The sequence below is a fragment of the Variovorax sp. OV329 genome (assembly GCF_900114785.1).
Classification (GTDB): Bacteria; Pseudomonadota; Gammaproteobacteria; order Burkholderiales; family Burkholderiaceae_C; genus Variovorax.
In genome coordinates this window covers 115,344-170,646 of sequence record NZ_FOUG01000011.1, presented here as the reverse complement: position 1 = coordinate 170,646, position 55,303 = coordinate 115,344, and the positions used below count along the sequence as shown (strand labels likewise).

The window sequence follows — 55,303 nt, the reverse complement described above, 5'->3', positions numbered from 1 at the left end:
AGCGGTGTACTTGAAGGGCGCGTCCCAGCTCCAGGCGTCGGTGCCCGTCAGGCGCACGCCGCGCTCCAGCAGGTACATGGTTGCCTCGTAGCCCATGCCGGCGCCGGCCGATACGTAGTCATCGTTGCCGTAGCGCGAGCCAGCGCTCGTGTTGACCACCACGATTTCCAGCGGCTTCAAGTAGTGGCCGATGCGCGTCAGTTCAGCCTCCACGTCCGCGGCGGTGACGACGTAGCCGTCCTCGAAGTGGCGGAAATCCAGCTTCACGCCGGGCTGGAAACACCACTCCAGCGGCACTTCGTCGATGGTCACAGCCTTCTTCTTCTGGCCCAGCGCCTTGTCCATTGTCGAGTGGAAGTGGTAGGGCGCATCCAGGTGCGTGCCGTTGTGGGTAGACAGCTTGACCACTTCCACAGCCCAGGTCTCGCCGTCGGGCATGTCTTCCTTCTTCAGGCCGGGGAAGAAGGGCGCGAGCAATTCAAAACTGTCGTCGTGCGCGAGGTAGTCGATCTTCGGCGCGAACTGCGGCGGATCGGAGAGCACGTCGTTTTCCAGGTAGATCGACAGGTCGACGAATTTGCGGGGCATCGTGGGTTCTCCTTCGTAGGATGCGCGTGGGATCGGAACACGTGAGCGTCTTCGGATTGATTCAGGACTTCTGCCAACGTAGCAGACGCCGCTCGACAGCTGCCAGCAGTACATTGCTGCCGAAACCGATGAGCCCCAGCAGGACGATGCCGGCGAACAGATCGGCGGCGCGGAACGAGCGAGCCGCCAGCAGAATGGCTTGCCCCAGACCGGGCTGCGAGGCGATCATCTCGCCCACGATCGAGACGATCAGCGACACCGTCATCGACAGCCGCATGCCCGCCAGGATGTCGGGCATCGCGTTGGGCAGCCCCACTTTCCAGACGAAGGCCATCCTGGACAGCTGCAGGCAGCGCGCCATTTCTTGCAGCACCGTGGCCACCGTCGCGAAGCCGTGGATGGTGGCCAGCAGCACCGGCCACATGGCACCGAAGCCCACCACGAACAGCACCATCGTCGGGTTCAGGCCGAAGATGGAGATCGCCAGCGGCATCAGCGCCGAAGCCGGCAGCGGGCGCAAGAATTCCAGCATCGGCTGGACCCAAGTGCGCGCGGCGCTGGACACGCCGATGACCGCGCCCAGCGCGATGCCCAAGAACGAAGCAAGCAGCCAGCCCAGCAACATGCGCTGGACTGTCTGGCCAGTGAAGGTCAGCAGTTCGCCTCGCCCGTCGCTCCGGCCTGCCAAGTTCAGCCCCTCGGCCAGGCTGGCCAGCGTCGCCTGCGGGCTGGGCAGGAAAACTCTACTGACCCAGCCGCTGCTGCTTAGGCCCCACCAGAGCGCGATGAGACCCAGCAGCACCGCCACGGGGCTCAACCCATGCACCAGACGCGTCTTCATGCCGCGGCCCCCATGCGAATGGCCACCCGGCGCTGCAGCCACACCATGGCCGCGTTGATGGCGAAGCCCACCACGCCAATCCAACCCAGCCAAGCCAGCATCAGCGCGGGATCGAAGCTTTGCTGCGCGATCATCATCGCGTAGCCCATGCCGTGCGGGTTGGCCGCGACCTCGACGGTGACGGCCACTACCAGCGCGATGCCCACCCCGGCGCGCAGCGCCACGAACAGGCGCGGCACGATGGCCGGCAACAGGATCTTGAAGGCCCGCTGGCACGTCGTCAGCCCCAGCACGCGGCTAACTTCCAGCAGCCGCGGCTCAACCTGCTGCACCGCCACCTGCACGAGGATCAGCATGGGCCAGAAAGTTGCGAAGGCTACCACTGCCAGCTCCATGCGCAGTCCGAAGCCGAAGGCGAGCACGCTCAGCGGGATCAGCGCCACCGAGGGCACGGGCCGAAGCACCTCCACCGTCAGTCCACCCAAGTGCGCGGCCCGGCGTGACAGCCCGAGCACGAATCCCAGCACCAGAGCCAGCGCCGCCCCGACGGCCAGCCCCAGCGCGGCAGTCCCTAACGTGAAGCCGGTGGCCTGCCACAGCGTGCCATCACGCGCGGCGTCGGCCAGCGCCCGCAGCGCGGCGGTGGGAGGAGCCAGCGCATCGCTACCCAGCGCCGCTGCGCGGCGTCCATAGATCTCGCACAGCGCCAGCAACACGCCCGGCAGCACAAAGGCGCGCCAAGCGCGCAGCATGCCGACCGGCCTAGTCATGGCCGCCCTCGATGAATTCGTACAGCTCGCGCCGCAGATGCAGATACCGCGGATGCTCCTTGGTGCTGAGTTGATCGCGCGGCTGGGGGATGTCCACGTCGATGATGCGTGCGATGCTGGGCCGCCCAGGACCGGGGTTGGCCTGCAGCGCGATCACGCGATCGCCCAGGTAGATGGCCTCCTCCAAATCGTGCGTGACGAACAGTACCGTCAGGCCCTGTTCACGCACCAGGCGCGCGCACTCGTCCTGCAGGCTGCGGCGAGTCAGGGCATCCAGCGCAGCGAAGGGCTCGTCCATCATCAGCACTTCGGGGCGCTGAGCCAGGCAGCGCGCGATCTGCAGGCGCTGCTGCATGCCGCCGGACAGCTGCACCGGGTGCTTGTGCAAGTGCTGGCTCAAGCCGACCTTGGCCAGCACCTCGGCGATGCGCCCCGCGTGCTCGGCAGCGGGCACGCGCGCGGCCTCCAGCGCCAGCCGCACGTTGCCGTCCACCGTGCGCCAGGGCAGCAGCGCGCGGCCGTAGTCCTGGAAAACGAAGGCCACCTCGCGCGTGGGGCCGTCCATGGGCTTGCCCTTGTAGCGCACCGCCCCCGCACTGACCTGCGCCAGCCCGCTGGCCGCACGAAGTAGCGTGGTCTTGCCGCAGCCACTTGGGCCCACGATGCAAACGAACTGCCCGCGCCCTACCTCGAAGGAACTGGGCGAGACGATCTCTCGCCCCCCCAGCACCACCGAGACGCCGTCGAAGCTCAGCAGGGGCGCATCGCCGCTCATGGCACCAGCAGGCGCTTCGCGTCGATCTTCGACTTCAGCATATCCTGCACCTGCATCATCACGACCCAGGACTCCAAGGCCTTGGCGGTCAGCACCGGCTGCGGAGGCGCGAGCTTGATCTTGGCTAGCACCGGGGGCGGCAGCTTGATGTACTTGCCGATGGCGGCGCGCACAGCCGGGTCGTTGGCAGGCACCTGCGCGAAAGCCGAGGCCTCGGCCAGCGACTGGCGGAAGGCCTTCACCGCGCCCGGGTTCTTCTGTGTCCATGCGCGGGTGGCCTCGTAAACCATCTTCTGCTGGTCGTCTTCGAGGGCGGTGGTGTAGTAGGAAGCGATGTAGCCCACACCGCTGTCGACGATGCGGCTCATGAAAGGTTCGGCCGAGACCACGGCATCCACCGTGCCGCCACGCAGCAGGTCGGGTTGCTGGGGGAAGGCCGCCTCCACGAACACCACCTTGCGCCAGTCCACCTTGTTGTAGATCAGCCAGGCACGAAACGAAACATGCAGCGCAGATCCGATGCCGGCGACGCCGATCTTCTTGCCCACACAGTCCTGTGCGGTGTGGATGCCCGAGCCGGCCCGTGCGACCAGGCCCAGCTCGGTACTGTTGCGGCCGCCTATCGTGGCGCCCGCCAGCGCGACATGATCCAGCCCGCCATCAATGGCCGAGATGAAGACCGACGGCGACACGCCGCCGATCTGAATCGAGTCGGACTCCAGGCCGGGCGGCACGTTGGCGGTCAACGGCAGTAGCACGAACTCGACGTCCAGACCACTCTTGGAGAAGTAGCCCTGCTCGGCAGCCACGAACACGGGGTAGAAGTCGGCCACTGCGGTATAGCCGAGCCGGACCTTGGTGCGCTCCTGCGCCATAGGCATGGATGCGGCGGCGGCCGAAAGTGCGGCAACGCCGGCATGAAGAAGCGTGCGACGTTTCATCGGGAACCTTTCTTGGCAGGAGAGACACGGGAAGTTGGAGAAGCGCTTGCGCTACGCGACAAGGCAGCCTGGATGCCGCCCACGACGAAATCGACAAGGAGCTGGCCGCTGTCGATGCGCTCGTCGGCCGGCGCAATGCCAGCCAGGCCCCGCACTCGCGCGTGCTGCAACTCCTGCATATGGGCCATCAGGCTGCCGATCATGAGCTGGTAGCACCACGCCACCTGCTCGCGCGTGGCTAGCGGAAGCGTCTGTTGCAGTGCGTCCAGGAAGGCGCGCGCCATCGGATCGAGGAAGGTTTGTCCCGCGCGCTGCGCTTCCGCCGTGGGATGAGCCAGCTCGCGCGACAGCATCACGGCGTAGTGCGTGCCCTCCTCGCTGTCGCGCAGCGTCAGGACCGGTGCCGCGAAGGCCTGCACGACGCGCCGCAGCAGCTTCGCGCCCGAACGCTCGCCAAGCGCCTCGGCCAGCAGCGCCAAGCGCTGCTCGCTGACATGGTTCCAGCGCTCGAAGATGGCGTGAAAGAGCTCATCCTTGGCGCCGTAGTAGTAGCGCACCAGCGCCAGCGGAACGCCCGCGTCGTCCGCGATCTGCCGAATGGAAACCGCGTGGTAGCCGTGCAGGGCAAATAACTTCTGCGCGCTGCGGATGATCTGCGTCTTGCGATCGGGGGCGTCTTCTCGCGCCTGCTCGAGCGTTGGCGAATTTGCGTTTCGGACCATGGCCATCGGGAAAGGGAAAACCACTTGCACATCTGTTTTGCTTGTTTGTATTATTCATTTGTGCAATTCTGAGTCAACCCCCTCGTTAACCCTCGACCGCCCTTACAGGAGAACACCGTGTTCAAGCTCTACAACCATGCCTACTCGACCTGCAGCCAGAAGGTGCGTCTCGTGCTGGCGGAAAAGCAGATCGAATGGGATGACGTGCAGATCAGCTTCAAGGACAACGAGCACTACGCGCCCTGGTACCTGAAGCTCAACCCCAACGGCGTGGTTCCTACGCTGCAGCACGACGACACGGTCGTGGTCGACTCGTCGGTGATCATGGAATACCTCGACGAGGTGGTACCTGAGCCGGCCATGTCACCCAAGGCAGCAGCAGATCGGGCACGGATGCGCGCCTGGCTGCGCTACTTCGAGGAGGTCGCCACGCCAGCAGTGCGCTTTCCGTCGTTCAACCAGACCTTCCTGCGCCACTTCCAGGCGCTGGAGAAGGAGGCGTTCGAGGACGCCGTCGCCTCTCGCCCGCTACGCCGGCGCTTCATAGAGAAGATGGGCCAGCAGGGCTTCACGGACAAAGATCTGATGGTGGCCTACGAGAACATCGAACTCACCACCGGACGCATGGAAAAGGCCCTTGCGCAGCAGGACTGGCTGGTGAACGGCCCCAGGCCCAGCCTCGCCGACTGCTGCGTGGCGCCGCTGCTGGACCGCATGGAGGACCTGGGCCATGCCTACCTGTGGGACGACAAGCCAGCCTTGAAGGCCTGGCTGGCGCGCTTCCGGTTGCGCGAATCCTGGGGCAAGACCTTCTACCGGGGCGCCAGGCTGTCCGAGCTGGATCTGTACCAGGACTTGCGCGAACGCAGCCGCAAGCTGGAAGACCTCGTGGTGTGCTGAAGAATGCTAGAGACCTTCTTTGCCGATGCGCTTCCTTCGTGCTGCTGCGGGGCCGCGGCACCGCCTCCGCCCGCCGCCCCTCCGATTGCCGGCCGTTTTGACCTCGTCGATCATTTCGGGCAGCCAGTCAATGAAGACAGCTTCAGATCTCGCTGCATGCTGGTCCTGTTCGGCTTCTCGCATTGCGCCGTCGTCTGCCCGCGGGAGCTGTCCAAGCTGGGCTCGGCGCTGGACCTCCTGGGGCCCCTGGCCGACCGCATCCAGCCGCTGTATATCACGGTCGACCCTGCACGCGATTCGCCGCAGGTCTTGCGCCAGTACCTCTCGCGCTACGCGGGCGGGGCGGGCGCCTTCATCGGACTCACCGGATCGGCCGGCCAGCTCGAGGCAGCAAGGCGATCATTTCGCGTTTTCGCCCGGCAAGTAACCGATCCATGCGCCCCTGGCGGCTACGTGGTGCCGCATACCGCTCACGCCTACCTGATGGCTGGCGGGGGCCAGTACCTCACGCATTTCCCCGAATCGCTCGACGCGGCAACCATCGCCACGCGCCTGCGAGAACACATGGAGCAACGCCAGGATGCATGAGCTGGAAGTTCGCGGCCTCGACGAATTGCAGGCGGGCCACTTGCGCCACTTCGCCAACCTGGCCCGCCAGCCGGACAACGACTGGTCGGGCATGCATGGTCGCGGCACAGGTCAGGACGACTTCGGTGCCTACCGCTTTCAGATCGCCTACATGGCCTACGCGCTGGCGCTGGCTCACCGCCACCGGCTTCCCGCCGCTCCGGGACTGTTCAAGCCCGTGTTCGAGCGCCTCATCCACAAGATGCTGCTGCCAGAAGTCTGGATGTATTGGCCCCGGGTGAGCCGGGGCGGCAGCGTATTCAACATGCACCTTTCCGAGCGCTACGAGGAGCAGTGGGATCCTGTGGGTAAGGACAACGTCATGTACAGCGCCTACGTCCAGTCGATGGCCCTGCTGTACAACCATCTGTTCGACGACGGCCGCTATGCCGCCGAGGGCGCCCTCACGTTCCGGTACTGGTCGTTCTTCTGGGGCGGCACGGAGCGACGCTTCGTCTACGACCAGAACAGTCTCAACCAGCACCTCTACTGGCAGATGGTCGAGAGCGGCTTCGTCGGGGTGGCGTGCGAGCCAAATTGCGTCTTCCAGATCTGCAACCAGCCAGCGATCCTCGGCTTTCGCATGCACGACCTCGTCAATGGCGGCTCGCTCGCCAGCGAAGTCACGGCGGGCTACCAGCATGCCTGGGAGCGGTTCGGTCGTTTGGGGGCCAACGGGCACTACAACATGATGCTGCAGCAGGATTCGGGCATCGTGCGCGACAACGCAGGGCCGTCGCCGTGGGCAGACGCTTGGTGCGGCACGCTCATGAACATGTGGAACCGCGAGTTCGTGCATCAGCATTATCCCGCGCAAAGCGCTGCGTGGCTCGTGAGAGAACACGACGCCATGATGTGCGTGCGCTCGGCTCAGCGCCTCGAGATCATGGGCCAGGCCGTTGTCAACGACGACTCGGACTTCGGCTGGGCTGCCACTTGGGCGTCCGAAATGGGCGACTCCGAGACGCTGGACGGCCTGTTGCGGCACGCGGAACGCTTCATGCGGCCCACGTGGCGCGACGGCGGCTTCTACTATCCGCGCAACGACGTTTCCGAAGACAGCCAGGGCTACCGCACCTTGGTCGAAGCCATGACGGGCAATGCGCTGCTCGGCTACGCACGGCTCAACGTGCCTGACGGGCTATGGGGCCTGTACAACCAACCTTGGGATCAACGCCACCACCTTGATCCGGCGCTCACGCAGGTCGGCAACGACGTCGACATACTGCAGGCGTTCGTGGATCGCGATGAGTGTCGGCTCTACGCCAGGCTCCAGCGCAGCCGGTCGGCGGGAGACAGCTACAATGTGGAGATCGGGCGTCTTGCCGGGGTCGGCCACTGGCAGCTCTCGTGCGACAACTCACTTTTGGCCCGCGGCGAGGACTTGCGGATACAGAACGGCGGCTCGTTGGACCTCAGGGCAACTGGCCAGGGGATCGCCCTGACGTGTCCCGCCGGCGCGCCAGTGGCCCTGACATTGGATTTCGGACAGCGCGCGTCGTCTTGATTCCATGAACTCCTGACCCGGCATTTCCACCGGGCATTGGCCCATCCTTTCTTCGCGAGCCCAACGGCTCGCGGTGCGCTTGGCGGGCAGAGAGAATGCACTCGCATGCACCGCATACGCTGCCGTGCGAAGCGGGATCCGCTGCGCCCCACTCTCGCCCAAGATGCTGCGAACCGGCGACACTCCGATTTCCCCGGCCAACGCGACTGTGCCCCGCCTGCGTAAACCTATTCCACTGAAACGACAATCCATGCCACCGCAGCTGCTAGAAAGCTCGCCAAGGCGACGGACGCGTCGATCGGCTGGCTCCAGCCTTCTCCCCACCAACCCATCCAGAGCAGGTTGATCAGGGCGACGCCCAGCAGCCATGCCCCGCGTCGCCTCGGCGGTCGGTTCCTCACATCAAGATCCTCAGCGGCCGGGCGTTCCAAAGCCGCCGCCGCCCGGCGTCTCCAACACGAAGACGTCGCCACGGCCCATCTCGACGCTGCCGATGTGGCCCAGCATGTCGATCCGCCCGTCGGCGCGCTCCACGCGGTTCGCGCCCAGCTCACCCGGACGACCACCCGCCAGCCCGAAGGCCGGGATGCTCCGCCCGTTGGCCAGGATGGCCGCGGTCATCGGCTCCAGGAAGCGCACGCGCCGCGTGCCGCCGTCGCCACCCCGCCAGGCGCCCTCGCCGCCCGAGCCCGCACGGATCTCGTAGCTTTCCAGGCGCACCGGGTAGCGCATCTCCAGCACCTCCGGGTCCGTCAGGCGCGAGTTGGTCATATGCGCCTGCACGACGCTGGTGCCGTGGAAGCCCCCGACGAGACGGCCCTGCTCGTCGAAGCGCCCGCCAGCGCCGGTGCCACCCGACACCGTCTCGTAGTACTGGTAGCGCTCGCTGCCGAAGGTGAAGTTGTTCATGGTGCACTGGCCGGCCGCGCCCACCCCCAGCGCGCCGAACAGCGCGTTGGTGATACAGGTCGATGTCTCGACGTTGCCGGCCACCACCGGCGCAGGCGGCAGCGGGCTGAGCATGCTGCCCTCGGGAATGCGGATGTCCAGCGGCTTCAGGCAGCCGGCATTGAGCGGAATGTCGTCGTCTACCAGCGTACGGAACACGTAGAGTACAGCTGCCATGCAGATGGCGCGCGGCGCGTTGAAGTTGCTGGGCAGCTGGGCGGACGTGCCTTCGAAGTCGACCACCGCGCAACGCGCCTTCGCATCCACGCGGATGGCCACCTCGATGTGGGCGCCGCAATCCAGCGGCAGGCGAAAATGCCCGTGCTTCAGGCGTCCGATCACGCGCCGCACCGCTTCCTCGGCGTTGTCCTGCACATGGCCCATGTAGGCCTGCACCACCGGCAGGCCGAACTGCGCGACCATCTTGCGCAGCTCGCGCACGCCCTTCTCGTTGGCCGAGATCTGGGCCTTCAGGTCCGCGATGTTCTGCTGTGGGTTGCGGCTGGGGTAGGCACCGCTGCCCAGCAGCGCCACCATCTCCGCCTCGAGCAGGCGGCCCGCCTCCACCAGCTTCACGTTGTCGATGCGAACGCCCTCCTCCTCGATGCTGGAGGAGAACGGCGGCATCGAACCCGGCGTGGCGCCGCCGATGTCGGCATGGTGCCCACGCGAGCCGACGTAGAAGAGCACCTCGCGGCCCGCCTCGTCGAACACCGGGGTCACCACCGTGACGTCGGGCAGATGCGTTCCGCCGTGATAGGGGTCGTTCAGCGCATACACGTCGCCGGCGCGCATGCGCCCGGCATTGCGCTCGATCACCGTGCGGATGGATTCACTCATCGACCCCAGGTGCACCGGCATGTGCGGCGCGTTTGCAATCAGGTTGCCCTCTGCGTCGAACAGCGCGCACGAGAAGTCCAGTCGCTCCTTGATGTTCACCGAGTAGGCGGTGTTCTGCAGCTGCAGGCCCATCTGCTCGGCGATGTTCATGAACAGGTTGTTGAACACCTCCAGCATCACCGGGTCGACCTGCGTGCCGATCGCCACGCGCGCATCGCGGGCCACCACGCGCTCGAGCACCAGGTGGTTGCGCGCGGTCACGCGGGCGCGCCAGCCGGGCTCGACCACCACGGTGGCATTGCGCTCGGCAATGATGGCCGGGCCGTCCACCGTCATGCCCGGCGTGGCGCCCTCGCGCAGCACCAGCGCGGCATCGTGCCACTGGCCCCCGCTCCACATGCGCACATGCTCGGCCGCCGGCGCGGCCACCGCCGGGCCCATCTGCTGCGCCGGCTCGGGCGGCGCATCGCCGGCCGCGATGCTCTCGACCGAGACCGCCTCGACGTCCAGGCGCTTCTCGGGCATCAAAAAGGCGAAGCGCGCCAAATAGGCCTGCTCGAAGCTCGCGACCATGGCTGCGGGTTCCCCGAAAGGCACGACCAGCGCGGTGTCGGTGCCTTCGTAGCGCAGGTGCGCACGGCGCGCGGTGCGGGTCTCGCCATGGCCGACGCCCTGGCGACGCAGTTCCGCCTCGGCTTCCTCGGCCAGCGCGTCCAACCCGGCACGCATCTGCGGCAGCGCGTCCGACAGCGGGCGCTCGATGGCGCGCTCGCGCATCACGCCCTGGTCGGCCAGGCCCATGCCATAGGCCGAGAGCACGCCGCCCAGCGGATGCGCGAACACGCGCGCCATGCCCAGCGCATCGGCCACGCGGCAGGCGTGCTGGCCGCCGGCACCGCCGAAGCATTGCAGCGCGTAGCGCGCCACGTCGTAGCCGCGGGCCACCGAGATCTTCTTGATCGCATTGGCCATGCTCTGCACGGCAATGTCGATGAAGCCCTCGGCCACCTGCTCGGCGCTGCGCGGCGTGCCGGTGGCCTGCGAGATCTCGCGCGCCAGCGCCTCGAAGCGCTGCACCACCGCGGCGCGGTCCAGTGCCTCGTCGGCACGGGGCCCGAAGACGTGCGGGAAATAGGCCGGCTGGATCTTGCCCACCATCACGTTGGCATCCGTCACCGCGAGCGGGCCGCCGCGCCGGTACGACGCGGGCCCGGGGTTGGCGCCCGCGCTCTCCGGGCCCACGCGCATGCGCACGCCGTCGAAGCTCAGCACCGAGCCGCCGCCCGCCGCCACGGTGTGGATGCTCATCATCGGCGCGCGCATGCGCACGCCGGCCACGCGGGTCTCGAAGGCGCGCTCGAACTCGCCGGCGAAGTGCGACACGTCGGTGGAGGTGCCGCCCATGTCGAAGCCGATGACGCGCACCGGCTGGCCGGCCGGGGCCTCCAGTTCATCGCCGGCCAGCTCGGCCGTGCGCACCATGCCGACGATGCCGCCGGCCGGGCCGGAAAGAATGGCGTCCTTGCCCTGGAAGGCATGCGCGTCGGTGAGACCACCCGAGGACTGCATGAACAGCAGCTTCACGCCGGGCATCTCGCTGGCCACCTGCTCGACGTAGCGCCGCAGGATGGGCGAGAGGTAGGCATCCACCACCGTGGTGTCGCCGCGGCTCACCAGTTTCATCAACGGGCTGACCTGATGCGACACGCTGACCTGCGTGAAGCCCACGTCGCGGGCGATGCGCTGCGCCGCGAGCTCGTGCTGCGTGTGCTGCCAGCCGTGCAGGAACACGATGGCCACGCTGCGCAGGCCGGTGTCGAACGCGTGCTGCAGGTTGGCGCGCAGCGCCTCTTCGTCCAGCGGAACCACCACCTCGCCATCGGCGCCCACGCGCTCGTCGGCTTCGACGACGCGCGCATACAGCAGTTCAGGCAGCACCACCTGGCGGTCGAAGAGGCGCGGGCGGTCCTGGTAGGCGATGCGCAGCGCATCCCGGAAGCCCCGGGTCGTGACCAGCAGCGTCGGCTCGCCCTTGCGCTCGAGCAGCGCGTTGGTGGCCACGGTGGTGCCCATCTTCACGCACTCGACCTGCTCGGGCGTGATCGCGGCGCCGGGCGCCAGGCCGAGCAGGTGGCGAATGCCGGCCACCGCCGCGTCGCGGTACTGCTCGGGGTTCTCCGACAGGAGCTTGTGGGTGACGAGCGAGCCGTCGGGACGGCGCGCCACGATGTCGGTGAAGGTGCCGCCGCGGTCGATCCAGAACTGCCAGCGGCCGGAGGTGTGCGAAGGAGTAGGTGTCATGTCGGTTCAGGGGTCGGGGTGTCAAGCTCGCGGCGCATGCGGCGCAGCAGTTCCTGGGCGATGGCGTCGCGGTAACGGGCATCGGCGCGCGCGTCGGTGAACGGCGCCCGCTCCCAGCGCGGTGCACTGCCCGCGTCGGTGCCGTCGAGCCACTGCGCCGCACGCACGCCGAGGTAGGCCACGTGCGACTGGCCGCAGATGCCCACGCGCCAACGGCCGTCGTAGCGGGCCGCAAAAAGCGAGACAAGGCCGATGCGTGCCGGCACCGGCCGATGAGTCTGGTGCAGCGCCCGCTCGGGCAGTGCGAAGCGCACTTCACGCACGATCTCGTCGGGCGCCAGCGCCAGCCGGCTGCCGGGTGCGTCGCACCAGGACTGGATGTTGATGTCGCGGTGCGTGGTGGCAATGGTTGCGCCCAGCGCCAGCCACGCGCCCGGGTAGCTGCTGCCGGGCGCGATGTCGAACAGCGCCCCGCCCACGGTGCCGCGGTTGCGCATGAACGCATCGCCGATGCCCGCGGCAAGTTCGGCCAGGGCGGGCAGGTGTGCAGCCACCAGGGGCGCCTGCGCAATCTCCCGGTGCGTGCAGGCCGCGCCGATGGCAAGGGTCCGCCCATCGCGCAACTCGATGCCACGCAGCTCGGCCACGCGGCGCAGGCTGATCCACGGGCCTTCGGCCTCCAGACCGCGCGCCTCGCGTGCGAGCTGCTGGCCACCTGCCACCCAGGTTGCATCCGGCAGCGCCTCGCACGCGACCCGGGCTTCAGCCAGGTTGGCGGGATGCTGCAGCGCGGCGTTCGTTGCGGTCGCCACCGGCTGGCGCAGCGCGGCGGCTGCATCGAGCACCGCATCGACGATGCGCTGGTAGCCCGTGCAGCGGCACAACAAGCCATCGAAGGCCTCGCGCACCTGCTTCTCGCTCGGATCGGGCTCGCGCGCCAGCAGCTCGGCGGCGGCCAGCACGAAGGCGCCCGCACAGTAGCCGCACTGGAAGACGCCGGGCTTTCGCATCTCGCGCAGGAGCGCACCAGCAGCCATCGACCCCTGCGCGGCCAGCGCATCGGCCGTGACGACCTGCTGCCCGTGCACGTCGCCGGCCATCACCGCGCAGGACTTCACCGGCGCGCCATCGAGCATGACGGCGCAGCTGCCGCAGTGCCCGGTGTCGCAGCCGCGGTGCACGGCGCGCGCATGGTGCGCCTGACGCAGCCAGTCGATGAGCGCCATGCCAGCACGCGGCGGCGGCGCGCTGGCGCGGCCGTTGACGGAACAGAACGCGGCAGAGGAGCCGGGGCAGCTTTCGTCCTCGCGAACGCCCCGCCGGCACAGGTCGAGCAGGTTCATGGCGACACCTCCTGAGTCGCATGCAGCAGGCGCCACAGCTGCCCGGCGGTGGCCGGCATCTGCACCCGCTCGGGCATCTGCGCGTGCATTCGAGAATCGAGCGCGTGCTGCAGCGCGTTGATGACGGCCGGCGGCGCCGCGCTGGTGCCGGCCTCGCCGCAGCCCTTCAGGCCCAGCGGGTTGGTGGTGCAACGCGCACCGTTGAAGCGGATGTCGAAGCGCGGAAGCCGGCTGGCCTGCGGCAGGTGGTAGCGGCCGAAGTCGGCCGTCTCCAGTTGCCCGGTGCCGGGGTCGAAGCGGCAGTCTTCGTGCAAGGCCTGTCCGATGCCCTGGGCGATGCCGCCATGCAGCTGTGCCTCGGCCAGTGTCGGCATGACGATGGTGCCGAAGTCGTTGACCGCCACGTAGGCCGCGATGCGGCATTCGCCCGTGGCCGGGTCCACCTCCACCTCGCACGCATGGCAGCCGTTGCCGTAGGTGCCGGTGGGGATGGTGACGGTGCTTTCCTGGTCGAAGGGATGCAATGCCGGGCCGGCCGCAAGCCGGGCCAGGTCGGCCATCGACATCGCGCGGCCTCGCGCGTCCGACAGCACTGCATTGCGCCATTCGAGGGACGGCGCCGGTACGCCCCAATCCGCCGCCGCCCACTGCCGGGCCTTCTCGCGCGCCTGGCCCACCGCCTGCAGGATGGCGGTGGAGCCGCTGAGCATCGACTTCGATCCGCCCGTGCCGGTGCCCTGCGCCAGGCGGTCGGTGCGGCCCTGGAACACGTCGATGCACTCGGCCGGCATGCCCAGCGCCTCGCCGGCGATGCGCGCATAGGCCAGCGCGTGGCCCTGCCCGCTGCCCTGGGTGCCGATGTCCAGCCGCACGCGGGTGCCGCTTGCCACGAAGCTCAGGCGCGCGGTCTCGCGCGGCTTGCCGCCCGGCTCCATCAGCCGGGCGAGCGCCATGCCGCCGTTGGCCTCGACGAAGTTCGCGAGGCCGATGCCTCGAAGGCGTCCTTGCGCGGCGCTGGCGCTGCGGCGCCGTTCGAAGCCGGCGTAGTCGGCGACCTCCAGGGCCTGAGCCATGTTCTGCTGGAACATGCCCGAGTCGATGCACAGGCCGGTGGCCGTCGTGAAGGGAAAGTCTTCTGCTCGGATGAGGTTGCGCCGGCGCAGCTCGGCGCGGTCCATGCCGATCTGCCGCGCGGCCTCGTCGATGAGGCGCTCGACCACGTAGTTGGCCTCGGGCCGGCCGGCGCCGCGGTAGGAATCGACCGGCGGCGTGTGCGTGAACAGGCCGCGCACGCGAGTGTAGACCGAGCCGATGCGGTAGCAGCCGCCCAGCAGCGGCGCACCGCAGGTGGTGGCATTGAAGGGCGCGTAGTTCGACAGGTGCGCGCCCAGGTTGGCCACCGTCTCGGCGCTCACGGCCAGCATGCGGCCTTCTTCGTCCAGCGCCATCGAGGCGCAGGTGTGATGGTCGCGCCCCTGCGTGTCGGTGAGGAAGGCCTCGGTGCGGCTGGCCGACCACTTCACCGGCAGGCCCAGCCGGCGGGCGGCCGCCAGCACCAGCACCTGCTCCGGGTAGACGAAGATCTTGGCGCCGAAGCTGCCGCCCACCTGCGGCGTGATGACTTCCAGCGCGCCCGGGTCGATGCCCAGAACGTCGCGCGCGATGACGTCGCGCGTCCAGTGCACGCCCTGCGTGGCCGTGACCAGCACGCTGCGGCCGTGCCGGCTGTCGTGCCAGGCGATGGCGTTGCGCGTTTCCAGCGGCGCGACGACCACGCGGTTGTTGCGCAGGCTCAGGCGCACGACGTGCGCCGCGCTGGCGAAGGCGGCGTCGCTTTTCAGACGATCGCCGAGTTCCCAGTCGAAGCACACGTTGCTCGGCATCCCGGGCCAGACGCGCGGCGCCTGCTCGTCGAGGGCCGCCTGCGCATCGGACACGGCCGGCAGCACGCGATAGCGCACCGCCAGGCGGCTGGCGGCACGCCGCGCCTGCAAGGCGCTGCGTGCGATCACCATCGCCACCGCCTCGCCCTCATGGCGGACCCGCTCGCGAGCCAGCAGGGTGCGCGGCGGATCGGCCCGCTGGCTGCCGTCGCGGTTGGTCACCGGCACGATGCAGGGAATGGGACGCCACTCCGGGGGCAGGTCCGCCGCGGTGACGATCGCTACGACGCCGTCGTGCGCGTGCACGTCGGCATCCACCGACTCGATGAGGGCGCTGGCATGCGGCGAGCGAACGAAGGCCGCGTGCAGGCAACCGGGCGGCAGCAGGTCGTCGGTGTGGCACCACCCCTCGCGTGCCTGCACCAGCCAGGCCGGATCGCGCACGGCGTCCACGTCCGGGTCGAGGTCCATGGGCGGCTGCATGCGCGCGTCAGGCCAGCAGGCGGGAATCGGAGGCGTTCCAGCTCACCTGGACGCGGCTGCCCAGTTCCAGGCCCTGGGTGGCGGTCTGCGCGCTGTTGGGCAGCAGCGCCGAGATGACCTGCCCGCCGTCCACGCGAACCTGGCATTCGATGACGGGACCCAGGTAGGTGAAAAGCGCGACCGTGCCCTCCAGCGCGTTGTGACCGTCCCCACGCGCCTGCCCGGCCGCGGCGACATGGGTGCGCTCGGGGCGAAAGCTCAGGCAGCTGGCCGGCCCGGCGCTACGCTCGGCGCAGGCGAGCAGCGGGCCGCCCTGCACGCGGAACATCCCCGGTCCTTCGATGCTGCCGTCCAGGAAGTTGGACTTGCCCATGAACTCCGCCACGAAGCGGTTGGCCGGGCGCTCGTACAGCTGCGAGGGCGTGCCAACCTGCTCCACGCAACCCTTGTTCATCACCACCAGGCGGTCGGCCATGCTCAGGGCTTCGTCCTGGTCATGGGTGACCAGCAAGGTGGTCAGCCCCAGCTCGCGCTGCAGCTGGCGGATTTCCGCGCGCACTTCGTGGCGCAGGCGCGCATCCAGTGCCGAGAGCGGTTCGTCCAGCAGCAGGACGTCGGGGTTGATGGCCATGGCACGAGCCAATGCCACGCGCTGCTGCTGGCCGCCCGAGAGCTGCTTGGGCAGCCGGTCGGCGAAGCGCTCCAGGCGCACGCGCGCCAGCGACTCCTTCACGCGCCGGCCGATCTCGTCGGCGGCCAGGCCGCGCATTTCCAGGCCGAAGGCCACGTTCTTCTCCACCGTCATGTGCGGGAAGAGCGCGTAGCCCTGGAACACCATGCCGATGTTGCGGCGGTAGGGCGGCACCTGGGTGACGTCGCGCCCGCCCACGTGCACGCGGCCGCTGGTCACGGGCACGAAGCCGGCGAGCATGCGCAGCGTGGTCGTCTTGCCGCAGCCGCTGGGGCCCAGCAGCGCGACCATCTCGCCCTTGGCAATGATCAGGTCGAAGCTGGAGACGGCCTGGAAGCTGCCGTAGCGCTTCTCCACGGCCTGGAAGTTGATGTACGTATCCATGGTGGGGCTTCAGAAGACGCGGCTGAGCTTCACGTAGCGGTCGGACACCACGAGCGCCAGGCCGATGATCAGGATCTGGACCGTGGCCACGGCGGCGATCGTCGGGTCCAGGTTCCATTCGAGGTAGTTGATGACGGCGATCTGCAGCGTGGTGCGGCCCGGGCCGACCAGGAACAGCGACTTCTCCAGGTCGGTGAACGAGACGATGAAGCTGAACAGGGCGCCGGCCACCAGGCCCGGACGCGCCAGAGGAAGCGTCACGCGCCAGAACACCGTCCACGGCCGGGCGCCGAGGTTCATGGCGGCCTCTTCCACGCCTTCGCTCACCGACTGCAGCGACGCCGTCACCAGCCGCACCACCCACGGGATCGTGAGCACGCTGTGCGCCGCGATCAGCCCCGGCAGCGTGGCGGCCAGCTGCACGTCGGTCAGCAGCTCGATCTGGATGAAGTAGATGTAGACCGCGCTGCCTGCCACGATGCCCGGGATGAGCATGGGCGAGAGCAGCAGCGTGCTGATGAAGGCCTTGCCGCGGAAGTTGGCGCGCGCCATGGCCAGCGCGGCGGGCACGCCCACAGCCAGCCCGATGACCGTGGCGCAGAGGCCCACCTGCAGGCTCACGATGAAGCCTTCGCGGAAATCCGAGAGCGACCAGGCGTTGGCATACCAGCGCAGCGTGTAGCCGCTGGGCGGAAAGCCCACGATCTTGTTCTGGAAGAAGCTCACCCAGATGACCGCCACGAGTGGCAGCACCACGAAGCCCAGGGTGCCCCACACCGTGGCGTGGTAGGCCATGCCGCGCAGAGTCGGCGCCTTCATGCGAGGGCCTCCAGCTGCCGCGTGCGGCGGTTCATGAGCCAGGACGACAGCATCGTCAGCACCAGCGTGGTGGCCATCAGCACGAAGGCCAGCGCCGCGCCGAAGGGCCAGTTGTTGGCCTTGGTCACCTGCTCGTAGACCTTGGGCGCCATCATGTGGAAGCTCGGTCCGCCGATCAGCACCGGCGTGGCATATGCGTTCATCGCCAGGATGAAGCACAGCACCGTGCCCACCACCACGCCCGGCATCGCCAGCGGCAGCAGCACCCGCGTGAACACGCGCCAGTGGCCCGCGCCCATGCCCAGCGCTGCTTCCTCGAGCGATGCGGGAATGCTCTCAATCACGCTTTGCAGCGTGATGATCATGAAGGGCAGCAGCACGGAGATGGTGCCGACCAGCACCGCGGTCTCGGTGTAGAGCAGCTTGGCCGGCTCGTCGCGCAGGCCCAGGCCCATGAGGATGGCGTTGGCCACGCCGCGATCGCCCAGCACCACCATCCAGCCGGCCACGCGCACCGCGTTGCCCATCAGCAGCGGCAGGATCACGCCGATCACCAGCAGGCTCTTCAGGCGCGGCGATGCCGTGCGCGCGATGTGGTAGGCCGGCAGGAAGCCCAGCACCAAGCACACCAGCGTGCTCACCACGCCCACGTAGATGGTGCGTGCCAGCACTTCGCGGTAGAAGGGGTCGGCCAGGAACTTGACGTAGTTCTCCAGCGTGAAGGCCTGCACCATGAACTCGCCCGGCACGAACCGGTTGAGGCTGTAGCGGGCCAGCAGCACCAGCGGCGCGACCAGCAGCACCAGTACCGCCAGCACCGATGGGCTGAGCAGCCAGAAGGTGACGCAGCCGCCCGGGCGCAGCAGGTTGCGCGGCGGCGCCCCGGCCGCCTCGAGCGTGGCGACGGCGGAGCTCACCCCTTGATCTCCTTGTTCCACCATTCCAGCCACTGAGGCTGGTTGCGCGCGGCGTACTCGTAGTCGACGTAGTGCAGGCGCTTGCGCTGGTCGGCGGTGAACTGCACGCGCTGCTGCATCTCGGCCGACAGCGCCGCATCGTCGGTGGCCGGCGCGTAGTAGGTCAGCTCGGACAGCGTGCGGGTGGCCGCGGGCGCCAGCATCTCGTTGATGTAGCGGTAGGCCAGGTCCTTGTTGCGCGCGCGCTTGGGAATCACCACGCCGAACTGGATCGCGATGGCGCCTTCGGCCGGGTAGCTGCCGCGCACCGGCAGGCCCTCGGCCTGCCACTGGGCGGCGCGGGCGTTGTAGTTGGCGGAGATCCATACCTCGTCGGCCGCCATCGCCGCCGCCAGCTGCTGGTGCGAGGGATAGATGCGCGGCTGCACCGCCTTCTTCAGCTCCAGCAGCTTGGGGAAGGCCGGCGAGATGTCCTTGAGGGTGCCGCCTGCCACCAGCGAGTAGGCGTACAGGTAGTTGAAGTAGATCTGGTCGATCAGGCCCACGCGGCCGGCGTACTCGGGGCGCAGGAGATCGGCGAAGGAAGTGGGCGGCGTCTTGACCTTGTTGGGGTTGTAGATGAGCACCACGCCGCTGTAGACCCAGGGCACGAAGAAGGGGTTGCGCATGCCTGGCAGCAGGTGCGCGGCATTTGGGATGCGCGCGTAGTCGATCTCTTCCAGCGCGCCCTGCATCTGCAGCTCGAAGGCATCGGCATCGGTGAAGTGCGCGATGTCCACGGTGCCGCGCGGCAGGTTGCGCTCGGCCAGCAGCTTGGTCTTGCGTGCCGGCGCCGAGGCCAGGTCGCGGCGCACGGTGATGCCCTTGCTCTCGAAGGCCGGCGTTTCCAGCGCCTTCATGATGTTGGTGTTCCAATCGCCGCCCCAGTTGGCCACGACCAGTTCGCCCTGCCCTTGCGCCAGGCCCGTGAGCGGCAGCGTGGCACCGGCCAGGCCGGCGCCCGTGCCGGCGGCAAGCTTGAGGAAATCGCGGCGGGATGCGCTCGGACGAAGAAGAGGAACGTGGGTCATTGAAGGCCTCGGTGCGTGTTGGATGGGAAGGACTGTGCGCGGGCGGACTGTCATGCCCTTGTCCAGGATGTGTCTGGGATGTGTCTGGCGACCGGTGGGAACCCTGCCCCGCCGCTGCCGGCCCGCCAGGGGCTTTCAGCGCGGCGCGGTGCCGCCTGCGGCGAGGTGGGCGCGCAACTGCGTGCGGGCGGCCGCCAGCAGTTGCGCCAGCTGCCGGGCAGCCTGCGCGAGCTCGGGCTGCGCATCGGCCTCGCGGGCCTGCGCCAGGCGCCTGGCGGCCTGGCCCAGCGCCACGAAGCCCAGTTGCGGCGCGGTGCCCTGGGCCCGGTGCAGCAGCGTCGGCAGGGCGTCGCTGTCTGCGCCGGCCAGGGCCGACTGCAGCGACTCGAAAAGCGCAAGGGCTGCGCTCGCCCCCACCCGGAAGTGCTGCTCGCCGATGTCGCGCCGCAGTTGCTGCAAAGCCGGGCCTGCGTCTTCCTGCGCCTGCACCGCTTCGTCGTGCACCTGCACGTGCGCCGTGGCAGGGAGCGCGCCGGACTCGCGCGCCGCAACCGCCATGCGCAGCACCTGGTCGAGCGAGCCGATGAACAGCGGCTTTTGCACCACCGCGTCGGCCCCGGCCGCCTGGCAGGCCGAAAGGCTGTCGGGCAGCACGTTGCCGGTGACCACCACGATGGCCAGGCGGGCACAGCCCGGCTCGGCCTGCGCGCGGATGCGCCTGGCGATGTCGACGCCGTTCTCGCCGGGCATCATCAGGTCCAGCAGCAGCGCATCGAGCCGGCCTTCGCGCGCAAGCCGAAGCGCATCGGCGCCGTCGCGGCAGGGCACCGCGGCGTGGCCCAGGCGCTGGACGAAATGCGCCGCGATGCTGCGGCTGAGCTCATCGTCGTCCAGCACACCGACGGCGAAGGCGCGCTCGGAGATGGCGGGCACCAATGCGTCATCCCCTTCGGCTAGCGCTGGCGCCGCTGCGTCCCCGGCCGCCGCGAGCGCGGGCAGCGGAAGGTCGAACCAGAAGCGGCTGCCTCTGCCCAGGGTGCTCTGCACGCCGATGTGGCCCTGCATGGCCAGCACGATCTGCCGCGAGATGGCCAGGCCCAGCCCGGTGCTGTGCGGGTTGTCCGGCGAGGCGCGGGAGAAGAACTCGAACAAGCCCTTCAGGTCCTGCGCGTCGATGCCCATGCCCTCGTCGCTCACCGAATAGCGCAGCAGCTTGCCGTCCACCACGTCCAGCGCTAGCGTGATGGTGCCGCTGCGCGAGTACTTGATGGCGTTGCTGGTCAGGTTGGCCATCACCTGCTGGATGCGCCCGGCGTCGCCCATCACCTGGGCGGGCAGGCCGGCGCCCAGCCGCAGCGCCAACCGCAGGCCGCGCTCGGCCGTTAACACCTCGAACTCGGCGAAGGCGGTTTCCAGGATGCGGTCCGGCGCCATCGGCTGCGCGTGGATGCCCACGCCGGCAGCCTCGTTCTTGAGGTAGTCCAGCAAGTCCGAAAGCACGCGCGTCAGACGGCGGCTGGACTCGAAGAGCAGCTCGGCCTGGTCGCGCTGGCCGCTGGTGCGCGCGTCCAGTGCCAGGATCTGCGCGGCACCCACCAGCCCGTTCAGGCCGTTGCGCACCTCGTGGCTAAACACCGCCAGGAAGCGCGACATCGAACGCGAGGTCTGCTCCGCCGACAGCTTGGCTTCCTGCAGCGCGGCTTCGCGCTCGCGCAGCAGGGTGATGTCTGCCCGGATGCTCGCGATGCCGCCCGAGCGGGTGCGTCGTTCACTCAGCTGAATCCAGCGCCCGTCGGCCAGCCGCTGCTCGAAGAAGCCTACGCCCTGCCGGTGGAAGTCGATGCGCCGGCGCAGCCAGGCTTCCTGCGGCTCATCGAAGAGGAACTGGCCGCGCTCCACCGCCGCGGCGGCGATCTGCCCAAAGCTCACGCCCGGGCGCACCAGGTCGGCGATGGTCGGGTACAGCTGGGCATAGCGCGGGTTGGCGATCAGCAGGCGGTCTTCGTCGTCGTACAGCACGAAGGCCTCGGGCAACGCATCGATGCCCTCTTCCAGTTGGCGTGCGCGCCGTGCCGATTCCTCCAGCCTGCGTTGTTGGCGCGAGCTGTCGACCAGCACGCCACAACCTTCGCCGGTGCGCAGGAAAGTGAGTTGGCGCCGTCCCAAATGCACAGCAAGCGTGGGCGTCTTCGATGCCGGATCCCCCGGATCGTCCAACCACTGGCGCAGCGCAGCATTGAGCCGTGCCAACGGCAGCTCGCGAAGACGCCGGCGCGAAGGCACCCTAGAAAGCGGCCCCTCGATGCGCAGCCTTTGCGAGCCACGCACCAGCGACCAGTCGAACAGGGCTGGGTTGTCGGCCCGCCCGCTCATGAACGTTGCCCGGAGTCCGATTGGAGCGGGCGAAGCTCCAGCCGATAGCCCACCCCCTGCACCGTCACGATGAGTCGCGAATGGTCGCATTCCTCGGAGAGCTTGCGGCGCAGCCGGCTGACCAGCGTGTCGATGGCGCGATCGGATTCCGGCTCTTCCGACGAGCTGATCGCATCGATGATCTGTGCCCGCGTGAAGACCCGCCCGGCGCCGTGCAGGAGGAACACGAGCGTGTCGAACTCGACGCGCGTGAGCTTGCACTGCGCATCGGTGTCGATCGAGCGAACCGTTCGATCGCCCAGGTCGACGCGCCAGCGCCCCAGTTCGAAAACCGTGGGCTGCGAGGGGTGCGAGGCATGGCGCCGGATGAGGTTCAGTACCCGGTGCCGCAGCTCCCGCGGGTCGAAGGGTTTGACCAGGATGTCGGCGGCCCCCAGCTCGAACGCGATCAGGCGCGTATCGATCTCAGCGCGCGCCGTTACCACCATGATCGGCGTGGCGGTGCGCCCCCGCAGCTTGCGCATGAGCGCAAGTCCGTCCTCGTCCGGCAGGCCGAGGTCCAGCAGCACCAGGCTGAAAGACTGCCTGGCCACGCGCTCGAGCAAGCCGTGGGCGCTCGACACCACGTCCACTCGCAATCCTTCCGACTGCAGATACCCCGACATGATCGAGCTGACGGTGAGGTCGTCTTCCACGATGAGGATGGGATGCGGCATAAGGTTGCAGGAGTTGGGTGACCTTCGGGAAGAAGTAATTCGGCACGACTTTCTTCGCGCCTCGATTTTGTTTGTTTGGTTATAGAGGGATGCTAAGAGTACGACGCCCCAAGATGCTCGTCTTGCGTCTCAAACCGTCTCACATAGTCCCAGCAAAGGACTTCCGCCCTGAAATTTGCCTCGCTAGGACGCTTGACGCACAATTTGTCGCAATGCAACATCCTGGCGGATTCGCGGCCCGCAGGCCGGCCTTCCTGCGCATGGCGTTGATGGCAGCGCTAGCGTGGACCGGCGCCGCAATGGCCCAGGCCACCGCTGGCGGCACGATCACGCTCGTGGTGCCGTACCCGCCCGGCGGCGTCTCCGATGTCCTCGCCCGGGGCGTCGCGCCGGCTCTGGCCGATGCCGTGGGCCGTCCCGTGGTGGTGGAGAACATCACCGGTGCAAGCGGTTCGATCGGCGCCGCCCGGATGCTGCAGGGCCCGCCCGACGGTTCACGCATCCTGGTGGGCTCGGCCACCGAGACGGTGCTGGCGCCGCTGACCATCAAGTCGCTCAGGTACCAGGCCACCGATTTCAGGCTGCTCGCGCTGATCTACAGCGCACCCATGGCCCTGTATGCCCGGCCGGATCTGGATGCGCGCTCGGTGGACGAGCTGGCCGCGCTGGCCACCCGCCGCGCCGCCAGGCCGCTGAGCTACGGCAGCCCGGGCACGGGCTCGCTCTACCACCTCGAGATGGAGAAGCTGCGCACCACGCTGGGCATCGAGGCCCTGCATGTTCCCTACCGCGGTGGCGCGCCCATGCTGCAGGACCTGATGGCCGGCGTCATCGACTTCACGCTGCTGCCGCAGGACAACGTGCTGGGCGCCATGGTCGACGGCGGCAAGCTGCGCATGCTGGGCGTGACGGCCGACCACCGCAGCGCACGCCGCGCGGATGTCCCGACGCTGGACGAGAGCCTGCGCGCGCGGGGCTTCGGTCATCCGACCGTGTGGGTCGGTCTGTTCGTGCCGCAGGCCATGCCCGATGCGTCGACCGCGCAGCTGCATCGCACGCTCGTGCAGGTGCTCGCGCAGTCGCAGACGCGCCTGGCGCTGGAGGCCACCGGCGGGACGGTGCCGGCGGCCATGAATCTCGTGCAGGTGCAGGCTTTCTATGCGCAGGAAGTCCGCAGCCTGCAGGACATGGCCAGGTCGGCGGATGTGCAGCCCAACTGAGCAGCCCTTCGCCGCGAACCGCCGGGGCCGGGAGACGTGCCATGGCGCATGACGGCGCATTCACCGGCCCGCCGCACATCCACTTCGACTCGCGCGCCATGCAGCCGGAGCAGGCCGCTGAGTTCTGGCGCGACTCGCTCTCGCGCAGCTGGGAGATGGACATCGAAGCGCACCACGCGCCCGCCTTCCAGGCCGAAGTCTCCATGTGGAGGCTGGACACCCTCATCGTGGGAACCAGCATCTTCGGCCCCATGCAGACGCGGATGCGGCGCGAGGCGAACATCCGCCGCGACCAGCTGGACCACTACCGGCTGATCCTGTTGCGCGAGGGACAGTTCCATTGCGATGCCGCCGGACAGGAAGTGTCGCTGACCCCAGGGCGCTTCGTGCTCACCGACATGGCCCGGCCGGAGTCCAACGCCTCCTGCTGCAGCAGCACGATCCTCTACATCCCGCGCGACCTGCTGGAACGGGCCCTGCCGCGGCCGGTGCGGCTGCACGGCGCGTCTCCCGCCGACGCATGCGCCGGCCTGCTGGCCCACCACCTCTCGGCGCTGGTCCAGGGCCTTCCCGGGATATCGGGCGCCGAGGCGCCCCATCTCATGCAGGCCACGGTGAGCCTGCTGGCGGCCAGCCTGGCGCAGAGCCCGGACAACCTCGAGGCGGCGCGCCCGGCCATCGAGTCGGTGCTGCTGCGGCGCGCGCGCCAGCACATCGAGCAGAACCTGGCCGACGAGAACCTGGGCACCGACGCGATCTGCGCGCAGTTGCGCATCTCGCGCTCGGGCCTGTACCGGCTGTTCGCGGGATTGGGCGGCGTGGCGGAGTACATCAAGGAGCGCCGGCTGGCGCGCGTGCACGGCATCCTGAGCGGCACGCACGAGCGCCAGAACATCGCCCGGCTGGCACAGGATCACGGATTCAAGAGCGCCAGCCACTTCAGCCGCGCCTTCCGCCAGCAGTTCGGCTACAGCCCCAGTGACGCGGCGAGCCAGAGTCCGCCAACCGCGAACCCGAAGATCGAGGCGCCTTCCGCAAGCCGCTTCGACCGATGGCTGGGAACGCTGTCCGATCGCAGCCATGTCGGTGACTGAATACAGTCAGTGAGCATAGGACCCAAAAGCCCTTTCGTAACTTGTCGACCTATGAGGCGCTAAACGCTCTTGCGACAGCACGGGCACCGGGTCCTTGCGTATCGGCAGCGACATTCCGCGGATGGGCTCAACTTCGCCCTCAGGGCTGCGAAGTCCGAATATGCGTCGCCCGACGAAACTCGATGCGTTGGGATCGCGAGGCGCTTTTTTGGAATGAAGCGTGAATCAGTATTCATTCTTATTTTCTACGATCTGCGCCAGCTGCATTAGGTAGTCGCTACCCGAAATCCACAACCTGATATTCCAAATGACGCCTTCCGCAATAGGACCGCGCGCCCGTTACTAAGCACGTCGCCATCGTCGGCGCTGGCATAGGCGGCCTCAGCGTTGCTCAGCGCTGGCCGCTGCGCGGGCCCAGCGTCACCGCATAGTGGTCTAGCAGGTCCGACCGCACGCGCTTCTCGCTTCGGGCGCTCTTCAGCGCCGGGTAGTGCCCGGCCGTCACCACCGCGCCGCCGAGCGTCCACCGGCTGACTTCGATCAGGTGGTCCGCCGGCGGCGGCTGGTGGGGGTTCGGCATCGAACAGACCCGCCATGTCGGCCTGCCAATGCCCGAAGCGATCAGCCGGCGGCAGCGCGCGGTTGGAGTAGTCCGCGCGCGGAACTGCCGCACGAAGGCTTTCGATGGGGCGGTCCCGCGCGCCGGCGGTCGGCGCGGTGGTTTCGGTGGTCATGCGAGGGCTCGATCCGGTCATGCCTTGCTCCAGGAGATGGATGCGGCACACACACAGGCGCGCTTGCGTCGGCGCAACTGTCGTGGCCCGCGCTCCTGCGAACAAATATTCGTTGGGTATGCGGCCATAAGCGCGGGATCTACCTCGCCGCGGCCGTCACTCGCCCTTGATCCCGGCGTCGCTCACGAGCTTCCTGTACATCGCCGCCTCCTCGCGCAGCGTCCTGGAGAACTCCGCGGCGTTCGAGCCCACCGGGACCACGCCGCGCTCGCGCAGCTTGGCCTCGGTGTCGGGCAGGCGCAGGTAGGCCTGGATCTCCTTCGACAGCTTGTCGACGATGGCCTGCGGCGTGCCCGCGGGCGCCATCACGCCGTGCCAGGGGTTCATCTCGAAGCCCTTGACCGTCTGGCCGATGGGCGGGAGATCCGGCGCGAAGAAGGCGGGCTTCGCGGTCGACACGCCCAGCGCGCGCAGCTTGCCCGACTGCACCTGCGGCCACGAGGTCGCGGCCGCGTCCATGGACGCATCCACCTGGCCGCCGATCAGGTCGGTGAGCATCGGGGCCGAGCCCTTGTAGGGCACGTGGACCATCGAGGTGCCGGTCTTCTGCAGGAACAGCTCCATGCCGATGTGCAGCGCCGAGCCCGCGCCCGAGGAGCCGTAGGTGAGCTTGCCGGGGTTGGCCTTGAGGTAGGCGATGAACTCCGGCAGCGTCTGGGCCGGCACCTTCTGCGGATTGACCACCAGGATCAGCGGCGTGATGCCCACCATCGAGATCGCGGCGAAGTCCTTCACCGGATCGTAGGGAAAGGCCTCGGGCCGCACGGCCGGGTTGATGGCGTTGGCGGCCACGTTGCCCATGCCGATGGTGTAGCCGTCGGGCGCGGCCTTCGCGACCACCGCCATGCCCACGCTCGAGCCTGCGCCGGGCCGGTTGTCGACCACCACGGGCTGGCCCCATTTGGTCTGCAGGTGCTCGGCGATCATGCGCGCCATCGCGTCGGCGGCGCCGCCGGCCGGCACCGGCACGATGAACTTGATGGGCTTGGACGGGTACGCCGCCTGGGCCTGGGCCTGGGCCTGGCCCGGCGCCGGCAGCAATGCGCAGCAGGCCAGCGCCGCGCCCAGGAAGGCGCGCTTGGTGGGGGTGGAAAGGGTCATGGCGTGTTGTCTCCGCGAGTCGTGGTGATGGGCGTGGATTCCGCTTGCCGGAACCCGGTGATGTAGCGGCCGGCAGTGCGCTGCGAGTGAGCGGCGAGCAGGCCCGGACGACGTGCGCCGCCGGTAGGCGCGCAAGGTCTCATCCAAAGAAACTTTCGGGACGCGCATGCGGCCTTCACGGCCTCATGGTTATTGGGCGCGACCGAGCATGGGCGCGCCCTGACGGAGCGCTCGATGTCGAGCGACCGGTTCGGGACACGGAGGCTCCCATGCGACTTCTCCCGGCCCTCGGGGCTGCCATCGGCACCCTGGCTCTGTCGTCCGTCCATGCCCAGTCCTACCTCGAGATTGACGGCCTCGGCGCCAAGGCACCGCCCGTGGCCCGCTACACGGCGGCCCAGCGCGTGGAAGCCGCCGACTCCCGGCTGCAGCAAGGCAGCACGGCCGCGCGCAGGCTGTACGGCAGCGACCTTCATGCGCCGGTCCCGGTGGTGACGGCCACGGCCGCCGAACGCCGGGCGGCCGCACAGGCACGCTGGAACGAAATCAGCGCGCTCAACAAGGCTGGCCTCCTTCCGCTGTCCAGCGACCTGGACTACCCGCCGGGTGCATCCGGGGTGCCGCGCACAACGCGCTGATCCGTTCTTGAAGATTCATCGGCCGGCTCCGGCGGCCGCCCAGGCGGCCAGGGCCGCGCGGGCGCGCCGCGCCAGTTCGTCGCGGGCGATGCCCGGCGTGTAGAGCGAGCCGCCCAGGCCGGCGCCGCAGGCCCCGGCCCGGCGGAACGCCGCGAGGTTGTCCGCGTCGACGCCACCCACCGCAAAGAGCTCGACGCCCACGGGCAGCACCGCGCGCCAGGCCTTGAAGCTGGCGGGCGCCAGCACGTCGGCCGGAAAGAGCTTCAGCCCGTGCGCACCCGCGGCCAGGGCCTCGAAGGCTTCCGACACGGTGGCCACGCCCGGCATGGCGTACAGGCCGCGCGACACCGCCCGGCGGATCACCTCGACGTTGCGGTTGGGCGCGAGCGCGATGCGCGCGCCAGCATCGGCCACCGCATCCACCTGTGCCGCATCGAGCACGGTGCCGGCGCCGACCAGCGCCTCGCCGTCAAGGTGCCGCGCGAGCATTCCGATGCTGGCGAGCGGATCGGGCGAATTGAGCGGCACCTCCAGCGTGCGGATGCCCGCCTCGACCAGCGTGTCGGCCACGCCGACGCATTCCTGCGGCCGGATGCCGCGCAGAATGGCCACCACCGGATGCGCCAGCAGGTGCTGCCGCGTCGCCGCGAGCGCCGCGTCGTTCATGTCAGCAGCCTGGCCGCCTGCGCCACCAGCCACAGGCCGCGCGTGGTCGCGTCCTCGCGCGCGCGCCGGGCGCCCAGGCCCGCCACCTCGAGCGCCGCGGCGTAGCGGTCGCACAGGTCGTCGTCGCCGATCAGCGTGATCTCGCTGCTGCCGGGCATCGGTTGGCGGTGCGCGAAGGCGCCGGCGATCTCGATGCCGATGAGCAGGCCCGAGAGGTAGTCCGGCAGGCCTTCCGGCGGCACGGTGCCCATGAGGCCGGCCGTGCGCGCGGCGAAGATGACGTGCGTGGCCAGCGCATGGCCGGCCAGGCCTTCCTTCACGCCGGCGACGAAGTGCTGCGGATGCGACTCGCCGAACTTCATCAGCCGGCCCAGGATGCCGTGCTTGGTCAGCAGGCCGTAGAGCTCGCCGGTCATGAAGGTCTGGAAGCGCTTGACGCTGCCGCCTTCGCCCACCCAGGCCCACTTGCTGTGGGTGCCGGGCAGCAGCGCGCAGGCGCCCGGGGCCAGGTCGGCGCCCCAGATCTGCGTTTCCTCGCCGCGCATCACGTCGTGGCGGCCGCCTTCGTGCTGCGCGCGCAGGCCCGGCACGATGTGCAGCGTGCGCGGGCCGGCCTCGCCGTCGCCGGCCACTTCCACCTGCGTGAGCTGCGCCGCCACCTGCCCAATGGAGGCCGGGCACGGCACGTAGGCGGCTTCCTTCCAGCCCTGGCGGCTGCCGATCATGCCGCTGGCCACCAGCGGCGCGTCCAGGGTCTGCATCCAGTCGCCGGCCACGGCGCGCAACTGCTGCGCGAAGCGGCCCTCCTGCACGGCCATGATGCCGCCGGGCGCGCTGCGCGTCTCGATGACGGCGCCTTCGCCGTCCAGCAGCGACGCGCGCAGGTTGGAGGTGCCCCAGTCGATGGCGATGAGGCGGGCTTTCGTGTTGTCGTTCATTCTTTGCTCAGGTCTTCAATAGGCGGGCTTGGTGGAGAACCAGCCCGGGCGTGCGCGGTCCAGGTACGGGTCCTGGATCACGGTGGTCTGGCGCGCGGCGATGCGTTCGAAGTCGGGCTCCACGCCCAGGCCGGGGCCGGTGGGCAGCGCGAAGGCGCCTTCCTCGATGCAGGGCGGGCGCAGCACGATGTCGTCCAGCAGGTAGGCGCGCTCGGAGTCGATGGAGATCGACATGTTCGGAATGCTGGCCGCCAGGTGCACGTAGGCGGACTGCGAGAAGCCCAGCTCGCCGCCGCTGTGCAGCGTGACGGGGATGCCCGCCGCCTCGGCGATGGCCGCGGCCTTGATCGTCTGCCACAGGCCGCCGATCTCGTGTGGGTCCAGCAGGATCACGTCGGCGGCGCCGGCGCGCACGATGTTGCCCACGTCGGCCAGCGTGTAGGCCGACTCGTCCAGCGCCACCGGCACCGGCTGCGCGCGGCGCAGGTGCGCATGGCCCTCCAGGTCGTCCAGCTCCAGCGGCTGTTCGACGTACTGCAGGTCGTAGCCGCGTAGTTTCTCCAGCATGCGGCGTGCGGTGCCGGGCGTCCAGGCGCTGTTCACGTCGGCACGCAGCGCATGGCTGCCGCACACGGTGCGCACTGCCTCCACGTTCGTGAGGTCGCTGGCCTCCGTCATGCCGATCTTGACCTTGAAGCTGCGGTAGCCGGCGTCGAGGAAGCGTCGGGTCGAATCGGCGAGCGCCTTCGCGTCGGTGCCGAAGAGGTAGGCCGACACCTCGACCTGCCGGCGGAACGCGCCACCCCACAGCGCATGAAGCGGCTCGCGCAGCTGGCGGCCGCGCGCGTCCCACATGGCCATCTCGACGGCGGCCATCGCCATCACGACAGCGCGCTTGTGGTGGTAGTAGCCGGCGCCCAGCACGTGGCGGGTGAAGGCTTCCACGTCGCGCGCGGTGTGCGACAGCGCGATCGGCTGAACCGTCTTCACCAGCACCGGCTCGATGAATTCCAGCAGGCAGATGGTCTCGCCGTAGCCCTTGGTGCCGTCGGCCAGCGTGATCTCCACCACCAGCCGCGTGGCGGCCGGGCGGCTGCCCGAACCCCAGGCCAACGGCTGCCTGAAGGGCATGGCCACACGCCAGTGCCGGAAGCCCACGATGCGGGCCAGATCGTCCTGCATGGCCGCGTTCATGCGCGCACCTTCCGGCGAACGAACTGGAACACGTCCCGGGCCGGCTCGATGCCCAGCCCCGGCCCTTCGGGCAGCACGAAGTGCGCGGCCTCGCAGCGCATGGTGGTCTTCACGTACTTCAGGTTGCGGTCGAAGATCGAGTGCTGGTACTCGTGCATCGCGCAGTTGGGCAGCGCCGCGGCGGCATGCAGGCTGGCGGCCTGGAAGACGCCCAGCCCGATGCTGGCATGCGGGATCACCTGCATGTGGAAGGCGTTGGCCATGCGGCCGATCTGCATGAACTGGCTCAGGCCGATGTGGCCCATCTCCGGCTGCACGATGGACATGGAGCGCCGCTCCATGCGCGGCCGGTACTCGTACACGGTGCGCCATTCCTCGCCCAGGGCCAGCGGCACGCGGATGCTGGCGCCCACGTGGGCCTGGCCCTCGATGTCCTCGGGCTGGCACGGGGCCTCGATGAACCAGGGGTTGAAGGGCATCAGCCGGTCGGCCAGCTGGATCGCCTCCTGCGCGCTGAACTTCCAGTGCAGGTCCACGGCGATGCGGGCCTGGGGGCCGAGGCCCTCGCGCAGCGCACGCATCTCCTCGACGATGCCGTCGAAGGACACGGCCGAATGGAACTTGAAGGCATCGAAGCCCTGGGCCGCGAAGCGGCGCGCCGTCTCCACGCGCCCTTCCATGGTCGCGCCAGGCACGCCGGACACGTAGCAGGGAATGCGCTCGCGCCGCTGGCCACCCAGGAGCTTGACCACCGGCTGGCCCACGAGCTTGCCGAACAGGTCCCACAGCGCGATGTCCAGGCCTGCGATGGCGTCCACGTAGAAGCCGCCGAAGAAGCCGCGCACGCGCATCAGGTCGTACAGGTCTTCCTGGATCACCACCGGATCGCGCGGATCGCGGCCCGTCACCACCGGGCCGAGCACGTCGTCGATGATGCTGGTCACTGCGTCGGGCGCGATGATCCCGTAGGTCTCCCCCCAGCCCACCGTGCCGTCCTCGGCCGTGACCTTGATGAGCACCGACATGTCGGTGCTCGGGTAGATCGCGCGGTTGCCCTGGCGCACCAGGTAGCCGCGCTCGTTGATGCGCTCGCCCGGACCGAGCGGCCCCAGGTAGGGCACCTCGCGCGGGATGGAGATGATGAAGGACTCGACGCTGCGGATCGTCGGGAACGCGCTCATGGGTGTTCTCCTGTCACAGCCGGCGGCCGCCGGCCTGGAAGAGATGGGCCTGCGCGGGGTCGAAGGCCAGGCCGACGTGGGCACCGGCGCCCACCTTGGAGTCACCGCCCACCTTGGCGATCACGTTCTGGCCGGCGGCCTTCACGTGGAAGTAGGTCTCGCCGCCCAGGCGCTCGACCACCCTCACCTCGCCGCGCAGGCTGGCCTCGTTCGGCGCCACCACCGCCAGGTGTTCGGGGCGGATGCCGAAGCTCAGCGCCGTGCCCGCCTCCACCGCCGTGCCGCAGGGCGCCGTGACGCGCATGCCGTCGGCCAGCGCTACTTCCAGGCCCGCGCCCGCGTGCGCCAGCGGCTGGGCCGGCAGCAGGTTCATCTTGGGCGAGCCGATGAAGCCGGCCACGAACTCGTTGGCGGGCTTCGTGTACAGGTCCAGCGGCGCGCCCACCTGCTCGATGCGGCCGTCGCGCAGCACCACGATCTTGTCGGCCAGCGTCATGGCCTCCACCTGGTCGTGCGTGACGTAGATGACGGTCTTGTTCAGCTGCGTCTTGATGTTGGCCAGCTCCACGCGCATCTCCACGCGCAGGGCGGCGTCCAGGTTCGACAGCGGCTCGTCGAAGAGGAAGAGGCGCGGCTCGCGCACGATGGCACGGCCGATGGCCACCCGCTGGCGCTGCCCGCCCGAGAGGTCGCGCGGACGGCGGCCCAGCAGGTGCTCGATCTGCAGGGTGCGCGCCGCGGCCTTGACCTTGCGCTCGATCTGCGCCGGATCGGTCTTGGCGATCTTCAGGCCAAAGCCCATGTTCTGCTGAACCGTCATGTGCGGGTACAGGGCGTACGACTGGAACACCATCGCGATGCCGCGCCGGGCCGGCTGGTGGTCGGTGACGTCGTCGCGGTCGATCAGGATGCTGCCGTCGCTGCATTCCTCCAGCCCCGCGATCATGCGCAGCAGCGTGGACTTGCCGCAGCCCGAGGGGCCGACGAAGACGCAGAACTCGCCGTCCTCGACCTTCAGGTCGATGCCGCGGATGATGTGCGCGTCGTCGAAGCGCTTGTCGACCTGACGGAGTTCAAGCTGCGCCATGGGCCGCCTCCTCGACTTCGCGAACGCCGTCGATCACGCGCTGGGGCAGCAGCAGGTCGCTCATGTCCTGCATGAAGGCGTCCACGTCTTCGCGGTCGCGCGCGTCCAGCAGCGGGCCGGCCATGCGCTGGCCTTCGTGCGCGATCAGGCCGCGCTTCTTCAGCACGTACTTGGTCAGCGACCAGCGGAACACCGCCTGGATGTTGAGCACCGGCAGCATGCGCGTGAACAGGCGCCGCACCGAATCGGCGTCGCCCGCGCGGTGCGCGGCGAAGAGCGCCACGTGCACCTCGGCCAGCTCGATGGCGGGCATGGTGCCGCAGGCGCCGCGGCGCAGCTCGTCGGTGATGTAGCGGCCCCCTGCCCCGCCCAGCACGCCGATCAGCGTGGCGGGCGCCTGCGCGCGGATGGCGCTCAGGCGCTGGCCGCTGGGCAGGGTTTCTTCCTTCACGTAGCGCACGGCCGGCACGGCCTTGAGGATCTCGACGATGGCCTCGGGCTCCAGACCGGCACCGACCGGCGCCGGCACGTTCTGCAGCATCAGCGGCACACCGGGCACGGCCTGCGCGATCAGGCCCAGGCGCTTGATCTGGCCGGCCACGCTGTCGATGTCCGGCGGCGCGGCCACCATCAGCGCGGCGGCGCCGGCCTGCGCCGCGTTCTGGGCCAGGCGCAGCACGGCGGCGCTGTCGCCGGCGGAGATGCCGATCACCACCGGCACCGCGCCGGCCACTTCGTCGAGCAGCGCGCGGCTGGCGGTGATGCGCTCCTGCTCGCTCAGCTTGGCGAACTCGCTGGCAACGCCCGGGTAGGTCATGCCGTCCACGCGGCAGGCGACGAGGTAGCGCGCCAGCCGGCGCAGCGAGGCCAGGTCGACCTGGCCGTCGGCGTCGAAGGGCGTGGGCAGCACGGGAAACACGCCCGTGATGGAGGAGGAAGAGAAAGCTTGGGTCATGCGTCAGTCGTTCGTTCGTCGGTTCAGTCGTTGGAGAGCGCGACGGGCTTGCGGCCCCACCACGCGCGGATCTTGGGAGAGATGAGTGCCGAGGGCGCCAGCGAGGTCAGGCCGCCGTCCACCGGCAGGTCGATGCCGCTCACGAAGGCCGATTCGTCGCTGGCCAGGTAGACTGCGGCATGGGCCACGTCCTGCGGCTCGCCCACGCGGCCCACCGGGTAGGCCTCGGTGTCCAGGCGCAGGTCGGCGGCCGAGCGGCCGGCCCGCGTGTTCGGGGTCATGATCAAACCCGGCGAGATCGCGTTGCAGCGAATGCCGTGCGGGCCGTACTCCACCGCGATCTGCTTGGTGAGCGCGCGCACCCCGCCCTTGGCCGCGGTGTAGGCCGCGAGGTTGGGGTTGGCCACGATCTGGTTGACCGAGGCCAGGTTGACGATGCTGCCGCGGCCGGCCTGCATCATGTGCGGCAGCACCGCGCGGCAGGCGCGGAACACCGAAGAGAGCGCCATGTCGATGGTGCCGTCCCACTGCGCGTCGTTGCAGTCGTGCACCGGGCGCTCGGTGTAGGCCACCGCGTTGTTCACCAGGATGTCGATGCGCCCGAAGCGCGCGGCGGCGCGCTCCACCGTGGCGATGATGGCGGCGCGGTCGCTCACGTCGACCGTCTCCACCACCTGCTCGGGCAGGCGCCGGCCCAGCTCGAAGGCCAGCTCGGCGTCGCGCTCCAGCGCCACCACGCGGCAGCCCTGCGCGGCGAATGCCAGGGCGATCGCCTCGCCGATGCCGCGGCCGGCGCCGGTGACGATGGCCACCTTGTCCTTGAGACGGGTCATGACTTCACCGCCCCGGCCGTCAGGCCCTGGATGAAGAAGCGCTGCAGGAAGGCGAAGCCGACCACCACCGGCAGCGAGCTCACGATGGAGGCCGCCATCGCGCCGCCCCAGTCGCTCTTGCTCTCGCCCACGTAGCTCAGCAGCAGGCCGGGGCCCACGGTGCGCAGCTGCGGGTCGGTGATGAGGGTGAGCGAGAACAGCAGGTCGTTCCAGGCCCACATGAAGGAGTACAGGCCCACCGTCACCAGCGCCGGCATGGCCAGAGGCAGCACGATGCGGTGCAGGATGTACAGCTCGCCCGCGCCGTCGGCGCGCGCCGCCTCGATGATTTCCGTGGGGATGTTCACGAAGTAGCTGTAGAGCATGTAGGTGCCGCTGGGCAGCGCCAGGATGATGTAGGCAACCACCAGGCCCAGTCGCGTGTTCAGCACGCCCGCCCACTGCAGGATCGGGTAGAGGCTGATCAGCATCATCGCGAAGGGGAACATCTGCGCCGAGAGCATCAGGAACATCAGCGGCTTGCGTCCGCGGTAGCGGAACTTGGCGAAACTGTAGGCCGCATAAGTGGCCAGCACCACCGTCAGGATGGCGCCGCCGCCGGCGGTGATCAGGCTGTTCTTCAACTGCTCGATGAGTTCGCCGCGGCTCCACAGGCTGCTGAAGTTCGCCAGCGTGGACGCATGCGGCCACAGCGTGGGAATGCGCACGAAGACCTCGCCTTCGGGCTTAATGGCCGTCAGGCCCATCCACGCCAGCGGCAGGAACAGGAAACCCGCGATCACCGCGAAGCCGGACCAGAAGACGAGGCGCGCTCGCCATGTCAGGAGTTGGAGCATGGAAATCAGGCCTCGCGCTTGAAGAGGATGCGCAGGTAGAACACGGTGGGAATGGCGATGGTGATGAACCACAGCACGCCGACGGCGCAGGCGGTGCCCATGTCCCAGTTCTGGAAGGCCTGTTTGTAGACCTCCACCGAGAGCATGGTGGTCGACTTGATCGGCCCGCCCTGCGTGAGCGCGTAGATCACGTCGAAGGCCTGCAGGTTGCCCATGGCGCCCAGGATGGTGACGATGATCATGGTGGGCGCCAGGTGCGGCAGCACCACGTAGCGCAGCACGCCGGTGTTCTCGCAGCCGTCCACGCGGGCGGCGTCGACCTGGTCCTGCGACACGCCCTGCAGGCCCGCCAGGAAGAAGGCCATGAAAAGCGGCACCGACAGCCAGGCCTTGGTGACGATCACCGCCGCCATCGCGCCGCCGCTCTCGGCCAGCCAGGTGATGGGCTCGCGGATCAGGCCCAGCTGCAGCAGGATCGCGTTGAGCACGCCGTACTGGCCGTTGAAGATCCAGGCCGCCAGGAAGGCCGTGACCGTGGTGGGCAGTACCCAGGGCAACAGCGAGGCCGCGCGCACGAAGCCGCGGCCCTTGAAGCGCTGGTTGAGCATCAGCGCCCAGGCCAGCCCCAGCACGAAGGTCAGAGCCGTCGTGGCCACCACGAAGATGGCGGTGTTGATCCACACGACGCCGGTGTCGCCGTCGGCCAGCAGCCGCCTGAAGTTCTCCAGCCCGACGAAGGCGGGCTTGTCCATGTCGATGGTGAACTTGTAGAGCGAGAGCCGCAGCGATTCCAGGAAGGGAAAGAGGATGACTGCGATGAAGGCGATCAGCGTGGGCGCCACCAGCAGCAGGCCGGCGCGCCGCTCGTGGCGCTTGAGGCGCCCGGCGCGCCGGCGCGGCGCCGGCTCGATGGCCGGCGGCACGGCCGGCACGGAGGTGGTGGTGTTCACGCCTTGGGTGCCTCGGCGAGCTTGGCCTCGAGGCGCCTGGCCATGTTCTCGATGGCCGCCTGGGCGCTCTTCTGGCCCAGCAGCGCGCCCTGCACTTCCTCGCCCACGATGGTGGTGAGGTCGGCGGAGTTGGGCCACATTGCCGTCTCGTCCAGCTGGGCCGAGCGTGCGGCGTGCGACCAGGTGCTGACGTACGGGTCCTGCGCGAGCTGGGCCAGCGCGCTGTTGGTGACCGGGAACAGGCCCAGCTCGTTGAAGAGCTTGAGCTGGTTCGCGTCGTCCAGCGCGAGGTGGTCCATCAGGCGGTAGGCCGGCGCCTTCGGGTCCATCGAGGTCTTTCCGGCGCCGAAGTTGGCGAGGATGTGGCCCCAGGCGATGGACTGCGGCGCGTCGCCCTTGCGCAGCACCGGCGTGGCCATGGCCAGCACGTTGACGTCGAACTCGGCGCCCTTGCCCGAGTTGTTGCGCGCGAAGGCGCGGGCCAGCGGCGCGTCCTGGTAGAAGGCGGTGGCGCCTTGCACGAACATGCGGCGCGCATCGGGACGGTCGATGTCCTTGGCGGCCAGGCCGTCCTTGACCAGGTCGGTCATGAAGCCCAGTGCGCGCACGCCGGCGGCGCTGTTCACCGCCACCTTGCCCTGCGCGTCGAACAGGCGCCCGCCGAAGGTCCAGAGCCAGGCCTGGAAGTCGGGGCTCATGGTGTTGTTGTTCTTGGTGGCCATGGCGTAGGGGACGCTCGCCGGGTTGGCCTTCTTCACCGCCTTGAGCGTTTCCAGGAAGGCGTCGACGGTGGCGGGCAGCGTGGCCACGCCAACGTCCTTCAGCACCTTGGCGTTGGCCACCATGCCGATGGAGGCCGCCGTCCAGGGCATGCCCAGCTGCTTGCCGCGGTACTGCCCCAGGCGCAGCACGCCCGGGTCGATGCGCTTGGCCAAGGTGCCCTTGCCGTAGACCTGGTCCAGGTCAACCAGCCGGCCGCCCGAGGCGAACTGCGGCAGCCAGCGCTCGTTGAGCTGCACCACGTCCACCGCCTGGCCTGAGCGCAGGCGTAAAAGCGTGTTCTGCTGCACCTGGCCCCAGGGGAAGCCGACCACGTCCAGCTTCACGTCCGGGTTGGCCTTGCGGAAGGACTCGAACATGGCCGTGAGGGTCGGCTTGCTGGCGGCTTCGTCCTGCGACCAGCCGATGTAGGCGAGCGTCTTGCTCTGGGCCCAGGCGGGTAGGCTGCCGAGCATGGAGGCGGCGGCCAGGGATTGCGTGAAGTGGCGACGGTTGATCATGCTTCGAGGTCTCCTTTGTGTTCCAATCATCGGAACTATATGACGAGGCGGACTTTATGGTTCGGAATTGTTCCATCCAATGGTAGTTTCCCTAGCCGGAGTGATTCGGCGAGCGCGAAAAATGAAACCAATCGCCTGTAGACTGGCTTTTGGCGTGCATTGGCGCGCGCACTCAGTCGCCCATGGAAGCTCAAGACAACAAAAACCAGGAGGCGGAAGCCTCGGCCGCCGGCGGTGTCGGCGTGCTTGAAAAGGCCATGGGCCTGCTCAACATCGTCTCGGCCGCGCCGGTGCCGATGACCTTCACCGAACTGCTGCGCAGCGCCGGCCTGCCCAAGGCCACGCTGCACCGCATGCTGGGCACCCTCACCCGCGAGGGGCTGCTGCGTCGCGACAACTACACCAAGACATTTCGCCTGGGCTTCCGGCTGCTGCAACTGGCGCACGAGGTCTGGAGCGACTTCGACTTGCGCCTGGCGGCCAAGGACGAAATGATTGCGCTGCGAGACGAGACCGGCGAGTCGGTGCTGCTGGTGGGCCTGGACGGCGACCACGTGGTGCTGGTGGCCAGCGAAGAGGCCGGACGCGACCTGCCCATGCGCCTGGCTTCCAAGGTGGGGTTTCGGATGCCGGTGCACGCGACGGCCGGCGGCAAAGCCATCGCCGCCTACATGGATCCGCAGCGGCGCCTGGCCATGCTCGACGCCACCCGGCCGCTGGAGGCCTTCACCCCGGCCACCATCACCGACCTGAACGCGCTGCAAAGCGAGCTGGACCTGACCCGCGCGCGCGGCTACGCCATCGAATACCTGGAGCACGAGGACGGCGTGGTCGCCATCGCCGCGCCCATCCTGGACATCGAGTCGCGGCCCATCGGCGCCATCATCATCAGCTCGCGCGTGGAGCGCACCAACCAGGCGCGGGTGCACGGCCTGTCCTCGCCGGTCATCGGCACCGCGCGGCGCATCTCGCACAACGCCGGCGGGGAGACCATGTCCATCAACCCGCGCGAGCTGCCGCGCGAATCGGAAAGCCTGCAGGTCGACTGCCTCACCGACTCGCGCGCCCTGCTGGGCGAAGGGCCCTGCTGGTCGCCGCGCGACGGCGTGCTGTACTGGGTGGACATCCTCACCCCGTCCATCCACAGCTTCGACCTGCGCAGCGCCCAGGACAGCGAATACAAGCTCGGCTCCATGGTCAGCTGCGCCGTGCCCAAGAGCACCGGCGGCCTGCTGGTCGCCACCCCCGGCGGCCTGATGACCTTCGACAGCGAGAGCAAGCGCCTCTCGCTGCTGTGCCACCCCGAGTCGGAGCGCCCGGGCAACCGCTACAACGACGGCAAGTGCGACCGCATGGGGCGCCTGTGGGTAGGCACGCTGGACATGGGCGCCGCGGCCAACCGCGGCAACCTGTTCCGGGTGGAGTCCGACGGCTCGTGGAAGAAGATGGACAGCGGCTTCACCGTGGCCAACGGCCTGGGCTGGAGTCCGGACAACCGGCTCATGTACTTTGCCGACTCGGCGCGCCGCATCATCTACGTCTACGACTTCGACCTGCGCGCCGGCACGGTGAGCAACCGCCGCCCCTTCGTGACCTTCGAGACCAACGACGGCACGCCCGACGGCCTCACGGTGGACGAGGAAGGCTGCGTCTGGGTGGCGGTATGGGACGCCTGGCGCGTCTCGCGCTATTCGCCCGAGGGCAAGGAGCTGCTGCGCATCCGCGTGCCGGTGCCCCGCCCCACCAGCTGCTGCTTCGGCGGCCCCGACCTGGACACCCTGTACATCACCAGCGCCTCGGTGCGCCTGAACGAGCAGGCGCTGAAGGCCGCCCCCCTGTCCGGCGCCCTTTTCGCCGTGCGGGTGCCCGGCGTGCGCGGACTGCCCGAGACCGCCTTCGCCGGCTGAGCATAAAAAATGCGCCGCGCCGCGAGACGCGGCGGGCGCATGAAAAGGCCGCCCGGGGCGAACCTTGGAGGAATTGCGTTGGCGCGCCGGCTATTCGAGCCGGATGTCGCTGGCGCGCACCACTTCGCCCCAGCGGGCGGTCTCGCGCTGCACGAACTCGCGCAGCTGCGCCGTGGTGCTGGCCTCGGGCGCCACGCCGAAGCCGCTGAATTTCTCGCGCACCGTGCCCTCGGCGAGCACCTCGCGCAGCAGCGCCGAGAAACGCTCCACGCCCGCCGGCGGCACCTTGCGCGCCGCAAAGAGCGCGGCCCAGCCGGTGATGACGAAGTCATTGCCCAGGCTGCGCAGCAGCGGCACCTCGGGCAGCGCCGGATCCGGCTGGGCGGAGGTGACCGCCAGGGCCCGCAGCCGCCCGCCGCGGATCAGCTGCATGGCCACCGGCAGGTTGACCATGCCCAGCTGCACCGTGCCCGCCACCACGTCGGGCAGCAGCACGCTGTCTCCCTTGTAGGGAACGGGCAGCAGGGGCAGGCCCAGTCGCCGGTTCATCAGGGCGGTGGCCAGGTGCGAGAGCGTTCCCACGCCGCTGTTGCCCACCGACAGCTCAGCCGTCCTGGCCTGGCGCACCAGCTGGTCCAGCGACTTCAGGGACCCGTCGGCCGCCGTCACGATGGCCAGAGGCTGCGAGGACAGCATGCCGATGGGCTGCAGGTCGCGCTGCACGTCGTAGTTCAGGTCCTTGCGCAGGGCCGGCAGGATGGTCATGGTGGTGCTGCCCATGAGCAGCAGGTGGTCGTCGGCGCTGGCGCACACCATCTGCGTGCCGGTGACGCCGCCGCCCCCGGGGCGGTTGTCCACCACCAGCGGCTGGCCCAGGCGCGCGGCGATGGCCTCGCCCACGATGCGCACCGAGCCGTTGCCCGCGCCGCCCGGGGCGAACGGCACCACCACCGTCACCGGCCGCGTCGGCCACTCGCCCTGGGCGCGCGCGGCCAGCGGCAGCGCCACCAGGCCGGCGGCCAGTCGGTTGAAATCCCTTCGATGCAGGCGATGGCGCATGGTCAGGCCCTTTGCTGGTCCGTTCAGAAATAGTGTCGCAGGCCGACGTCGTAGCCGGTGCCGTTGATCTTGATGATCGAGCCGGTGGAGGGCTGCCAGCCGCGGATGCCATAGGCGTAGTCCCCTGCCCGCTTGTCGTTGGTGGCTTCGCCATAGACGACGGTGCGCTTGGACAGGAAGTAGAAGGCGCCCATGGCGACGCGGTCCTGGATCGAGTTGCCATCGGCCTCGGTGTGCGAGTAGCTCGCCTTGAGCTGCCACGGGCCCACAGGCACCAGCACGCCGACCATGCCGTTGCGCATCTTCTGGTCGAAGGTGTTGCGGCCTTCGCCGAAGCCGGCGAACAAGCGCGCCACGTTGAAGTCGTACTGGCCCGAGACGTAGCTCCAGTTGTCGTTGACCTTGGACGGGTTGAGCGTCGAGATGCCCAGCTGCAGCGGGCCGCTGGCGTAGATGACCGAGGCCGAGTAGGGCTTGTTGCCCGTCGGGTCGGCACCCTCGCGCATCGCGCCCTGGGCCCGGAATGTGAAGGACCCCAGCGTGTAGGCCCAGTTGATGGAGTTGTTGGTGCGCACCGTGTCGATCTGGCCGGGGCCGCCGTTGGCCTGCGAGATGCCGCCGCGCGCGCCGTAGCCGGCGGGCAGGCCGTCCTGGCCGAAGGGGTCGGCACCGGCTTCCACGTAGTGGCTGGCATTGACTTCGCGACCCAGCGTCACGCGGCCGAAGAAGCCTTCCAGGCCCACCGTGGAACGTCCGCTGAAGAAGGCCGAGGGGTTGTACTGGGTGCCGTCGTCCGGGTTGAACTGGTGCTCCAGCTGGAAGATGGCCTTTAACCCGCCGCCCAGGTCCTCGGCGCCCCGGAAACCCAGCCGGCTGGTCGCGCCGGTGTTCATGATCGTGCCGCGCGAGGGGCCGTCGTACTGGCCCACGGCCACGTCGATGAGGCCATAGATGGTCACCGAGGACTGGGCGGAGGCGGGAAGGGCCAGCCCAGCGAGGCTGGCTGTCAGCGCGGTCATGGCAGAGAGGGCAAAAGGATTCTTGCGGACGCGGGGAAAGAGCTGGTGTCTCATGTAGGTCTCATTGGATGGAACAGCGCGAACTCTATTGAGTCCGTCTGTACCATTCATTGGTACTTACACCGAGTGTTGGATTATGGCAGTTTCATTCAAAGAAACTTGACAAATGCACCAACAGATCGGCGTCAGCCCGCCCGCGCAAACCGACAAACACGCGACGTGCTTGCTCGTCGGCGCATGGCGCCCTGCAGCACGGCGTTGGGTTCGGCGCCCGGAACCCTATGGCCGCATGCCCACCAGATCCCGCGCATGCGCGAGCAGCCTCGCCTTGAGCGTGGCGCTGTCCTCGGTCACGAAGTTCAGGGCCACCTGCGGCAGCTGGGACTTGCAATAGGCGATGAAGTCGCCGGCCAGGAATGAGGCGAGCGTGGATGCCATGCCGAAGCTCGTCGGCCTGCGTGGGCCGCACGCCGCGCGCACTGAGATGCAGCAGGGTGACCCCAGCCCGCTCTCCAGCTCGGCGATCTGCTGGCTCAGCGCCGGCTGCGCCACGGAGACCGTGGTCGCCGCGCGGGAGAAGCTGCCGGCGTCGACGATCTTGACGAAAGTAGTTCAGGTGGCGCAGCTTGATGGCGAGACGCCTGCGGACGATGTCGCCGCGGATTCTGCGCGGCTTCCGGCGTGTGCGCGACTGCTAGTCCAGTCCGCCGGGCACTTCCGAGTCACGCGGCCGCAGCGGCGGCCCCAGGTACACGATGCCCCAGCGGCGGCCGAAATCCTCCAGTTCCGCTGCCGGCGCACCCGCGCGGCATGCGACGCACAGCTCGTCGAAGAACGCATTCGCATCGAAGGCCGGCTGGATGAAGACCTGCTGGCGCGCGGGCGTTCCGGTGACGTTCACGAAGGCGCGCGCCGCGCCGCCGGGCACGCTCACCAGGTCGCCGCGCCGGGCGATGAAGCGCTTGCCCTCCACCTCGAACAGGTAACGGCCCGTGATGATCTCGAACACCTCGGCCGCAGCGCGCCGGTACAGCGGCGGCCCGCCGCCCTCGGCATGGGAGGTTTCCACGACCGTGGGCAGGCCGAGGTCAGGGCCCAGAAGGCCGACGCGAACGCGCGCAGTGAGGCCGAAGGCAGGCACGCGGAACAGCGGCTCGTCGCGCGAGGCGCGCGCACTGCTCAGCAGGTCGCGCATGGGCCACCTCCAGCAAGCAAGGCGGGTGGATGGCGCGGGCAGTCGAACGCAGGCAAGAACATGGAATCGATCGTAGGGGCGGCGCCGCGGCGCAGGTTCCTGCGGCGTCCCACTTCATGCCGGGATGTCCCCGGCACTGGCGCTGCACCGGTCATCCGGGTGCGCGGGAGATCCGGGGCCCGTCCGCGTGACCATTCTTGGCGCAATCGATTCCACCGCAATTGCGCCGGCAACCCAGCCGTTGACGCTGCGTCCCGCTCCGTTTTCAAGCGCACAGCCTGCACCGAACGCGTATGCAAGAAGCGAGACGCGGGAGAAACACCCGCAGGGAGCCACGCCTAACCTTCGTGCAGCAGTCAGGCAATGGCCTGGCGCCTTCGAATCCCTCCGTTTCCACACTTCAGGACGACCGGTCATGAACGCCATCCGACCCTTTCGAATTCCACTTGCTGCGCTGGCCCTGGTTGGCGCCGCGCTGCTGGGCACCGGCGCCGCGTGCGCCGGCGGCAGCCTTCCCGTCCACGACGTCAACGGCGTGATCTACGTGAGCGGTGGCGTGGGCAAGGACGAATCGACCTTCCTGCGCAGCGTGCAGACGCAATGGCCGGCCAGCTTCGAGTTCGCGGCGCGCGCCGGGCAGAAGTCGGACTTCGTCGCCGGCGTGGTCGTCTCGTTGTTCGACGCCCAGGGCCGCGCGCTGCTCGACCAGGTCGTGACCGACGGCCCGATGATGCTGGCGCGCCTGGCGCCCGGCCGCTACAAGGTCCAGGCCACGCTGGACGGCCGCACCCTCACCCGCGACATCGACGTGCCCCGCACGGGCACCTCGCACAACCTCTTCCTCTGGCCGCAGGGCACGGACATGGCCAGTGCCGGCTGAGCCGCGCAGCAGCCGGTCGTCGACGCGCAAGCACCGCACATGGGCACTCTGCTGACCTTCTCTGCGTTCCTGGCGTTCACCGCCGCCAACTGGGCCGTCGGCGCCGATGCCGCCATGGTGGCCGGCCTGGTGGTGTCGTTCGCGCTGCTGCTGCGCAACTGGAACCGGGACGCCCGGCGCGAACCGGCCGTCTTCGACCTCAGCGTGTTCCTTCTCTTCTCGGTGCTGGCCCTGTACGACGGCTTCGGCGAGCCGTTGTGGTCGGCGACCGGCGTGCAGGTGCGCGTCGAGGCCGGCATCTTGCTCGCGATCTTCGGCGCGATGCTGGCGGGCCGGCCCGCCACCCTTCCCGCCGTGCGCGAGCTGCTGTCCCAGCCAGGACGCGCCGATGCCGGGTTCATCGCCCTGAACAACGTGCTGTCGGCGGCCTGGGCATGCGCCTTCGCCGTGATGATCGCCGGCGAGCTGCTGGGCCAGTCCTTGCCCGACAGCGATCCGCTCACCAGCTCGCTCGTCACCCTGGGCATGCTCAGCTGCGCGGAGTGCTTCTGCCGCTGGTACGTCGAGCGCCACCCGGGGCGTGGCCATCATGGCGCGGACTGAAGCCGCGATGGTCCTGCCGGGCAGACGTGAGGCCCGGCCGATGGCCTGGCCCGGCGGCGCGCGCATCCGCCTAGTCGCGCAGCGCGCGGATGCAGGAATAGAAGCTGGGCCCCGGTCCACCGCAGCGGGGGCCGCCAGCGGCACCATGGCCTGCGCGCTGCCGTGCCGCAGGTGGTTGGGGCTGTAGCCGTACTGGTCGCGAAAGGCGCGGCTGAAATGCGCGGCCGACTTGAAGCCATGGTCCTCGGCCAGGCGACCGATGGGCAGCCGCTGCGAAGGCTGCGCGAGCAGGCCGTGCAGCCCTGGCCAGCCGGCGCTCTTGATGAAGTTGGCCACGCCGCCGAGCGGCTCGAAGATGCGGTACAGGCGCGAGCGCGACACTGAGAAGAAGCCCGCGATCGAATCGGCGGACAGTTCCGGCTCGGTCAGGTGCAGATCGACGTAGCGGGCACAAGTGGCGCAGGAGCGTCGACAGCAGGTTGGCCGATGTGTCCTGCAGGCGCACGCCATGCAGGTCCAATGGGAAGGTCAAGGCCTCGTCGAGCATCTCGCGCGGCACCACGAGCACTATGTTGGAGCCGACCTCGAAGTCGAACTCCGCCGGGCGCGCCAGGTCGTGCAGCATCTTGCCCGGACGCACCACCTGGCGCTCCCCATGCGTGTCGCAGTGCAGGACGCCTTCCTGCTTCAGGATGAGGCGGTAGTGGTCCAGCTGATCGGCCCGCACGTGGCGTTCGAGCCGCATGGCGCGGTTGGCATCGAAAGCCCACCGTGCCAAGGAACACCTTGTCGTAGCGCCACCAGGCGCCGCTGAGCCGGTGCGGATAGTCGGACACCGACGCACCGGCCGACGAGGCCAGCGCGTCCGGCGTGACGTTGAACACCTCGCCGACGGCGCTTCGCCACCAGTCCAGGCGGGAGCGCACGGGAACTTCGCGCGAATCCGCGGAGAGCATCGGCACCGTCGGCATCCGGATGAGCACCTCCATGTGGCGGCCCTGCCCGGGCCGGCAGGCGCGATCACAACACCACGGGCGCGATTTGGCAATCCCCGCCAGGAGGGCAAGCCCGTGCCGCCGGCGTGAGCAGCAGCTTTCGGAAGGCTCAGGACGCGCCTTCGGGTGCGTGCCGCGCGGGGGCATTGGCCGCCACCGACCGCGCACGCGCCCAGCGCTCGAGCACCTGCGGTGCCTGCGACTCGTAGCGCGAGAGTTGCGTGCCGTCGCACAGCGGTGTGGTCAGCTCCAGCCGATGCCCCGAGGGATCGCTGAAGTAGATGGACAGGACGAAGCCATCGTGGTCCACCGGGCCCAGCACCTGCAGGCCTTGCGCCTGCAGTTCGGCCTTCGCCTGGTGCAGCACATCCGCGCTCTCGACCTGGAAGGCGAAGTGGTGGATCCATGCGGGCGAGGCCATGTCCTTGACCTCGCCGGGGGCGTCGGGGCACTCGAAGAAGGCGATGCTGCTGCCGTCCTGCGTCTCGAAGAAGATGTGGATGTGCGGGTTGTACTGCCCGGTGGACGGCACCACGTCCTGCGTGATCGCATGCGAGAACTTCAGGCCCAGCACGCCGCAGTAGAACTGTGTCGTTGCCACCGCATCCTGGCACCGGAAGGCCGCGTGATGGAGCTTCTTTCAGAGCATCGTGTTTCTCCTTGCTTGCTTGCTTGATTGATCGACTCGGCTATCGGGACGCCGCTTCGGGCGCGCGCAAGCTACGCCGGTCGAGCCAGCGCAGCACCGTCTCGGCGATGGCGTCGCTGTTGTCGTCGGCCATCAGCGCATGGCTGTTGCCATGGATGCCCCTCGAGGGCAGGTCCAGCCAGGTGCTGTCGACGCCGGCGTCCAGAAGGGCCTCGTGCCAGCGGCGCACCCGCGGCATAGATTCGGCCCAGAAGCGGTGCTGCGCGAGGTGGTCGCCCCACACGAAGAGGTGCGGCACGCCGCGCAGCATGCGCGCATCGCCCGCGAGCGGGTCCGGCGCGCCCGAGGGCTCCAGGGACACCACCGCCGCCACGCGCGCCGGCGCGTGCAGCGCCGCCCGCAGGCCGAACTGGCCGCCCTGGCTGTGCGTAAGGAGGATGGCGCGGTGGTCCTGGGTGGCCACCAGCAGGTCGTAGGCCGCCTGCGTGCGCTCGTCGTTGCAGGACCAGCGGGGGACGAACTGGCTCATGAAGGCTTCCATGTGCTCAGCCGGAAAGCGCAGGCCCGGATGCATGCGCCTGCGCGCCGGCTCCGGATGCCAGGAGCCCGCCGGCCCGAAGCGGAAGGTTTCCTCCCAGGCCTCCTTCGCTGTGCGGAAGTACGGTGCGCCTTCGTAGATCTCGGGCCAGGGCGCCCAGCCGGAACGGCCGCGCTCCACCGCATCGGACACGAGCACGTCGAAGCCCGCGCGAAGGAAGTACATCTGCCAGCCTGGACGGCCGTCGGGCGTGGTTTCCCAGTTGGTGCCGCACATGCCGCCGCCGTGCCACAGCAGCATCGGGTGCCTGCTGCGCGGGCGCGCCAGGCGCACGTACTGCACGTACATCTGGCCCGAGACGATCTCGCCGTTCGGGTCGACGGGATGCACGGCGCCGTTGGGTGTGCTCACGCGCCGGCGCCCCGGCATGCCGCGCAGCGTGGAAACGCGGCCGCCGATGTGGAAGCTGCCGATGTCGCGCACATCGATCGCGCCGGCGTTGCCGATGCCACCGCCGGCCGATCGCGAAGGATGCTTGGAGATTGCTGTCATGGTTTGAATTCTTGCGGTTGCGATGCGCGGCCGGTTTCGGCGGCGTCCCACTCGTTGGCACCGCGTGTCGACGGGAAAGTGAGGCAATGAGGGTGCCGCGCAGTTTGATGGGCGCTGCTTATGTCGCGCTGAAGCCCCGCGCAGCTCAAGCGCGCCGCCCTAGCGGGCAAGCCACGCGAGGAGGCAGCACCCCAGGAGCACGAGTGCGGCCAGCAGGTCGGTGGCCATGGCAGTCGTCTCAAGGCGGTTGCGGTGCGGCTGCAGCACATGGTTCACGCCGGCCAGGCCATAGAAGATGCCGCCGGCCAGGGCTGCTGAGAGACGCCAATCGGGCATCGCCAGGCTGGCGATGCCGAGCACGCCCAGCGCCAGGTTGGCGAAGCCGAGTTCGCGCACCAACAGCAGCGACTCATCGCTGCGCAGGCCCAGGATCACGCGCGCCGTGTAGGACGGCTGCAGCACCTGCCGCATGCCCGCCATGAAGAGCCGGCAGCCCACGGCCCAGAACACATACCACTTGGCCACCAGCAGCGGCGTGAAAGCGGCGCCGCCGTGCAGCCTCTCAGCCGCGACCGACACCGCGGGCAGGACAATCGTCAGCAGGGTCACGACGGCGTAGTACATGTCGGTGCAGGGAGTTCAATCGCGCAGCGAGCGCATCCACTGGTCGAGCGGCCTGCCACGGCCGGCACTGCGCAGTGCGACTGCCACGTCGGGCGCCATGGTCAGGCCGCGCAGGCGAACCTCGCCGGGGCTGTAGCCGTACTGCTCGCGAAAGGCACGGCTGAAATGCGTGGCGCTGCGAAAGCCGTGCGCCTGCGCGGTGCTGCCCAGGTGAACGCGGCCGGCGCTGCGCGCGAGCAGTTCATGCACCCGCGCAAGGCGACGCTCGCGGATGTACCGCGACACGCCACCCAGCGGTTCGAACATGCGGTAGAGCGCCGAGCGCGAGAGACCGAAGAAGCTGCACAGGTCTTCCGCCCCCAGTTGGGGCTCGCCCAGGTGCAGGTCGACGTAACGGCTCATCTGCCGCAGCACCATGGTCTGCGTGCTGGGCAGCGCGTGGTCCGCGGTGTCGCGCGACGGCACCAGGCTGGCCGCCAGCAGCTGCACCGTGGCGCGTGCGAGCGCCGGTACGTCGTCCGGCGCAAGCATGTCCAGGCGCTCGGCGTCCAGCAGGCGCAACTGGGCGGCCAGCAGCTGGGCCGTGACGCCCCCGGGACGCGCGCCATGCAGATCGAAGGGGCGCGGCAGCGCTTCGTCGAGCATCTCGCGCGGGATGTAGATCACGCGGTTCGCACCGGCCTCGGCCTCGAAGTTCTCGGGCCGCGCCAGGTCGGAGACGAACATCTCGCCCGGCCGGACGATGTGCACCTGGCCGTCCGAGTCCACGCGCATGCTGCCCTCGAGCAGCAGCATCAGGCGATAGTGGTCGACCTGGTCGTTGCGGATGTTCTGCGGGGTGCGGGACTGCACCCGCGCGGCATTGTCGCCACCGGCCAGCAGCAGCGGACCGAAGCGCCAGGCGGAGATGTCGAAGCGGCAATCCTGCGGCTGCAGGCGCTCGGGCAGGTCCAGCGTGTAGGTGTGGCCCATGGCCTCGCGCAGGCGCTCGAAGCGCGCGTGTGCTGGCACCTCACCCGAGTGCGCACGCAGCCGCGGCAGGCCGGAGCGCGGCGCCGGCCGGGCGGCCGCGCTGGTGCCGCAGGCGCGGGCGCGTCCTTCGGCCGAACGCGCCTGCGCGCAGCTGCGCAGCACGCCGCAGCTGCTGCAGAGCTGCGATGCTTCCGACGTGGATGGCGAGTGGACCAAGGCGGTACTGGACATGGCGCCAATGCTCCTGTCTGCGATCAGAAGGTGGCCTGGATGGTGCCGCCGCTGGCCAGCTGGCATTCGCCGGCGCCGCCGCCCTGCATGCCGCTTTCCGGACGGATCATGTGGAAGCGGCAGCGCATGCTGTCGCCGCCGGGGCTGCGCAGGTTGGCCACCACCTTGCCGCTGTACAGCGTGCTGAACGACATCGCGTCGAAGCCGCCGGGCGGGCCCCAGTAGGGCCAGTCGGTCCAGCCCGGCGCCCAGCCGTCCCACATCGGCGCCAGCGAGGTGGTGCTCTGCGTCTGCGTGATCTGGAAGAAACGGCCCTGGTAGGTGGCGGTGGGCAGCGTCGCGGTCATGCTGCCGTCGATGGAGCCGTCCTTGCTCGTCCACGAGAAGAGCACCGGAACGCTGGTCTTGCCGCTGCGAACCAGGTCGCCGCCGCCCATGCCGGTGGTGGTGCAGCCGGACAGGAGCGCCGCCCCGGCGCCGAGAAGAAGAACGAGAGGAAGAGCGGCCGCAGCCGCCTTGGTCTTGCTGTGCATGTGGTTCACCTGGATTGCGCGAGGGCCTTTTGATTGGATGGACGAGATGGTGCCGCCGGACTTGCGCCTGCGTTTCAGCGCGCGTCCCAGTTCTTTGCTGCTTGTCCCGCTGTCTTCCGGCTGCGCGGTTCCGAATGCCAGCGCCTGGGACAGCGCCGCACCACACGGGACGCAGCCGCAACTGCCCATGGCGGCGGCTCGGCACGATGACCCCACCAACTTCCATCAACCGCAATCCAAGGAAATCACCATGAAAGTCCAAGCCCGCAAACTCGTGATCGCCACCGCCTGCCTGGCCGCCGTGCTGAGCGCCTGCACCACGGCCTATGCGCTGTCGCACCCCAACTTCGAAGCCGCCGACGAGGCGATCGTGGCGGCGCTGCGGCACATCCGCAATGCGCAGCAGGTCAACGGCCCCACCTTCGGCGGCCACGCGGGCCGCGCGGAGCAGCTGCTGCAGGAGGCACGCACCGAACTGAGCATTGCCGACGAGTTCCATCGCGGCATCCGCTACTGAACGCGGCGCTGCCGTACCAGGAGCTCCGCATGAAACACACCCTCAAATATCAATCCGGGCGGCCAGCGCAGCCGGCGCGCCGACTTCTTCTGGGCTTGACGATGGTCCTCGCCCTGGCGGCAGGCCCGGTCGCGGCGCAGGCCCAGGCGCAGGCACCGTCCGCCGCTGCCGCGCCGGCCAACGTCGAATCCAACGTCGTGCCGATGCCGCCGGCGAACTGGCTTTTCGTGCAGACGGGCCAGTCATTCACCTCGGACGGAAAGACGCTCAAGATCCGCGGCGTCTCGCCGCAGACCCTCATGTTCAGCGACCGGCCCGAGCGCATGACCGGCGACGTGCTCACGCCCAAGTTCATCGAGTTCTGGAATCAGGGCAAGGACGACTTCCAGAAGGACCCGCCCAACGCGACGATCTCCACCGTGATCGACGGCAAGACCGACCTAGTGGTGGTCGAGCTGCTCAATCCGCGCCGCGAGGCCGACGAGCTGGTCTACGACATCAAGCTGCTCAGCGGCACCATGCCCGCGGCCGGCGAGCAGATCAGCATCTTCATCGACTGGTGGTACGGGCCCGGATGGCGCCGCGGCTGGGGCTGGGGGCCGGGCGTTCAGGTCGGCATCTATCCGCCGCCGCCCCCGCCGCCGTACGCCGGCGGACGCTGCTGGCGCGGACCCTACGGCCACCTGCATTGCCGGCCGTGGTGGGGGTACTGAACTGCAGCGCCGGGCGCCCCGCCGCCGTGGCGACGCCTGGTGATTCGCGTCCGGCGCAAGGACATGGGGTCACCGGCACCTACGTGGACCGCCTGGTGCAGGTCCTTGCCGCGGCACCCGAGCGCGTGATCCTGCAGCGCGGCGCCGAGCCGACGCGCGGAAGGCAGCTTCTCGAGGCAATCCACCGCTACGCACGTGTCCTGGAGTCCCGCGACATCGGAAGGGGCGACGTCGTTGCGATCTTCGCCGTCAATGGCATGGAGTCGCTGGCGATCCGCTATGCCGCCAATCTGGTCGGCGCCGGCGCCTGCTTTCTGTCCGTGCCCTCCACTTCGCAGGCGCGCGCGGAGCTGATTGCCGCAATCCATCCTCGGCTGCTGGTCGTTTTTCCGGAGAGCGCGGCCCTGGTGCCTTGCGGATGCACCTTGCCCGTTGCCGGCATCGGAACGGCGCCGCCGAACGGGTTCGACCTGAAGGCGGCAGCGTCGGATGTGTCGCCTGCCCCCATGGCATCGCGCGGCAGGCCGAAGGATCTGGCGGTCATCATCTCGTCGGGCGGAAGCACCGGAGTTCCCAAGGGCAGCTGGAGGACCTTCGAGGCCTATGCGCGAATGGTGGCGGTTGCCAGCCCCCGCGACAGGCGACAGCTCGTCAACGGACCCCTGGCCTACCTGTCCCAGGTCCTCGTCGACGTGACGCTGCTCGGCGGCGGCACCGTCGTGTTCCAGGACCGCTATGACGCGGCGAAAACCGCGTCCGCCATCGAGCGCGAGCGGATCACCGACTTGTTCCTCGTCGAGCCGCAGCTCTTCGACCTTATGGATCACCCGTGCCTTGCCGGCACCGACCTGTCATCGCTCAGGACGCTCACGCACATCGGCGCTTCGGCGCCGCCTTCGCTGCGCAGGCGCGCGCGCGAACGCTTCGGGCCGCGCGTCGTCCATGTCTACGGCGCCAGCGAGGAAGGCCTGGTCAGCGCCCTGGCCGGCGGGCCCGGCGATGCATCGGCCGATGACTTCCACAGTGCCGGCCATGTGCTGCCAGGCGTCGAAGTGAGGCTGCGGCGCGAAGACGGAACGCTGGCGTCGGCAGGCGAAGCAGGATGCATCGAGGTCCGCTCCCCGGCCATGGCGCAAGGCTATCGGAACCGTCCCGACCTGGAGGCACAGGCGTTCCGGGACGGCTGGTACCGGTCCGGCGACCTCGCGCGCCTGGACATCGACGGCACGCTCCAGATCTTAGGACGCGCCGTGGACATCGCATTCGTGGACGGCCGAATGGTCAGCCCGACATCAATCGAGGACGCGCTGTGCGGCCTGCCCGACGTGCGCTATGCGTGCGTGGTGCGCGAAGCACACATCGGGCGTTGGATCGCACTCGTGCTCCCGCACCATGGGGTGCCGCTCGATCTGACCCGATGCCGTCGTGCGGTGGCAGCCCGGCACGGGCCTGGCGTGGCGGACTCGGTGGTGTGGCTCACGCCGGACCATGTCCCGCTCACGCCTCAAGGCAAGCCGGACCGGGAGGCCATACGTGCCCTGGCGGCCGAGGGCCCGGTCCCTGCGTGAGGGGCAGATGAAGTCGCCTACGGCCCGGCCTCGCCCGCCGCGCGCCGCACGCGCAGCACACGCAGCACACGCGCCAGAATCATCGCGATGGCTGCCCCCAGCAGCGTCTCCCACGCGCGCGCGGCGAGCACGGCCAGCGAATGCTCGCCCTGCGCGGCCAGCGTCACCATCAGCGTGAACGCGAAGGCGCCGCAGGCCAGGTCATAGCGGGCCGCCAGCGCAGTCGTGTAGAGCATCATGGCTGCCGCCGAGCCCACCCAGGCCAGCCAGGGCGCGCGGTAGACCAGCGGCAGCGCGGCCAGCCCCAGTGCCACCCCGACGACCGTGCCGACCATGCGCTGGCGCCCGCGGGCCAGCGTCTGCGCCGGCGAGCCGGCGATGACGTAGACACAGGCGGTCACGGCCCAGGCTGGCTCCTTCAGGCCGACGAGCGCGTCCAGCGCCAGCACCAGCAGTGCGCCGCACCCGGACTGCAGGCCCATCTCGATGGCCGTCAGCGTGTCCGGCCCCGGCGGCTCGGGCGCCGCGGGCGCCTGCGGCGGGATGAATTCGGTGAGCAATCCACGGGCCAGCAGCGCCGCGCCGACTGAAGCCAGGCCGGCCACGAGCAGCAGGGCCAGGTGGTCCGCACGAAGTCCGAGGCTCCAGGCCAGCATCTGGCCGATGTAGAACTGCGAGCCGACGCCGGCGCCGGCGCTGCCGAACCGGCGCAAGCCGCCCACCGCTGCAGCGCCGATCAGGAGTGCGAACTCGGGAGCGACGACTCCCGCATGGGTGAGCAGGCCGCTCAGCCAGGCGAAGCTGCCCGCCCCCAGGACGAAGGCCACGCACAGGAGCACCAAGAGGCACGCGCCGTGCAGGCGCGAGCGCCCGGCCTCCGACACGCAGGCCCACAAGGCCATGTTGGCGGCCAGCATGAGCGTGAGCTCGCGCTCCTGCGGACCCAGTCCCAGCAACCGTGCAAGCGCGAGGGCCAGGACGGCCGCCATGCCGTAGCTCGCAACGATGCGGGCACCCTTGAACAGGGTGGTGCGGCGGAGGTCGAGTTGCAGTGGCGCGAGCGTCATCGAAGGGGCGGCGGCCTGCCGTTCACAGGCGCGGGAACGTTGGACGAGGCGATGGAGCCATCGTAGGAAGGCCCTCCTCGGCCGCGTTGCGCACCGGTCCCAACTCCGTTCCGCGCGTGTCAGGGGGTGCCGCTGCTGGCATGGACGCGCCACGGATGGGACGGCGGAGCAACAAGCGCGGGGGCTGCGTTCGTAAAGTCGCCCGACACCCTTCCCCCTTCTACACGACCGTCTTCCCGCGATGCCAGATTCCAGGTTCCGCCCAGCGCGCCGTCCCGGCCGGCGCCAGCTCTGCGCCTTCGCCGGGGCGCTGACCCTGCTCGTCCTCGGCGCACTGCTGTCGGCCGCCTGGAGCAGCACGGCGGCGGCCGGCGCGCGCGCCTCCTTCTACGACTGGCTGCCGGCCCAGGCGCAGGGTGCACGGGGCTCGATGATCCGCGCCGAACCCATGGGCGGCGCCCCGGAGGGTTCGCGGGCCTGGCGCATCCTGTACCGCTCCACCGGCCTGGCGGGCGAGCCCATCGCGGTGTCCGGGGTGATCGTGGTGCCGGACGGCCCCGCGCCCGCCGGCGGCCGCCCAGTGGTGGCATGGGCCCATCCCACCAGCGGCATCGTGCCGCGCTGCGCGCCATCGCTGGCTCTGGGCGTGTTCCGCGGCATCGAGGGCCTGCCCCACATGCTGGCACGCGGCTGGGTGGTGGTGGCCACCGACTACCCCGGCCTGGGCACGCGGGGCCCGCATCCCTACCTGGTGGGTCGCAGTGAGGGCGCGGCCGTGCTCGACTCGGTGCGGGCCGCGCGCGACTTCCGGCCCGCACAGGCGGGGCGGCTCTATCAGGTCTGGGGACATTCGCAGGGCGGGCAGGCGGCCCTTTTCGCGGGCCTCATGGCCGCAGGCCAGGCACCCGACCTGCAGTTGCGCGGCATCGCCGCCGCCGCACCAGCCACCGACCTCGAGACCCTGCTGCGCGCCGACTTCCGCACGGTCGGCGGGCGCAACCTCACGGCCATGACGCTCTGGTCCTGGACGCGGACCTTCGGCCTGCCGCTGGACGGCCTGGTCGATCCGCTGGCCATGCCGGCGGTCGATGCGCTGGCGCACGAGTGCATCGAGTCGGCCTTCGACATGGCCCTGCGCATGGTGTCCCAGCGCGGGCTGCAGAAGCACTTCCTCACCGTCCCCGACATCACCCGCGTCGAGCCCTGGCGCAGCCTGCTCCTGGAGAACAGTCCCGGCCCGCTGCCGCCGGGCGTGCCGCTGCTGCTCACCCAGGGCTCGGCCGACACCCTGGTGCTGCTCTCGGTGACTCGGATGTATGCCGCGCGCCAGTGTGCGGCCGGCGGCCGGGTGCGCCTGCTGGTGCTGCCGGACGCGGGGCACGGCTTCATCGCGCGCGACAGCGCCGAGGCGGCCGTGGAATGGATGGCAGCCCGCTTCGCCGGAAGCCCCGCCCCGGACGACTGCGCGGCGCTGTCCGACCCCGGCCCGGCAGCGGATGTCTCGACCGGTGGGACGGATTGGGACGAACAGACAAGAACTGGAACGCCCGGACCAACTTCGCAGCCGCCCGCTTATTAGCATTTACCCCTATCGATGCGAGGCATCGGTCCAGGCGCAGCACCTGCGGAGGCAGACCGCTTCCCCAGCGCTCCACGAGCCGCCGGTTTGGAAAGAATGCAAGGCCGCCATGCTCGAGGCGGCCGCAGAAGCGAGCCGTTTGCCATGTCGACCGCCATCGTCCCCTTCGCCGCCAGGCGCATCCCCAGCCTGCGCTTCCAGTCGAGCCAGCTGCAGTCCCGCGAAGCCCTCGCCTATTGGCAGGAGTCCCTCTGTCCCAGCTGGGACCTGGAGATCAGCGATGCCGCCGCCAACGAGTCCTTCCACGTGGACTCCGAGGTCTGGCGCATGGACCGCCTGCTCTTCGGCTACGGCGTCTTCGGTCCCACCCAGGTGCGCATGCGCCGCGAGCGCAACCTGCGCGCCGACCAGCTCGACCACTACCGCCTGATCCTCCTGCGCTCGGGCCAGTTCGACTGCGATGCCGGCGAGCGCCAGGCGCGCCTGACCCCCGGGCGTTTCGTCATCACCGACATGGCGCGCCCCGAGTCCAACGTCTCGGCGGCCGACAGCCTGGTGATGTTCATCCCGCGCGACCAGCTCGACGAGGCCCTGCCGCGTCCCATGGACCTGCACGGCATCTCGCCCGACAACCCCTGCGCGCAGCTGCTGCACGAGCACCTGTCGTGCATGCTCAAGCACCTGCCGGACGCGACGCTGGAGGAGATCCCCGGCCTGTCGCGCGCGACCGTCAGCTTGGTGGCCGCCAGCATCGCCAGCTCGCCCGAGAACATGGAGGCCGCGCGCCCGGCCATGGAAAGCGTGCTGCTGCGCCGCGGGCGCCGCTTCATCGAGCAGCACCTGCGCCAGGAGGACCTGGGCGCGCCGGAGCTGTGCAGCGAGCTGCGCGTGTCGCG

Annotated in this window: 51 protein-coding genes and 3 pseudogenes (2 of these 54 only partly in view); 15 read left to right on the top strand and 39 right to left on the bottom strand. The window is 69.3% G+C overall.

Annotation, left to right across the window (positions count from 1 at the left end; genetic code table 11):
- The 6 genes from BM345_RS19035 to BM345_RS19010 all read right to left on the bottom strand — a co-directional run.
- On the bottom strand, positions 1–588 hold the 5' portion of the coding sequence (locus tag BM345_RS19035; RefSeq protein ID WP_093382082.1) for a cyclase family protein. It extends 219 nt beyond the left edge of the window; the window shows 588 of its 807 coding nt (coding positions 1–588); the start codon lies at positions 586–588; its stop codon lies beyond the left edge, outside the window.
- A gap of 61 nt (positions 589–649) precedes the next feature.
- Entirely contained in the window at positions 650–1,429 is a 780-nt protein-coding gene (locus tag BM345_RS19030; RefSeq protein ID WP_093382079.1) for an ABC transporter permease, read from the bottom strand.
- Entirely contained in the window at positions 1,426–2,199 is a 774-nt protein-coding gene (locus tag BM345_RS19025) for an ABC transporter permease (protein ID WP_093382076.1), read from the bottom strand. Before BM345_RS19025 ends, BM345_RS19030 begins: the two co-directional genes overlap by 4 nt.
- Entirely contained in the window at positions 2,192–2,974 is a 783-nt protein-coding gene (locus BM345_RS19020) for an ABC transporter ATP-binding protein (RefSeq protein WP_093382073.1), read from the bottom strand. Before BM345_RS19020 ends, BM345_RS19025 begins: the two co-directional genes overlap by 8 nt.
- Positions 2,971–3,915 carry an ABC transporter substrate-binding protein gene (locus BM345_RS19015; RefSeq protein ID WP_093382070.1) on the bottom strand — a complete coding sequence of 315 codons (945 nt, stop codon included), beginning with the start codon at positions 3,913–3,915 and terminating at the stop codon, positions 2,971–2,973. The genes BM345_RS19020 and BM345_RS19015 overlap by 4 nt, the downstream gene beginning before the upstream one ends.
- Entirely contained in the window at positions 3,912–4,637 is a 726-nt protein-coding gene (locus BM345_RS19010; protein ID WP_175545071.1) for a TetR/AcrR family transcriptional regulator, read from the bottom strand. Before BM345_RS19010 ends, BM345_RS19015 begins: the two co-directional genes overlap by 4 nt.
- Before the next feature lie 117 nt (positions 4,638–4,754).
- Between BM345_RS19010 and BM345_RS19005 the strand changes: the two genes are divergently transcribed.
- From BM345_RS19005 to BM345_RS18995, 3 genes are read left to right on the top strand one after another with little or no spacing between them, the layout of a single operon-like run.
- Positions 4,755–5,537, top strand: coding sequence for a glutathione S-transferase family protein (locus tag BM345_RS19005; RefSeq protein WP_093382065.1), 783 nt, complete (start codon positions 4,755–4,757; stop codon positions 5,535–5,537).
- A gap of 3 nt (positions 5,538–5,540) precedes the next feature.
- A complete protein-coding gene (locus BM345_RS19000) occupies positions 5,541–6,125 on the top strand; it encodes an SCO family protein (RefSeq protein ID WP_093382062.1) in 585 nt (194 codons plus the stop codon).
- Positions 6,118–7,671, top strand: a complete 1,554-nt coding sequence (locus BM345_RS18995; RefSeq protein WP_175545070.1) for a linalool dehydratase/isomerase domain-containing protein — start codon at positions 6,118–6,120, stop codon at positions 7,669–7,671. Before BM345_RS19000 ends, BM345_RS18995 begins: the two co-directional genes overlap by 8 nt.
- A 411-nt stretch (positions 7,672–8,082) precedes the next feature.
- Here the strand turns inward: BM345_RS18995 and BM345_RS18990 are convergent, their stop codons facing one another.
- From BM345_RS18990 to BM345_RS18950, 9 genes are all read right to left on the bottom strand, one after another.
- Positions 8,083–11,760, bottom strand: a complete 3,678-nt coding sequence (locus BM345_RS18990; RefSeq protein WP_093382060.1) for a hydantoinase B/oxoprolinase family protein — start codon at positions 11,758–11,760, stop codon at positions 8,083–8,085.
- A complete protein-coding gene (locus tag BM345_RS18985; RefSeq protein WP_093382057.1) occupies positions 11,757–13,103 on the bottom strand; it encodes an FAD binding domain-containing protein in 1,347 nt (448 codons plus the stop codon). The genes BM345_RS18990 and BM345_RS18985 overlap by 4 nt, the downstream gene beginning before the upstream one ends.
- Positions 13,100–15,457, bottom strand: a complete 2,358-nt coding sequence (locus tag BM345_RS18980) for a xanthine dehydrogenase family protein molybdopterin-binding subunit (protein ID WP_175545069.1) — start codon at positions 15,455–15,457, stop codon at positions 13,100–13,102. The genes BM345_RS18985 and BM345_RS18980 overlap by 4 nt, the downstream gene beginning before the upstream one ends.
- A 19-nt stretch (positions 15,458–15,476) precedes the next feature.
- A complete protein-coding gene (locus tag BM345_RS18975) occupies positions 15,477–16,544 on the bottom strand; it encodes an ABC transporter ATP-binding protein (RefSeq protein ID WP_093382052.1) in 1,068 nt (355 codons plus the stop codon).
- Between the two features lie 9 nt (positions 16,545–16,553).
- Positions 16,554–17,363, bottom strand: a complete 810-nt coding sequence (locus BM345_RS18970) for an ABC transporter permease (protein WP_217654007.1) — start codon at positions 17,361–17,363, stop codon at positions 16,554–16,556.
- Positions 17,360–18,280: an ABC transporter permease gene (locus BM345_RS18965; RefSeq protein WP_254789810.1), complete on the bottom strand. Its 921-nt coding sequence runs from the start codon at positions 18,278–18,280 to the stop codon at positions 17,360–17,362. Before BM345_RS18965 ends, BM345_RS18970 begins: the two co-directional genes overlap by 4 nt.
- Positions 18,277–19,350 carry an ABC transporter substrate-binding protein gene (locus tag BM345_RS18960; RefSeq protein WP_175545068.1) on the bottom strand — a complete coding sequence of 358 codons (1,074 nt, stop codon included), beginning with the start codon at positions 19,348–19,350 and terminating at the stop codon, positions 18,277–18,279. Before BM345_RS18960 ends, BM345_RS18965 begins: the two co-directional genes overlap by 4 nt.
- Positions 19,351–19,485: 135 nt before the next feature.
- A complete protein-coding gene (locus BM345_RS18955; protein ID WP_175545067.1) occupies positions 19,486–21,723 on the bottom strand; it encodes an ATP-binding protein in 2,238 nt (745 codons plus the stop codon).
- Positions 21,720–22,439, bottom strand: a complete 720-nt coding sequence (locus tag BM345_RS18950; RefSeq protein ID WP_093382041.1) for a response regulator transcription factor — start codon at positions 22,437–22,439, stop codon at positions 21,720–21,722. The genes BM345_RS18955 and BM345_RS18950 overlap by 4 nt, the downstream gene beginning before the upstream one ends.
- 212 nt (positions 22,440–22,651) lie before the next feature.
- On the opposite strand from BM345_RS18950, the gene BM345_RS18945 reads away from it, so the two are divergent.
- Entirely contained in the window at positions 22,652–23,659 is a 1,008-nt protein-coding gene (locus tag BM345_RS18945; protein ID WP_175545066.1) for a Bug family tripartite tricarboxylate transporter substrate binding protein, read from the top strand.
- 41 nt (positions 23,660–23,700) lie between these two features.
- Positions 23,701–24,753, top strand: coding sequence for an AraC-like ligand-binding domain-containing protein (locus BM345_RS18940; RefSeq protein ID WP_093382035.1), 1,053 nt, complete (start codon positions 23,701–23,703; stop codon positions 24,751–24,753).
- Between the two features lie 391 nt (positions 24,754–25,144).
- Here BM345_RS18940 and BM345_RS18935 read toward each other — a convergent pair whose 3' ends face one another.
- Positions 25,145–25,333 (bottom strand): hypothetical protein, encoded by a 189-nt coding sequence (locus BM345_RS18935; RefSeq protein WP_093382031.1) that lies wholly within the window; start codon positions 25,331–25,333, stop codon positions 25,145–25,147.
- 310 nt (positions 25,334–25,643) lie between these two features.
- Positions 25,644–26,648 carry a Bug family tripartite tricarboxylate transporter substrate binding protein gene (locus tag BM345_RS18930; RefSeq protein ID WP_093382028.1) on the bottom strand — a complete coding sequence of 335 codons (1,005 nt, stop codon included), beginning with the start codon at positions 26,646–26,648 and terminating at the stop codon, positions 25,644–25,646.
- Between the two features lie 269 nt (positions 26,649–26,917).
- Here BM345_RS18930 and BM345_RS18925 point away from each other — a divergent pair, with 269 nt between their 5' ends.
- Entirely contained in the window at positions 26,918–27,286 is a 369-nt protein-coding gene (locus BM345_RS18925) for a hypothetical protein (RefSeq protein WP_093382013.1), read from the top strand.
- A 15-nt stretch (positions 27,287–27,301) separates the two neighbouring features.
- On the opposite strand, the gene BM345_RS18920 is transcribed toward BM345_RS18925, so the two are convergent.
- From BM345_RS18920 to BM345_RS18875, 10 genes are read right to left on the bottom strand one after another with little or no spacing between them, the layout of a single operon-like run.
- Complete coding sequence (locus BM345_RS18920) at positions 27,302–27,952, bottom strand: 2-dehydro-3-deoxy-6-phosphogalactonate aldolase (RefSeq protein WP_093382009.1); 651 nt, start codon at positions 27,950–27,952, stop codon at positions 27,302–27,304.
- Positions 27,949–28,890, bottom strand: a complete 942-nt coding sequence (locus BM345_RS18915) for a 2-dehydro-3-deoxygalactonokinase (RefSeq protein WP_093382001.1) — start codon at positions 28,888–28,890, stop codon at positions 27,949–27,951. The genes BM345_RS18920 and BM345_RS18915 overlap by 4 nt, the downstream gene beginning before the upstream one ends.
- 15 nt (positions 28,891–28,905) lie before the next feature.
- A complete protein-coding gene (locus tag BM345_RS18910; protein ID WP_093381998.1) occupies positions 28,906–30,084 on the bottom strand; it encodes a mandelate racemase/muconate lactonizing enzyme family protein in 1,179 nt (392 codons plus the stop codon).
- On the bottom strand, positions 30,081–31,265 hold the full coding sequence (locus BM345_RS18905) for a mandelate racemase/muconate lactonizing enzyme family protein (RefSeq protein WP_093381995.1): 1,185 nt from the start codon (positions 31,263–31,265) through the stop codon (positions 30,081–30,083). Before BM345_RS18905 ends, BM345_RS18910 begins: the two co-directional genes overlap by 4 nt.
- A gap of 13 nt (positions 31,266–31,278) precedes the next feature.
- On the bottom strand, positions 31,279–32,352 hold the full coding sequence (locus tag BM345_RS18900; protein WP_093381992.1) for an ABC transporter ATP-binding protein: 1,074 nt from the start codon (positions 32,350–32,352) through the stop codon (positions 31,279–31,281).
- A complete protein-coding gene (locus tag BM345_RS18895; protein WP_093381988.1) occupies positions 32,339–33,307 on the bottom strand; it encodes a dihydrodipicolinate synthase family protein in 969 nt (322 codons plus the stop codon). The genes BM345_RS18900 and BM345_RS18895 overlap by 14 nt, the downstream gene beginning before the upstream one ends.
- 23 nt (positions 33,308–33,330) lie before the next feature.
- Complete coding sequence (locus BM345_RS18890; protein WP_093381985.1) at positions 33,331–34,140, bottom strand: SDR family NAD(P)-dependent oxidoreductase; 810 nt, start codon at positions 34,138–34,140, stop codon at positions 33,331–33,333.
- Entirely contained in the window at positions 34,137–34,976 is an 840-nt protein-coding gene (locus tag BM345_RS18885) for a carbohydrate ABC transporter permease (RefSeq protein WP_093381981.1), read from the bottom strand. The genes BM345_RS18890 and BM345_RS18885 overlap by 4 nt, the downstream gene beginning before the upstream one ends.
- Before the next feature lie 5 nt (positions 34,977–34,981).
- Entirely contained in the window at positions 34,982–35,926 is a 945-nt protein-coding gene (locus tag BM345_RS18880; protein WP_093381979.1) for a carbohydrate ABC transporter permease, read from the bottom strand.
- A complete protein-coding gene (locus tag BM345_RS18875; protein ID WP_175545065.1) occupies positions 35,923–37,206 on the bottom strand; it encodes an ABC transporter substrate-binding protein in 1,284 nt (427 codons plus the stop codon). The genes BM345_RS18880 and BM345_RS18875 overlap by 4 nt, the downstream gene beginning before the upstream one ends.
- Before the next feature lie 182 nt (positions 37,207–37,388).
- Between BM345_RS18875 and BM345_RS18870 the strand changes: the two genes are divergently transcribed.
- Complete coding sequence (locus BM345_RS18870) at positions 37,389–39,113, top strand: SMP-30/gluconolactonase/LRE family protein (protein ID WP_254789809.1); 1,725 nt, start codon at positions 37,389–37,391, stop codon at positions 39,111–39,113.
- A gap of 90 nt (positions 39,114–39,203) precedes the next feature.
- Here BM345_RS18870 and BM345_RS18865 read toward each other — a convergent pair whose 3' ends face one another.
- The 5 genes and pseudogenes from BM345_RS18865 to BM345_RS18850 form a co-directional block, all read right to left on the bottom strand.
- A complete protein-coding gene (locus tag BM345_RS18865; RefSeq protein ID WP_093381969.1) occupies positions 39,204–40,172 on the bottom strand; it encodes a Bug family tripartite tricarboxylate transporter substrate binding protein in 969 nt (322 codons plus the stop codon).
- 23 nt (positions 40,173–40,195) lie between these two features.
- On the bottom strand, positions 40,196–41,191 hold the full coding sequence (locus BM345_RS18860; protein ID WP_175545064.1) for a porin: 996 nt from the start codon (positions 41,189–41,191) through the stop codon (positions 40,196–40,198).
- A gap of 279 nt (positions 41,192–41,470) precedes the next feature.
- Positions 41,471–41,629 (bottom strand): hypothetical protein, encoded by a 159-nt coding sequence (locus BM345_RS30590; protein WP_254789816.1) that lies wholly within the window; start codon positions 41,627–41,629, stop codon positions 41,471–41,473.
- Positions 41,630–41,737: 108 nt separating this feature from the next.
- Positions 41,738–41,788: pseudogene (locus tag BM345_RS30870) on the bottom strand (hypothetical protein); the annotation flags it as partial.
- 97 nt (positions 41,789–41,885) lie between these two features.
- Entirely contained in the window at positions 41,886–42,386 is a 501-nt protein-coding gene (locus BM345_RS18850) for a cupin domain-containing protein (RefSeq protein ID WP_093381965.1), read from the bottom strand.
- Positions 42,387–42,801: 415 nt separating this feature from the next.
- Here BM345_RS18850 and BM345_RS30585 point away from each other — a divergent pair, with 415 nt between their 5' ends.
- Together BM345_RS30585 and BM345_RS30580 are read left to right on the top strand one after the other, a co-directional pair.
- Entirely contained in the window at positions 42,802–43,266 is a 465-nt protein-coding gene (locus tag BM345_RS30585; protein WP_254789808.1) for a hypothetical protein, read from the top strand.
- Positions 43,267–43,305: 39 nt separating this feature from the next.
- Entirely contained in the window at positions 43,306–43,869 is a 564-nt protein-coding gene (locus tag BM345_RS30580) for a hypothetical protein (protein ID WP_254789807.1), read from the top strand.
- A 174-nt stretch (positions 43,870–44,043) separates the two neighbouring features.
- On the opposite strand, the pseudogene BM345_RS30865 reads toward BM345_RS30580, so the two are convergent.
- A pseudogene (locus tag BM345_RS30865) lies at positions 44,044–44,379 on the bottom strand (AraC family transcriptional regulator); the annotation flags it as partial.
- Between BM345_RS30865 and BM345_RS18840 the strand changes: the two are divergent.
- Positions 44,378–44,683, top strand: coding sequence for a hypothetical protein (locus tag BM345_RS18840; protein WP_093381957.1), 306 nt, complete (start codon positions 44,378–44,380; stop codon positions 44,681–44,683). The pseudogene BM345_RS30865 and the gene BM345_RS18840 sit on opposite strands and share 2 nt — an antisense overlap.
- A gap of 290 nt (positions 44,684–44,973) precedes the next feature.
- Here the strand turns inward: BM345_RS18840 and BM345_RS18835 are convergent.
- The 5 genes and pseudogenes from BM345_RS18835 to BM345_RS30415 all read right to left on the bottom strand — a co-directional run.
- Positions 44,974–45,489, bottom strand: a pseudogene (locus BM345_RS18835) (VOC family protein); the annotation flags it as partial.
- 64 nt (positions 45,490–45,553) lie between these two features.
- Positions 45,554–46,603 (bottom strand): alpha/beta hydrolase, encoded by a 1,050-nt coding sequence (locus tag BM345_RS18830; protein ID WP_139237561.1) that lies wholly within the window; start codon positions 46,601–46,603, stop codon positions 45,554–45,556.
- A 159-nt stretch (positions 46,604–46,762) separates the two neighbouring features.
- Complete coding sequence (locus tag BM345_RS18825; RefSeq protein ID WP_093381955.1) at positions 46,763–47,227, bottom strand: DUF6790 family protein; 465 nt, start codon at positions 47,225–47,227, stop codon at positions 46,763–46,765.
- Between the two features lie 15 nt (positions 47,228–47,242).
- Positions 47,243–48,430: a helix-turn-helix domain-containing protein gene (locus tag BM345_RS18820; RefSeq protein ID WP_175545063.1), complete on the bottom strand. Its 1,188-nt coding sequence runs from the start codon at positions 48,428–48,430 to the stop codon at positions 47,243–47,245.
- Between the two features lie 23 nt (positions 48,431–48,453).
- Entirely contained in the window at positions 48,454–48,963 is a 510-nt protein-coding gene (locus tag BM345_RS30415; protein ID WP_217654006.1) for a hypothetical protein, read from the bottom strand.
- Positions 48,964–49,213: 250 nt separating this feature from the next.
- On the opposite strand from BM345_RS30415, the gene BM345_RS29760 reads away from it, so the two are divergent.
- From BM345_RS29760 to BM345_RS18805, 3 genes are read left to right on the top strand one after another with little or no spacing between them, the layout of a single operon-like run.
- Entirely contained in the window at positions 49,214–49,480 is a 267-nt protein-coding gene (locus BM345_RS29760) for a hypothetical protein (protein WP_139237560.1), read from the top strand.
- Positions 49,481–49,509: 29 nt separating this feature from the next.
- Positions 49,510–50,193: a hypothetical protein gene (locus tag BM345_RS30190; RefSeq protein ID WP_175545062.1), complete on the top strand. Its 684-nt coding sequence runs from the start codon at positions 49,510–49,512 to the stop codon at positions 50,191–50,193.
- Positions 50,178–51,761, top strand: coding sequence for a class I adenylate-forming enzyme family protein (locus tag BM345_RS18805; protein WP_254789814.1), 1,584 nt, complete (start codon positions 50,178–50,180; stop codon positions 51,759–51,761). The genes BM345_RS30190 and BM345_RS18805 overlap by 16 nt, the downstream gene beginning before the upstream one ends.
- Before the next feature lie 17 nt (positions 51,762–51,778).
- Here the strand turns inward: BM345_RS18805 and BM345_RS18800 are convergent, their stop codons facing one another.
- The gene (locus BM345_RS18800; protein WP_093381945.1) at positions 51,779–52,828 is read right to left on the bottom strand and encodes an FUSC family protein; all 1,050 of its coding nucleotides are present in this window, start codon (positions 52,826–52,828) and stop codon (positions 51,779–51,781) included.
- A gap of 241 nt (positions 52,829–53,069) precedes the next feature.
- On the opposite strand from BM345_RS18800, the gene BM345_RS18795 reads away from it, so the two are divergent.
- Positions 53,070–54,407: a lipase family protein gene (locus BM345_RS18795; RefSeq protein WP_093381944.1), complete on the top strand. Its 1,338-nt coding sequence runs from the start codon at positions 53,070–53,072 to the stop codon at positions 54,405–54,407.
- A 144-nt stretch (positions 54,408–54,551) separates the two neighbouring features.
- Positions 54,552–55,303: the 5' portion of a helix-turn-helix domain-containing protein gene (locus BM345_RS18790; RefSeq protein ID WP_175545060.1), read on the top strand. 298 nt of this gene lie beyond the right edge of the window; 752 of the gene's 1,050 nt are visible here — the first part of the coding sequence; its start codon is at positions 54,552–54,554; its stop codon lies beyond the right edge, outside the window.

What these genes read in the sequence shown, in the direction of transcription:
- BM345_RS19030 (WP_093382079.1), bottom strand. Translation starts at nt 1,429, where the DNA reads ATGAAGACGCGTCTGGTGCATGGGTTGAGCCCCGTGGCGGTGCTGCTG.
- BM345_RS19025 (WP_093382076.1), bottom strand. Translation starts at nt 2,199, where the DNA reads ATGACTAGGCCGGTCGGCATGCTGCGCGCTTGGCGCGCCTTTGTGCTG.
- BM345_RS19020 (WP_093382073.1), bottom strand. Translation starts at nt 2,974, where the DNA reads ATGAGCGGCGATGCGCCCCTGCTGAGCTTCGACGGCGTCTCGGTGGTG.
- BM345_RS19015 (WP_093382070.1), bottom strand. Translation starts at nt 3,915, where the DNA reads ATGAAACGTCGCACGCTTCTTCATGCCGGCGTTGCCGCACTTTCGGCC.
- BM345_RS19010 (WP_175545071.1), bottom strand. Translation starts at nt 4,637, where the DNA reads ATGGTCCGAAACGCAAATTCGCCAACGCTCGAGCAGGCGCGAGAAGAC.
- BM345_RS19000 (WP_093382062.1), top strand. Translation starts at nt 5,541, where the DNA reads ATGCTAGAGACCTTCTTTGCCGATGCGCTTCCTTCGTGCTGCTGCGGG.
- BM345_RS18995 (WP_175545070.1), top strand. Translation starts at nt 6,118, where the DNA reads ATGCATGAGCTGGAAGTTCGCGGCCTCGACGAATTGCAGGCGGGCCAC.
- BM345_RS18990 (WP_093382060.1), bottom strand. Translation starts at nt 11,760, where the DNA reads ATGACACCTACTCCTTCGCACACCTCCGGCCGCTGGCAGTTCTGGATC.
- BM345_RS18985 (WP_093382057.1), bottom strand. Translation starts at nt 13,103, where the DNA reads ATGAACCTGCTCGACCTGTGCCGGCGGGGCGTTCGCGAGGACGAAAGC.
- BM345_RS18980 (WP_175545069.1), bottom strand. Translation starts at nt 15,457, where the DNA reads ATGGACCTCGACCCGGACGTGGACGCCGTGCGCGATCCGGCCTGGCTG.
- BM345_RS18975 (WP_093382052.1), bottom strand. Translation starts at nt 16,544, where the DNA reads ATGGATACGTACATCAACTTCCAGGCCGTGGAGAAGCGCTACGGCAGC.
- BM345_RS18970 (WP_217654007.1), bottom strand. Translation starts at nt 17,363, where the DNA reads ATGAAGGCGCCGACTCTGCGCGGCATGGCCTACCACGCCACGGTGTGG.
- BM345_RS18960 (WP_175545068.1), bottom strand. Translation starts at nt 19,350, where the DNA reads ATGACCCACGTTCCTCTTCTTCGTCCGAGCGCATCCCGCCGCGATTTC.
- BM345_RS18955 (WP_175545067.1), bottom strand. Translation starts at nt 21,723, where the DNA reads ATGAGCGGGCGGGCCGACAACCCAGCCCTGTTCGACTGGTCGCTGGTG.
- BM345_RS18950 (WP_093382041.1), bottom strand. Translation starts at nt 22,439, where the DNA reads ATGCCGCATCCCATCCTCATCGTGGAAGACGACCTCACCGTCAGCTCG.
- BM345_RS18945 (WP_175545066.1), top strand. Translation starts at nt 22,652, where the DNA reads ATGCAACATCCTGGCGGATTCGCGGCCCGCAGGCCGGCCTTCCTGCGC.
- BM345_RS18940 (WP_093382035.1), top strand. Translation starts at nt 23,701, where the DNA reads ATGGCGCATGACGGCGCATTCACCGGCCCGCCGCACATCCACTTCGAC.
- BM345_RS18935 (WP_093382031.1), bottom strand. Translation starts at nt 25,333, where the DNA reads ATGCCGAACCCCCACCAGCCGCCGCCGGCGGACCACCTGATCGAAGTC.
- BM345_RS18930 (WP_093382028.1), bottom strand. Translation starts at nt 26,648, where the DNA reads ATGACCCTTTCCACCCCCACCAAGCGCGCCTTCCTGGGCGCGGCGCTG.
- BM345_RS18925 (WP_093382013.1), top strand. Translation starts at nt 26,918, where the DNA reads ATGCGACTTCTCCCGGCCCTCGGGGCTGCCATCGGCACCCTGGCTCTG.
- BM345_RS18920 (WP_093382009.1), bottom strand. Translation starts at nt 27,952, where the DNA reads ATGAACGACGCGGCGCTCGCGGCGACGCGGCAGCACCTGCTGGCGCAT.
- BM345_RS18915 (WP_093382001.1), bottom strand. Translation starts at nt 28,890, where the DNA reads ATGAACGACAACACGAAAGCCCGCCTCATCGCCATCGACTGGGGCACC.
- BM345_RS18910 (WP_093381998.1), bottom strand. Translation starts at nt 30,084, where the DNA reads ATGAACGCGGCCATGCAGGACGATCTGGCCCGCATCGTGGGCTTCCGG.
- BM345_RS18905 (WP_093381995.1), bottom strand. Translation starts at nt 31,265, where the DNA reads ATGAGCGCGTTCCCGACGATCCGCAGCGTCGAGTCCTTCATCATCTCC.
- BM345_RS18900 (WP_093381992.1), bottom strand. Translation starts at nt 32,352, where the DNA reads ATGGCGCAGCTTGAACTCCGTCAGGTCGACAAGCGCTTCGACGACGCG.
- BM345_RS18895 (WP_093381988.1), bottom strand. Translation starts at nt 33,307, where the DNA reads ATGACCCAAGCTTTCTCTTCCTCCTCCATCACGGGCGTGTTTCCCGTG.
- BM345_RS18890 (WP_093381985.1), bottom strand. Translation starts at nt 34,140, where the DNA reads ATGACCCGTCTCAAGGACAAGGTGGCCATCGTCACCGGCGCCGGCCGC.
- BM345_RS18885 (WP_093381981.1), bottom strand. Translation starts at nt 34,976, where the DNA reads ATGCTCCAACTCCTGACATGGCGAGCGCGCCTCGTCTTCTGGTCCGGC.
- BM345_RS18875 (WP_175545065.1), bottom strand. Translation starts at nt 37,206, where the DNA reads ATGATCAACCGTCGCCACTTCACGCAATCCCTGGCCGCCGCCTCCATG.
- BM345_RS18870 (WP_254789809.1), top strand. Translation starts at nt 37,389, where the DNA reads ATGGAAGCTCAAGACAACAAAAACCAGGAGGCGGAAGCCTCGGCCGCC.
- BM345_RS18865 (WP_093381969.1), bottom strand. Translation starts at nt 40,172, where the DNA reads ATGCGCCATCGCCTGCATCGAAGGGATTTCAACCGACTGGCCGCCGGC.
- BM345_RS18860 (WP_175545064.1), bottom strand. Translation starts at nt 41,191, where the DNA reads ATGACCGCGCTGACAGCCAGCCTCGCTGGGCTGGCCCTTCCCGCCTCC.
- BM345_RS30590 (WP_254789816.1), bottom strand. Translation starts at nt 41,629, where the DNA reads ATGGCATCCACGCTCGCCTCATTCCTGGCCGGCGACTTCATCGCCTAT.
- BM345_RS18850 (WP_093381965.1), bottom strand. Translation starts at nt 42,386, where the DNA reads ATGCGCGACCTGCTGAGCAGTGCGCGCGCCTCGCGCGACGAGCCGCTG.
- BM345_RS30585 (WP_254789808.1), top strand. Translation starts at nt 42,802, where the DNA reads ATGAACGCCATCCGACCCTTTCGAATTCCACTTGCTGCGCTGGCCCTG.
- BM345_RS30580 (WP_254789807.1), top strand. Translation starts at nt 43,306, where the DNA reads ATGGGCACTCTGCTGACCTTCTCTGCGTTCCTGGCGTTCACCGCCGCC.
- BM345_RS18840 (WP_093381957.1), top strand. Translation starts at nt 44,378, where the DNA reads ATGCAGGTCCAATGGGAAGGTCAAGGCCTCGTCGAGCATCTCGCGCGG.
- BM345_RS18830 (WP_139237561.1), bottom strand. Translation starts at nt 46,603, where the DNA reads ATGACAGCAATCTCCAAGCATCCTTCGCGATCGGCCGGCGGTGGCATC.
- BM345_RS18825 (WP_093381955.1), bottom strand. Translation starts at nt 47,227, where the DNA reads ATGTACTACGCCGTCGTGACCCTGCTGACGATTGTCCTGCCCGCGGTG.
- BM345_RS18820 (WP_175545063.1), bottom strand. Translation starts at nt 48,430, where the DNA reads ATGTCCAGTACCGCCTTGGTCCACTCGCCATCCACGTCGGAAGCATCG.
- BM345_RS30415 (WP_217654006.1), bottom strand. Translation starts at nt 48,963, where the DNA reads ATGCACAGCAAGACCAAGGCGGCTGCGGCCGCTCTTCCTCTCGTTCTT.
- BM345_RS29760 (WP_139237560.1), top strand. Translation starts at nt 49,214, where the DNA reads ATGAAAGTCCAAGCCCGCAAACTCGTGATCGCCACCGCCTGCCTGGCC.
- BM345_RS30190 (WP_175545062.1), top strand. Translation starts at nt 49,510, where the DNA reads ATGAAACACACCCTCAAATATCAATCCGGGCGGCCAGCGCAGCCGGCG.
- BM345_RS18800 (WP_093381945.1), bottom strand. Translation starts at nt 52,828, where the DNA reads ATGACGCTCGCGCCACTGCAACTCGACCTCCGCCGCACCACCCTGTTC.
- BM345_RS18795 (WP_093381944.1), top strand. Translation starts at nt 53,070, where the DNA reads ATGCCAGATTCCAGGTTCCGCCCAGCGCGCCGTCCCGGCCGGCGCCAG.